The organism is Sulfuriflexus sp., from assembly GCF_032250955.1.
GTDB lineage: Bacteria > Pseudomonadota > Gammaproteobacteria > AKS1 > AKS1 > Sulfuriflexus.
The window spans coordinates 1-46,124 of sequence record NZ_JAVVES010000017.1; the positions used below are offsets into that span (position 1 = coordinate 1).

Genomic DNA, 46,124 nt, shown 5'->3' on the forward strand with positions numbered 1-46,124 from the left:
GCGTTACGGCTTCGGCAATCGCCAGGGCATCATTGTAGTCGTTCTTGTTGCCTCGCACATACGGCTTGACGTACCGGGGTGGGAGCAGCTTTACCTGATGTCCCAGCGCCCCCAACTCGCGTGCCCAATAATGTGCGCTCGCACACGCCTCCATCCCCACCAGACAGGGGGAAAGGTTGGCGAAATATTCCAATACCTGGGGGCGCTTCAACATCTTCCTCCTGACTATCTTTCCATGCGCGTCGCAGCACATCACATGAAACACATTCTTTGCCAAATCCAACCCAACCGTCGTAATATTGCTCATGGTCTTCTCCTTCCTTTTGCTGATGGTTGATATCACCTCCATCATGGCGCATTGCGACGCCGTTTATAAAGGGGGGAGGAGACCATTTCATCGACCTACGTACTGATGTGCCATCCCTTAACATGGGTTTTTCTACCACAAAGTTCGCGAAGGACGCGAAGGTCTTAAAGCTGGAGAACTTCAGAAGAATTGATGGTATCCAGTTCTTACTTTGCGTGACTTGGCGTACTTTGCGGTTAATAATTTTTTCATTCATCAATTGCCCTGACTCCGGAGGAGTAGGGTACTCACAATGAACCCGAAGGGTTCTGTGAGCCAGGACACCATCAATCCTATTTAAGCATCCAGATCCGGGATGAGCTGGCTCTCCAGTCGCTGAATAATGTCCTTAATGAGCAGCTTGCGTTTTTTCAGGCGTCGTAACTGGAGTTGATCCACAACTCCATGCTCCTGCAGGCGCGCGATGATATCGTCAAGGTCACGATGCTCGAGCCGCAGTTGTTCAATCCTGTCCAGCAGTTCAGCATTGCTGTCGCTCATGCGTCTGCCTGTGAGTAGTTAACGGAGGGCTCTATCATGCATACACATTGTCGCAACGGATATTCAGTCGCGCCGGTACAGCTCTTCCAGTGAAATGGAATGGCCGTTACCGGTAATGACATGGGCATGTATCTGGCGTAGTTCCCGTGGTTCGTGGACACCACAGGAATGCGCAATAACACCGATTTCATGCACCATGTTGCGCACATAGTTTTCTACCCGTACGGCCTTGTGTGTTGGATCCAGACCCTTTTGCAGTCGCGGGTTGTGCGTGGTTATGCCGGTCGGGCAGGTATTCTTGTTGCATTGCAGGGCCTGAATACAACCGAGGGCAAACATAAAGCCTCGCGCCGAGGTCACAAAATCAGCACCGACACAGAAGGCCCAGGCCGCTTCGGCCGGCGTTATGAGTTTGCCTGAGGCGATGATGCGGATGCGATCTTTCAGATGATGCCGTTTAAGTAACGCGACCAGCATCGGCAGGCTCTCCTTGAGGGGCAGGCCCATGTAATCCATCAGACTTGCCGGTGCCGCGCCACTGCCGCCATCGGCAGAATCAAGAGTGATGAAGTCCGGCGCTGACTCAAGGCCACGGGCATGAATGGCCTCGCACATCTCATCCAGCCAGCCATAGGCGCCGAGGACAAACTTGATGCCCACCGGCTTGTCCGTAACCTGGCGGATGTGGTGGATCATGTCGAGGAGCTGTTCGATATTATCGATCTCGACATGCCGGTTTGGACTGATTGAATCCTCGCCCAGGGGGATGCCGCGGATGCGGGAAATTTCTTCAGTGACCTTGACGGCCGGCAAGATGCCGCCCTTGCCGGGCTTGGCACCCTGTGACAGTTTGATTTCGAACATGCGCACGCGTTCATGGCTGGCAACCTGACGGAGCTTGTCGTCGTCAATGGTGCCTGCGGCATTGCGTACCCCGTACTTGGCGGTACCGATTTGAAAGACCAGGTCGCAGCCACCTTCGAGGTGCCAGTCGGACAAACCACCTTCGCCCGTATTCATCCAGCAACGGGACGCCCGCGCACCATTTGCCAGGGCCAGAACCGCGGGTTTTGAAATGGCACCGTAACTCATGCCAGAGATATTAAAGATCGAACTGGTTGTATAGGGCTTGCGGCAATAGGGGCCAATGCTCAATGCCTCCGGCTGCGCGGCGTCCTCACCGAGAACCGGAAAGGCACAGTTTACAAACAACAACGTCCCCGGGTCCTTGATCGGTCGCGAGGAACCGAAGGCCCGGGTGGTATCCAGGTCCTTCGAGGCCTGGTAGACCCAGCTGCGTTCAGCACGGTTGAATGGCATCTCCTCGCGATCCATGGCAAAGAAATATTGCCGGAAGAAGCTGCCAAGGGTTTCGAAGGCATAGCGAAAATGGGCGATAACCGGGTAGTTACGGCGAATCGCATGTTTGCGCTGCGTGATATCCACGATGTAAACGATGAAAATCACCAGCACAAGCAGGCCGGCCACGAGGATAAAGGCAAAGGCCAGGATCTCCAGTGCCGCTAACATGAAACCAGTATCCGGCATAAATTATTCCTCTGTTTTTCGTATTATGACGATGTTTTGGTGGTGCGCAATCGGCGGCATAGCCGCCGTCTTAGAGCTCGGCACTGTGAATCACCAGCAGTTTTTCGATTTGCATATCGCGGAAGGTATACGGGATGCCGCCAACACCGTGTCCTGATTCGCGCAGACCGGCAAAGGGCATCCAGTCGACGCGGAAGGCGGTGTGGTCATTGACCATGACGGCCGAGGCATCAAAGCGGCGATAGGCACGCATCGCGGTGTCGAGATTTTTTGTATAGATGGCGGCCTGGAAGGCGACCGGTAAGGCATTCGCGCGGTCCAGTGCATCGTCCATCTCATCATAGCTATAGACAAGGATCACCGGCCCGAATACCTCGTGACGGGAAATGGTGCTGTCATCCGCAGGATCCAGGAGCACGGTGGTGGCATAACAGGTGTCACCGACTTTATGCCCACCACTGAGTTTTTCCGCGCCGTGCCTGATGGCATCCTCTACCCATTCATGCACGCGCTCGACTTCGGCAGGGCGGATCAATGGTCCCACGTCGGTATCGGCAGACGTGGGATCACCGATATGCATGTTATTGCCGAGTTCGGCAAGGCCCTCGGCGACCCGGCGGGCGATGGAGCGGTGTACATAAACACGCTGGACGGACACACAAACCTGGCCGGCATGGTAAAAACCGGCCTTGGCGAGCATGGGCAGGGCTTCGCTCAGGTCGGCGTCCGGTTCGACAATCACGGGCGCTGAACCACCGTGTTCGAGCGCACAGCGTGTGCCGGGGGCGAGTTGACTGCGAAGCCACCAGCCTACCTTGCCGCTGCCGATGAAACTGAAAAAGCCGACCCGCTTGTCAGTGACCAGGCTGGTGGCCACCTCGCGCTCGCCGATCACTGCCGCCTGGCACCATTCAGCGGGCAGGCCTGCCTCGCGCAACAGGCCGACAAAGCGCAGGCAGGACAAGGGCGTATCCTCGGCCGGTTTGACCACGACCGGGCAACCGGCGGCGATGGCCGGCCCAACCTGGTGGACGATCAGGTTCAAGGGATGATTAAAGGCGCTGATCGCAACGACCACACCGACAGGTTCGCGGTGGGTCATGGCCATGTGGTTCAGCGAGGCCGGGTTGATGCCCATCGGGATCTCTTCACCGTGATTGTCACGGATGCAATCGATACAGTTGCGCACACCGTCAATCGCGCGACCGACCTCGATACGCGAATCGACAAGTGGTTTGCCGCCTTCGCGCGCTGCCTCTACGGCCAGCTCCTCGGCCTGCTCACGCATGAGTTCGGTAAGGCGTTCGAGGATGGCGATGCGCTGCGGCGCGGGCAACCACGCATCCCGGTCGCGGAACAGGGCATAGGCCGTGCTTAAGGCCTGCTCGACTGCCGCCGGGCCGGCGACCTCAACGGTGGCGATGTGACTTTGATCATATGGCGCCTTGACCTCCAGCATGCCATCGGCCGAGGCCCCGGGAATCATAAGCGGAAAGTTATCAGTCATGCGGGCGATTCCTTGTAGTGAGTTAGAATTATCTAAATAGGACAACAAATGTTACCGAGACGTTCCGTGAGTTTTATGTTCTCGGCATAGTCGATGGGTATCACGACCAGGCTGGGGCCGTCTTCAATAAAGGCCGATTCGAGCGTTGGCACAAGCCCACTGGTCTTGTCGACCACATGCCCCTGCCAGCCAAAGGCATCGGCCAGCTGGTTCCAGTCCGGGTTGTTAAAGCCCAGGTCGGTGTGCCGGCCGAACTCATTTTGCTGCTTCCAGGCGATCAGCCCGTATTCATTGTCTTCCCAGACCATGACAACGATATTGGCATTGTAACGGCGTGCCGTCTCCATCTCCTGGACGTTCATCATAAAACCGGCATCGCCACAGATAGCGAGGATACGTCGCTCCGGATAGACGATACTGGCGGCGATGGCGCCGGGCAGGGCAAAGCCCATGGAACAGAATCCGTTCGGGATGAGGCAGGTATTTGGTTCATGACACTGGTAATGCCGGGCAATCCACATCTTGTGGGCGCCGACGTCCGAGAGCAGGATATCGTTCGGCCCCATTACCTGGCGCACATCCCACAGTATTTTTTGTGGTTTCAGTTTGCCGCTGCTGTCGTCATCTTTATAAAACGCCAGTTCGGCGCCCATGTCGCGGCGCGTCGCGGCCTGTTGTTGCAGGTCAAAATCCAGGCCACCATGGGCATCGATACGTTCATTCAGCATCCACAAGGTATGGGCGAGATCGCCGACCACCTCGGTTTGCGGATGGTAGTGCGAATCGATTTCGCAGGGCAGGAAGTCGATGTGCACGATTTCCTTGTCGCTGTCCTTGTTCCAGAGCTGCGGGTGGTACTCGACCATGTCATAACCAATGGTAATGACCAGATCGGCCGCATCGAGGGCACAGGCGACCACGTCCCTGGCCTGCAGGCCAATCGTGTAGAGGCAATAGTCGGCATCCATATCGACACAGCCCTTGGCCATGAAGGTGCTGATGACACCGATGCCGGTCTTCTCGCAGAGGTCGCGCAACTGCTTGCTGGCCCGTTTGCGGATACAGCCGTTGCCGGCAATGATGATGGGGTGCCTGGCCTGCTGGATCTTGGCAAAGGCCTGGTCAACGATTTTATCGGCGGCGACCGGGCGACGAAAACGGCGCACCGTCATCGGTTTTTCTTCGGTATCGCGTTTGGCGATGTCCTCCGGTAACTCGATATGGCAGGCACCGGGTTTTTCGGTACGGGCCAGGCGCACGGCCTTGCGGACGATCTCGGGGATATTGTCCGGGTGCCAGATGGTCTGCGCCCATTTGGTGACAGGTTCAAACATGGCGACCACGTCCATGACCTGGTGTGATTCCTTGTGCAGGCGGGTCGAGGCCCCCTGGCCGGTCAGCACCAGCATCGGCGAACGGTCCATGTTAGAGTCGGCGACGCCGGTAATGAGGTTGGTGGCACCGGGGCCGAGGGTGCCGAGACAGCCGGCCGGGTTGCCAGTGAGTCGGCCGTAAACCTCGGCCATGAAGGCGGCGCCCTGTTCGTGACGGGTGAGAATGAATTTGATCTGCTCGGACTTCTCGAGTGAGATCATGAAGTCGGCATTTTCTTCACCGGGGACGCCAAAGATGTACTCGATGCCCTCGGTTTCCAGACATTTTACAAACAGATCAGAGGCTTTCATCTGCAGGTTACTCCTTTATTGTCATTTATTGTCATTGTTTTTGCCGATGCCTGTCCGTACTGCAATACCGGGAGAGCCTCGGCGGGGCATACCAGTGGAAACCCCTACCTGTTGTTACCATCTCATATCGTTGTCAGGCTCGCAAATGCCAATCTGTCAGCCAGATCAGGTATGATTCGGCGCTTGCAAGCGGCCACTCGGGTCGCTGGATAAATATATTGAAAGTAGGGGAAATACGGTTATGGCCGAAGACAGGTTATTGATGTCGATTGTTGAGGTCGGTGGTTACCAGAACCTGCTGCCGTTGTATACGCGACTTGGCTTTCAGGTCGAGACCGTGCACCAGATGCGCAAGGCCATGTCGATGCTGAAAAAGCGCCAGCCCGCGGCTATTGTTGCCGAGTTTAATTTCCAGTCAGATTTTCGTGACCGCACCAGTAGCCTGGAGTCCCTGCTGGCGACTGTCGAGCGCCTGCAGTTTGAGCCGGTTATCGTGGTCTTCTATGAGAAGGAATATGCCCCGCAATTCGAGCGTCTGCATGGTGGCAACCCGCAGATCAAGGCGATTCCCTTTCCGATCGATGAAGCCACCCTTGAAGCCGCCCTGGGGCAGTCAGCATTATGAGCGTTATTTCCCTGCATGGTATTTCCCTGGGCTTTGGTGGTCCGCCGATTCTGGAAAATGTCGAACTTGAGGTCGAGCGCGGTGAGCGTTTATGCCTGGTCGGGCGTAACGGCGCCGGCAAGTCGACCCTGTTCAAGGTGCTGGCGCACGAAATACAGCCGGACGAAGGCACTTATCATGTGGACCCGGCCATCCGCATCAGTCGTCTCGAACAGGATGTGCCGCAAGGCCTTACCGGCTCGGTTTACGATGTCGTCGCCGGCGGCCTCGGTGACCTTGGTGGATTATTAAAAGACTATCACCGGATTATCGAACATGTGGCCGAAGACCCGTCGTTGATGGATGAACTCTCACACATTCAACAGGCCCTGGAGGCACGGCACGGCTGGTCATTGCAACAACGTATCGAAACCGTACTCTCGCGCCTGCAACTGGATGCCGATGCGGAATTCGCCACGCTCTCCGGCGGCTGGAAGCGCCGTGCCCTGCTGGCCCAGGCCCTGGTTGCCGAACCCGATGTGTTATTGCTCGATGAACCGACCAACCACCTCGATATCGAGATGATCGCCTGGCTTGAGGAATTCCTGCTGAACTATAAAGGTACGCTCATCTTCATCACCCATGATCGTATGTTCCTGCGGCGTATGGCCACCCGCATCATTGAACTGGATCGGGGCCGCATGACCAGCTGGCCGGGAAACTATGACCTTTACCTGGAGCGTAAACAGGCCCTGCTCGACAGCGAGCTCAACCAGCAGGCCGAGTTTGACAAAAAACTGGCCAAGGAAGAGGCCTGGGTACGCCAGGGCATCAAGGCCCGGCGCACGCGCAACGAAGGCCGGGTCCGGGCCCTGAAAAGGATGCGCGAGGAATATGCCTCGCGGCGCAATGAGATGGGGCAGGCAAAGATTCGTGTGCATGATGCGGCGCTTTCCGGGCGCATCGTCATCGAGGCGGAACACCTGAGCTATGCCTGGCAGGATAAAGCCATCATTAATGATTTCTCGACCACGATTATGCGTGGCGACAAGATCGGCATCATCGGGCCGAACGGCTGCGGCAAGACAACCCTGCTCAACCTGATCCTGGGCAAGCTGGAACCATCGAAAGGCAAGTTACATATCGGCACCAAGCTGGATGTCGCCTATTTTGACCAACTGCGGGCACTCCTCGACCCGGAGAAATCCGTGCAGGATAACGTCGCGGATGGCGCCGACAAGGTCACCATTGGCGGCAATACCCGGCATGTCATCAGTTACCTGCAGGACTTCCTGTTCAGTCCCGAGCGGGCGCGTACCCCGGTCAAGGCGCTCTCGGGCGGCGAACGTAACCGCCTCTTGCTGGCACGGATATTTACAAAGCCCTCGAATGTACTGGTGCTCGACGAGCCGACCAACGATCTCGATGTTGATACACTCGAGCTGCTCGAATCCTTGTTGATTGATTACGCCGGCACTATCCTGCTCGTTAGCCATGACCGTGAATTCATCAATAACGTCGTGACCAGCACGCTGGTTTTCGAGGGCGAGGGCCGGGTAGCCGAGTACGTGGGCGGCTATGATGACTGGTTACGGCAGCGACAGGCGGCAAAGACGGTAGCTGACCAGCCCCGGCCGGCAAACGTTGCGAGCAAGCCTGCAGCGCCGATCAGCAAACCCGTCAAGCTCGGTTACAAGGAGCAGCGTGAACTGGCGCAATTGCCCGTGCAGATCGAAAAGCTGGAAAGCGAGCAGGCGGCCCTGCATGAGAAAATTGCGAGCCCGGATTTTTATCAGCAAGCGGCCGATCAAATAGCCCTGGTTAACGAGCGCCTCGGGCAGATCGACAACGAACTGAGCAGGGCTTATGCCCGTTGGGAAAAACTGGAAGAGGCATAGGCCGGCAGGAGAATCAGGATGGACGAGCGGGTGACGGAATTGGAAAGCAAGCTGGCCTTTCAGGAGGCCAGCCTGCAAAGCATGAGTGATGAAATGGCAACCCAGCAAAAGCTGATAGAGCGCCTGCTGCTGGATGTCGCGCAACTCAAGAAGGAAGTGCGCGCCGGGCAGACGTCACCGCTGATGAAGGCCTCAGAAGAACCCCCACCGCCACATTATTGATGATCGTGGATGATTTTCATCATCAAGCATTAAGCTTGTCTTGTTTAGCCAAAGCCGGGCGTTGAGATAAATTATCGCCTGTTCGAAAGCGGGACTATTGTTCATTTTGAGCGGGCTTGATAAAGGGCTCCAGTGTCCTGGCCAGTTCCCGGGGATCGAATTTCGGGACGTAGGCATCGACACCGACAGATCGGCCTATGCTGATATTGGCTTTGGCTGAAAGTGACGAATGCATCACCACCGGAATACCCGCAAAACGTTTATCGTCCTTGATCTTGCGGGTCAGGACATAGCCGTCCATGCCCGGCATTTCAATATCGGTCAGGACCAGTTGCAGCAGTTCAACGACCGCGACATTCATCGTCGCGGCCCGCTCAGCGAACTCTTCAAGTCGCGCCCAGGCCTCTTCACCGTTTTTGGCGCTCAGGTGTTTAATGCCCAGCGTGTCGAGTGTCTTCGCAATCTGGTTTCTGGCCACGGAGGAATCATCGGCAAACAGTACAGTGGCTTCACGGCCAAAGGCGACGACGCCTTCAAACCTGGCTGACTCATCCAGCTCGACCTCGGTTTCGGCGAGAACCTTCTCGACATCGATGACCATGACAATGCGTTTGTCCGGCAGTTCGGTGACGGCTGTAACGAGCCCGCCGAGACGATTGGCGAGCATCGCCGGCGGCACCTTGATTTCGTTCCACTCCATGCGCAGGATTTGCTCAACGGCATGCACGAGAAAGCCCTGGGTACTGCCGTTGAACTCGGTCACGATAAGCACAGCGGGTTTGGTTTCAACATGCAAATCGCAGAAATGTGCCAGGTCGACGACCGGGATCATCTGGCCGCGCAGGCTGACCATACCCTTCACCCCTGGAGGCATATCCGGGGCATGGGTGATGTCGGGCACGTGCATGACTTCACGGATCTTGAAAACATTAATACCAAAGACTTCTTCACGGCCGGTGCTCTCATCCTTGCCAAGACTGAAGAGCAGGATCTCGAGACGGTTGGCACCCGCCAGGCGCGTACGTTCGTCAACAGATTGAATAAAGGTATCCATGCGATCTCTCTGGCCTGTAATGTGGTTTCTATCAGACTAGTAATATCGACAGCAGCGAGAAAATATTTAGATTTTTATGCAATGAACCGGCGCCGGCTCGGGCCGGAGAATAAACCGGGTTGAAGGTGTTGTTTTTCAGGCAGGTGGGGGTTATTTCAGCGCCTGCAACAGGCGGTCTTCCAGCTCGATGCGTGTGGCGAGGGCTTCACCCAGCCGCGACAGGTCCTCAGAAAAGGACTCATCAAAGGCATCTTCTGTTTCATGTTCATACTTGTCGTTGAAATCGAGGGCAAACTGCGTGGTTTTGGCGATTTCAGGGTAGAGTTCCGCGGCGAGCTCACTGATCTCCTGGCGACGTTCGTTACCGTCGACCACCCGCTGGTACAGACCAAAATGTCCGGCGGCAAGATAATCGACCATGATCTGGCAGAAGTCTCGCAGACACTCTTCCGGGTCGGTCTGCTGCCCCGGGTTTTTGTAGGACTCGATACCGGCTACGCGGCAGAAGTTGACCAGTACCTCGGCGCGCTCGGTCTTGAGCTGGTCGATGAGGTTATTCGAACGAGTACGACGCTCGTCACGAGGTTGATTATGTTCATTCACTTCCATGGTCTTCCGAATACCCTGTTATTTATGCTTACCATGCCAAGCATACCCTGACGTGAGCGGTTTGTTAATCTCTATTTAAGAAGGTTAGAAAGCATTAATATTCGTCAGAGGAACGATAAGCGGGCTAAAAAAGCTCGATATCACCGTCACTGGAAGCCACGGTCGCGGCCTGCATGATCGCCTCGATACTTTTGCCACGTAAAAGATCCTCGAACATTTGCTTGTCACTGTCGAGGGTGTAATTGGCCCGGATCAATTCCTGCAGGGCCTTCCACTCGACAGGATTGTAGAGGCGCTGCGGGCTGTCGACCAGTTTTGACAAGGCCTCGAGACTGTTGGAGACATGTTGCATGCGCTGGCTAAGCCGGTCGTAGAACTGGAAGGCCATGATTGCCGAATCGACCTGTCCGCGGATGGCGGTACTGTGGGCGAGCAGATCACGGCGCGTGTCATCTTCAGCCATTTGCGTGATGGTATCCTGCATGAATTTGAGGTGACCGACCATATCGGTAAAGGAGCGGCTCAGGTGGTCGACTGATTCGTCACCGTCGCGCATGGCATGCGTCATCCGGGCCATGGCAAGATTGAGCATGCGCACGGTCTCGCGGACCTGGCTCCAGTCCGGATCGGCGCTGGTCGCGCTCGATGCGGCCGGATTATCGCTGTTTTGCATTCAAATCACCTGAAAAATAGTGGAATATGATCGATTTGTGGTCTCAGTGACTGCATATCGGTAAGAAAGCGAGAAACATTAGGATTATCGGGGCGTGTTTACGTTATAATGCGCGGTTTGATGCAGGCCTCCCGCAGGACGGAAAATATAGTGACTGAAGAAATTCGAAATATCGCCATCATCGCGCACGTTGACCATGGCAAGACCACGCTGGTTGACAAGTTGTTGCAGCAATCCGGGACACTGGAAAGCCGTGGCGATTTTGAAGAACGCGTAATGGACTCCAATGATCTGGAAAAGGAACGTGGCATCACGATCCTGGCCAAGAATACCGCTATCCGCTGGCAAGGCCAGCGGATCAATATCGTCGATACCCCGGGCCATGCCGACTTCGGTGGCGAAGTCGAGCGCGTGCTGTCGATGGTCGACTCGGTGTTGCTACTCGTCGATGCCCGTGAAGGGCCGATGCCGCAAACCCGCTTCGTGACCCAGAAGGCCCTGGCCCGTGGTCTGCGCCCTATCGTGGTGATTAACAAGATCGACCGTGAAGGTTCACGTCCGGACTGGGTTGTGGATCAGACCTTTGATCTCTTCGACCGTCTCGGCGCAACCGATGAGCAACTCGACTTTCCGGTTGTCTATGCCTCGGCACTGAATGGTTTTGCCGGGCTGGAGTCGGATGTCCATGAAGGCAATATGGACCCGTTGTTCGAGACGGTCATCAAGCACGTTGCACCGCCCAGGGTCGACGTAAATGGCCCCTTCCAGATGCAGGTCAGTCAGCTTGATTACAACAGTTATGTCGGCATCATAGGCATTGGTCGTATCACGCGAGGCAAGATCAAAACCAATACGCCGGTCACCGTTGTTGATCGCGAAGGCAAGACCCGGAATGGCCGTATTCTGCAGGTACTGGGCTTCCTTGGCCTGGAGCGTATCGAAGTGCCGGAGGCCTTTGCCGGCGACATTATTGCCTTTACCGGCATGGAGCGCCTCGATATTTCCGATACCCTGTGTGACCCGGCCGCCGTCGAGGCCCTGCCGGCACTGAGCGTCGATGAACCGACCGTGAACATGACCTTCCAGGTGAACAATTCACCGTTCGCGGGCAAGGACGGCAAGTTTGTTACCACACGCCAGATACGTGAGCGTCTCGACCGTGAACTGAAACACAATGTTGCCCTGCGCGTCGAAGATACCGAAGACCCTGACAAGTTCCGTGTCTCCGGTCGCGGTGAACTGCATTTATCCATTCTTATCGAGAACATGCGTCGCGAAGGTTTTGAGCTGGGCGTCTCCCGACCGGAAGTAATCATTAAGGAGATCGACGGCGTCCGTTGCGAGCCTTACGAGCAACTGACGGCCGATGTTGAGGATCAGCATCAGGGCACAGTCATGGAAAAACTCGGTGAACGTGGTGCCGAGCTCAAGAACATGCTGCCAGATGGCCAGGGCCGTGTGCGTCTCGACTTTATTATGCCGGCCCGCGGTCTGATTGGTTTCCGTACCGAGTTCCTGACCGCCACCCAGGGCACCGGGCTTATCTATAGCGTCTTTGATCATTACGGCCCAATCAAGGGCGGTGATTTCGGACAACGTAGCCGGGGCGTCCTGATCGCCAACGGCATGGGCAAGGCCCTGGGTTATTCTTTATTTAACCTGCAGGAACGTGGCCGCCTCGTGATCGGTCCGAATGAGGAAGTTTATGAAGGCATGATCATTGGTATCCATTCGCGTGCCAACGACCTGGTGGTAAACCCGCTCAAGGGCAAGCAGCTGACCAATGTGCGTGCCTCGGGAACGGATGAGAATATCGTTCTTACCCCGGCTATTCGCATGACCCTGGAACAGGCACTCGAGTTTATCGATGACGATGAACTGGTGGAAGTCACGCCGCATCACATTCGCATACGCAAGCGGTTCCTCAAGGAACATGAGCGCAAGCGCAGCGGACGTTCTGCGTAAGCGATAAGAAAAGGCCGGTCACAGACCGGCCTTTTTATGATTGATGATTTAGGAATGATGATTGATGATTTAAAAACCAGATCGGGTGCGTAAGTCGGATTACATCGTTTTATTCCTAATCCGATCTACTTATCCGGTTTTTAAATCATCAATACGCTTTCTAATTGGCGTGGATGACACGCTCATGCAGAGGCTGGTGGGGACGGACGTTGCCGCTGAAGAGATTGCTGAAAGTCGCGATCTGGGCGGCTGACACTTCAACCGGCGTCTGCAGCACCATCCAGTTCACCCCCTCACTACAAGGTGGCGTGGTCAATGAACCAGTATAGCTATAGTAACTATGGGTTGCCGGCAGCAGATCAGTGATATTGATCTGCATATCGGCCTGTTTGCGATCACCCGCGTGTCTGGGCAGGTGCGCCCAGATACTCTCGATAACCGGGCTGGCTTTGCCTTTGCGCATCAGCACAGCGATTACCCCGAGCTGTCCGTCAGCAGCCTGGTGTACGAGATGGGCAACCATGTCATAGGGCCTGCCGTCCACGGCATGTTCACTCGGGCTGTGGAAATGGAACTGCAGCAGCCTGTATCGTTTGCCGCCAACTTCAATGCTGCTACCAGCCGCATAATTAACCTGGATGGTATGACCGTTGTTGACGATGTCGAGGTCAGTCGCCTGGTAGTGGAAGCGTAGACCGGCCAATTGGGCCGGTTTGGCTGTGATGATATTGATTGGGGACTGACTTTTGCCTGTCTTGCAGGTGGCGTATTCCGCAGCCAGATCTCCCCAGTGTGCAGGGCCCTGTGGGCCGTCGTAACCCCACGCTGACTTGCTGGCATCGGCGGCAAAGGCGATGCCGCCCGCCAGCAACAGGCAGATGCCAGCGAGGACGGTTTTGACAATACGGTTGTGCATGCGCGTTTTCCTTGCGTGTTTTTATTTTTAGATGTTTTTAGTAGCCAGCCAACTTACGTCAGGCGCGCTGGTAAATCAATCGTCGGACGGGGCCTTGTCAGCCTGCTCGGCCTGCTGTTTGGCACAGGCCTCGACATCACTGATGAGACGATTTTGGGCATCCCATTGCTCGCTATCGAGCATATGCCCGCAGGTCGCACAGGTAAACTCGAAAATGCGGCAGTCGGCCACGCCTGGCCGAGATTCGATTTCGTGGGCCGTGAAGGGCTGTTCGGCACTGACCAGCCCGCTGTGCAGGAGCAGGGCGAGAGATATTGAACCATTCAATGGCAGGGACGTTTTCACGGGCGTTTCACTTTAATGAGCAGGTAACCGAGTTCACGGTAGTCATTGATTTGCACCGGACCCGCCGCCGCGACATCAACATAGTTCGGGAATTCGGTTTCGTCCACGTCATGCCAACCGGCATAGGTGCCACAAACGTGGACGGGGACGTTGCTGTCTTTAACCAGGGATTGAATACCCTGATGAACCCCGGCATATTTTTTTTGCTTGTCCCGGGTCAGGGCAAATTGTTCCTTGCCGTGCGTGACCACGGCGATGGGGAGTCCCGGGAAGCGTTGGCGGAGTTGCTCGATTTGCGTCTGCACGGCAGGGATAGCCTGGCGCAGGTAGTCAGCTTCGCCACTGACGATTTCGAACACAATCCCGTCAGGGGCTTCGTTGCGCTGCATGACTTCCTCGAAATCGACACTGGTGGCAAGGGCTGGATAACTGTAGAACAGCAGGATGAGCCCGGGCAGGAAGCCGAAGGCAAAACGTTTCACGGTGTGCATGCTTGTATATACCTGTGTAGGAAAGCCCCGAAAATTCGATGCCCTGTGAGTCTACAAGTTCCCGTTATTTTAACAGCCATCAGAAAACCTTATTACAAGTAATCAGAATATTTAATAAAGATTCATTAAACAAGTAAAAGTTAAGTTAATCATTTACCTAGTGGTTAAAGTTGGCGGTGGGCATCCCTGTTGTCACCTTACAGGGCTTGTGGTTAAGAGCGGCCTTGTCATAATCAGTGTTCGATTTTTTTCAGCTTTATAAATGAGGTAGCACCCATGCAACGAATGAGATGGTCTTTTATTGTGGCAGCATTTCTGTCCCTGATGACCCTGGCGGGTATCGTGCAGGCAGAGGATAAGTGGTTATATCCTTATGTCCTGGCGTCAGAAACGGAAGGTGATGTTAATACCGCCGCAGAACAGACAAAGGCGGCACTGCAAGCGAATGGCTTTGAGGTAGTAGGTAGCTACGCTCCCTACGCAGACACGGTAGTCATCGGCGCCACCAATGAGGCACTGAAGACAGCCGCGGCAAAAACCGAGTTTGGTGGTTATGGTGCGGTGGTGCGTGTTGCCGTGACCAAGGTCAATGGCAAGGTCCAGGTATCGTTCTTTAACCCGGACTGGATGGCCGCAGCCTATCGCATGAAGACTGACCTGGCGCCTGTGCGCGGGGATATGGAAAAGGCGCTGGGGATGAAGCAGTTCTTTGGTTCACAAGATCCAGGCTGGAAGGCAGGGCAGCTGGAAGATTACCATTTCATGGTCTTTATGCCTTACTTTGATGATCATCACGAACTTGCCGAGCATGATTCCTATACCGCCGCTATCAAGGCGGTTGAGGCCAACCTTGCCGCCGGCAAAGGTGAGACAACCAAGGTCTACCGTGTCGATATCCCGGGCAAGGAGCAGACGGTATATGGCGTGGCAATTGGCGGTGCCCCGGCCGGTGACGAGCATATTATGAAACTGATCGACAAGGCAGCCATCAAGCAAACGGCCCACCTGCCATATGAATTACTGGTGAGCGGTAACAAGGTCTATGCCCTGCATGCCAAATTCCGGATTGCGGTGAACTTCCCTGATCTGGACATGGGTACCTTCATGCACATTAATGATGCCCCGGCCGCTATTGAGACAGCACTTGGTCAGGTGGCCGCCGGAGAGTAAATATCCCCGGTCATTTTGTTCACCATGCTTGCTGAAAACGGGACCATCAGGTCCCGTTTTTTTTGTTTGTGGCGGCAGGACAAAATTGGCATAAACAGGGCTTCTTTGCCATCATAGTGTATCTACAGAAAAGAAATCATCGGAAAAGCTCATGGCACAAAGCAAGGTCACTGCACTGACATCACCACAGGCATATCAGAAGCTCAAGGAAGATCCTCGCGCCATCCTCGTGGATGTGCGTTCGAATATGGAATTTCTGTTTGTGGGGCATCCGAAAGGCGCCATCAGTATCCCCTGGATTGATGAACCAGACTGGAAGATTGACCCGCAGTTTGCCACCGAAGTTCGCAAGTTGTTGCTTGGGGGCCTTTCCTGTCATGAAGATAGCGAATGCGCGCCCGTGATCCTTATCTGCCGCAGCGGCAAGCGCTCGCTTGACGCCGGTGAATGCCTGGTTAAGGACGGTTTTACACAGGTTTATAATGTCCTCGATGGCTTTGAGGGCGAGCTCGATGAACAGCATCACCGGAGTAGCGTGGGCGGTTGGCGTTATCACGACCTGCCCTGGGAGCAATGCTAGCCAGCAGCTGATCACGGGCCGACTGCTCTCAATTAATGAATAAAAAATACCCGCTTTGAAATACCGGCAGCCCCTCCATGGTAAAAAATAATGTGAACCAGCACTAACTATTTGACAATACTCAGTAATGATTGGCGAGAGTTGTCTATACTCAGTATCACCATGGATATAGTGCTTACACGACAATATGCCGGCGATCAGCCCAAATACCTGGCATATATCTATTTCGCCCTGACGGGGGTGATTCTCACCATCTACGGCACTTACCTGTCCCCTTACCTGTGGGCACCCGACTATATCTCGCTCTTTAGCTATGCCATCCCCTTCAGCCTGGTGGCGGTATTGAAATACATACTGCAACCCATACTGGTGGAGCGGGCAGAGGTTCTGCTGCGACCGCGTCGGCAGTTCTGGTTTGACCTCGGGCTCTATTGCCTCGCCAGTATGATTATTTTTGCCCTGTACGTTGTCTTTTATATGCAGCCAGCCGGCCTGGTGCTCAAGATGGTTATTGGTACGCTGGTTATCGGTTACTTCGCGAGCATTGATAATGCCCTGTGCAAGGAGCGTTACTGGTTTACCCATCAGGAACATGCAACCAGAAAAGATTTTCGCTTTTCGTCACTAGCAAACAAACTCAGCCTGTTTCTAACCATTACCCTGTTTATCGGCATGACCATTACCGGTCTGGTCGCCTATATCGATTTGGGGCCGCTGGCGCTGAAGTCAGACCTGGATGCAAGTGCAGTGATGCAGGTCTTTATTGTCGATATTTTCTTTGTCTTTGGCATAATCCTCGTATTAACCATGCGATTGATCCACTCCTATGCGGTAAACATGCAGCATATCTTTACGACCCAGCTTGATGTACTGCGCAATGTCCAGTCGGGAGATTACACCGGGTACGTGCCGGTTGTGACGCGTGATGAATTCGGCCTGATTGCGCGGCAGATAAATACCATGATTGACAGTTTGCGGGATAAGGAACATCTGCGGCAGACGCTCGAGCGTATTGTCAGCCCCAGCATTATGGAAAAACTGCTAACCACTGATGACAAGACGCTCAAGTGCGGACAGCAATACGATGTCGCCATATTGTTTTGTGACTTGCGCGAGTTTACAAGGTTCACTGAGCAATCCTCGGCAGAAGATGTGATCTTCTTCCTGAACGCTTACTTTTCACAAATGGTAAACATCGTGAGTGCTAACCGGGGGATTATTAACAAGTTCATGGGTGATGCCGTTCTCGCGGTTTACGGGCTCGAGGAAAGTAAAACGAGCGTCGAGGATGCGGTGACTTCTGCCGGGACCATGCTGGAACATGCGAGAAATATCACAATGCCAGATGGTCAACACCTGGATATTGGCATAGGCATCCATTCCGGACGTGTCGTGGCAGGTACGATTGGTTCGGAGGAGCGCTATGAATATACCTTTATTGGTGATGCCGTGAATACAGCGAGCCGGCTGGATGGCCTGACCAAGCGGCTGGGTTACAGCATTATTATTTCCAGAGATGCTCACGCTGCCCTTAACGAGACAAGCAAACAGTTATTTACTGATCTCGGCCTGCAGGTGGTGAGGGGCAAGGAAGACCCTGTGCATGTTTATGGTGCCAGCATACATAAACGGCCGGTTTCCAATGAAGAAAACCTTGAGGCCGGCTAGACGCAGAGCGCCTAAAAAACCTGACCGACCACCCCGGCCTCGAGAGGCAGTTCACGGAGCAGGTAGGACTTGAGGTCGATACCATAGGCATCAGGTTCAAGTACCTTGTTGATTTCATATTTGCTGGAATATTCAATAGCGGTGTGCTGGGCGAGGTTAATGATCTTGGGTGGCATGTAGGCCTTCTTGTCGCTGTTACGCACCAGCATAAGCTTGGGTTGCAGACGCTGATCCAGTGAAACCGAGATCACTATGCCGACTTCACCATTGCCAAGTTCAACAACACTGCCAACAGGGTAGATGCCGAGACATTGAATAAAACTTTCAATCAGGCTGGCGTCGAACAGGTTGTCGCGCCAGTTATACATGTTTTTTAATGCCTCGGTGCTGCTTATGCAGTGCCGGTAGGTGTGGCTGGAGGTTACCGAATCATAGACATCAATCATGCCGACTATACGCGAGTAATAGTCGATGTCTTTTTCAAATAGTCCCTTCGGATAGCCCTGACCGTTGCTGCGCTCATGGTGGGCCAACGCAATACTGATGGTGGATGGCGGGATGGCCGTGCTGTTACGGAGTATGTCGGCACCGTGAGTGGTGTGCGTCTGCATGAGCAGCGCCTCTTCCTTACTAAGCAACCCTTCTTTGCGCATGATATTGGTTGAGACACGTATTTCCCCGACATCGTGCAATAACCCGCCCATGCCGAGTTCGGTTAGTTCATGAGCCGGCAGCCCCAGATAACGGCCAAAGGCCAGGCACAGCGTACAGACATTGATGCTGTGGGCGACGGAATACTCATCATGGTCGCGCAGGTTACTCAATAAGACGAGGGCGTCGGGATTTCGCAGGATGCTTGCGACCATGCCGGCAACCATCTTCTGGACCTGTTTGCCGTCGATGCCTTTGCCGGCGCGTATATCACGGAACATTTTTTCCATATAGGTAGTGGCTTCATTGCGTAGCTCGCGGGCGGGGCGAATCTCATCTTCAAATTTGCGGATATAGGGGCGTTGCGCGGAGTCTGCTGCCGCTGCATTTTCACTCAGCGGGCGGTGGGCTCCTTTGCCCGCGCTTGCCGCACGTTCAGGATCGATATAGACAAACTCGCAGAGCTCTTTTAACTCACTCAGCTCGGTATCAGAATTAATCAGGAAACCCTGAAACAGGAAAGGCGACTCAAGCCAGGGGCGATCCAGATCACAGACATACATGCCGGTTTTTAATTCACTAATGTCTATCTTCTGTCTCATGAGGCAAGGTTATTTAATCTGGCTGCTTACCCATACTATTTAGCACTGTCCGGGAATGAATGCCAGTAATAACAGGATGTTAATCCGGGAAATGAGCACTGTTACTCGTTTTCAATGCAAGTTGTTTCCTCCGGTTATTGCCGCGGGGGCGAGGTATTTTTTCATGCGGTCCGGGCATATTGTCAGCGTGTCAGGATATTCATGGCCGCATTGATCTTTTGCAGGGTCGAACTGTCACCACCGCGATCAGGGTGGTGTTGCATGGCGAGGCGACGGAAACGTTGCTTGATGTCGGTATCGCTGACCGGGTCAGCGAGCTCGAGTACGGCCAGTGCCTCGCGACGGCATTCATTATTATGGAAGCGCAGCCAGAACCGCCCGAGCATCTCCTGTACATCACTGGCGGAGAATTTTTCCAGTTGGGTGATATCGAGGTAAAACTCGCGTAGTGGCTCTGCCGCAGCGGTGAGGGATTGTACACTTTCCCGCCATTCAGACAGGCATATACGCAAGGCAGAGATTTCCAGGCAGGCTAGTTGTTGTTCATGCAGCAGGTCGCGAAGCCGGTACAGTGCATGGAAGAGCAAAAAATGCCGACAGAACAGGGCATGTTCACTTTGCCAGGCCCTGCGGTCAAAATCACTCTCGCCACGTTCAGCGAGAAGGTTGAACAGCTCGTATTCACTCAGCCCGAGAGGGTGGGTGCGGAGTATGTCCAGTAGCAGGGCGTGGAATTCATCCTGCAATCCGGCTGCCGCAGCGTATTGTGATGATAGCCCGGACATGGTGTGGCTCGTTACCGGTCGCCATGGCGACAAGGTTTGCCGTAGCCGGCCGGGATGTTAAGGCGGATGGTGCCGGGATATTGATTGTTCACGGTTTTAGCATCCCCCTGCCTGGCGCGCATGATTTGCCCGTAGCGTGGTTGGTTATTGAAACAATCATGCTACAGATGCCGGCGACGGGCTGCAAATTTCCGCCAGCAGGGGGGGAACCTTTTAACTACATTGATTACCGGCAGTGGCTTTTTTCCTGTCTGCTGTAATACAGTGGCATTCAGAACACATTATCAACAGGAGGCGGGATGCGTCTGGGCATTGATCTCGGGGGCACAAAAATAGAAATTATCGCCCTGGGTGATGAGGGTCAGACGTGCCTGCGCCGGCGGGTCGCGACGCCCGGGGGCGACTATGCAGCCACGCTCGAGAGCATGGTGCAACTGGTGCGCGAGGCCGAACAGACCCTCGGCGTGCAGGGCAGTGTCGGCGTCGGGATACCCGGGGCGTTATCGGCCCACAGCGGACGGGTCAAAAACGCCAATTCCACCTGCCTGAATGGCCGGCCACTGCGGGCTGATCTTGAAGCCGCCTTGCAACGCGAGGTGCGGCTTGCCAATGATGCAAATTGTTTCGCCCTCTCCGAAGCCACCGACGGGGCGGCGGCCGGGGCGAAAACCGTGTTCGGCGTGATCCTGGGAACAGGCACCGGCGGTGGTCTGGTCGTGAATGGTGAGTCGCTGCAAGGCGCGAATGCCATTGCCGGTGAGTGGGGTCACAATCCCCTGCCGTGGCCCGAGCCCGATGAGCTACCCGGCCCGGCCTGTTACTGTGGCCGACAGGGCTGTATCGAAACCTTTCTTTCCGGGCCGGGTTGCCTGCAGCGGCACAGGGAACAGAGCGGCCAGACTATAGAGAGTGTCGAGAGCCTCGTCGATGCCGCGGCGAAGGGAGATCAGGCGTGTGCAATGAGCATGATCAGGTATAAGCATCGCCTGGCAAGATCCCTGGCCCATGTGATCAATATCTTCGACCCCGAGGTGATTGTGCTGGGGGGCGGGCTGTCGAATATAGAGAGTCTTTACGATGAGGTGCCGGCGATATGGCCGGAGTGGGTCTTCTCTGATGAGGTGGTCACCGCGTTACGGCCCGCCAGGTTCGGTGATTCAAGCGGTGTACGCGGGGCTGCCTGGCTCTGGCCCGCCTGAGCCTAATCCTCTGGCCAGTCCAGTAAATAATCCTCGAGGTTCTCCTCATCGACCCGGATCTCGGAGATCACCCTGTCCCGGACAGACATGCCGGCGTCATGCACGGATTCAGGATCACCGCTGAGCAGCGGGTGCCAGTCGGGCAGGCCGCGACCCTCTGCAAGCCGTCGGTAGGCGCAGCTCGTCGGCAGGGCACTGGCACCGGCCAGTTGTGTCGGTTCGAGGACTATACAGTCGGGCACATACCGCAGTCGTTGCGGATAGTGTGTGCAACGACAAGCATGGGTATCGAGCAGGCGGCAACTGACACTGGTAAAGAAGACCGCGCCGGAGTCTTCGTCTTCGAGCTTGTGCAGGCAGCAGCGCCCGCAGCCGTCACACAACGACTCCCATTCAGCCTCGGTCATCTCGGCCAGGGTTTTGTTTTCCCAGAAGCGATCCATAGCGGGGCGGATAGTAACGTATTTGCGGTAAGGGGTCTTGCCCGGAATGCGTTATGATAAGCCCATGGATAAATTACCGGATTACCTGGAGGAAGGCCTCGATATCATTTCTATCGGCAGCAATCCCTCGCCCTATTCGATCAAGGTGCAGTATTACTACGGCAACCCGCAAAATCGGTTCTGGAAGGCACTGAACGGTGCCGGCCTGGTCGATGAATTGCTTGAACCCGGCCGACCGGCCCTGCAACGCCTGTTAAAGGTCTATCGCATCGGCTTTACCGATGTCGTCAAGCCGCCAACGCCGGGCGTGGCGCAATTACGCGCCGCCGATTACAGGAAGTGGGCGCCGATCCTGAAGAACAAGCTACTACGCTATCAGCCGCGTATTTGCTGGTTCCACGGCAAGGTGGCTTACCGCAATTACCTGCGGTACACCGGTGAAACCGCGCTGGAGATTGACTGGGGCCTGCAGCCGCATATGATAGGTAAATCGAGGGTGTTTGTGACGCCCAACCCGAGCCCGGCCAATGCCGGTTTTTCGCTCAATGATTTGATTGCCTGGTACAAAAAACTAAAACAATTACGCGACCGGCTGAAAAAAGCGCCGGCGGGGAAGAAGACATGACCAAGCCCGCAGTAAACGCAGTTACTCGTCTGATCAAGGCAACCGGTTATTCTCTTGCCGGTTTGCGCGCCGCCTACCGGCATGAACAGGCCTTTCGCCAGGAGAGCTGGTTATTGGTCATCCTCGCGCCGCTGGCCTTTTACCTGTCTGCCGAGAATATGGAACGTGCTTTGCTGATCGGTTCCTGGCTGCTGGTCATGATCATTGAATTATTGAACTCGGCCATCGAGGCCACCGTGGATCGCATGGGTGACGAGTGGCATGAACTGGCCGGACAGGCCAAGGATATCGCCTCGGCCGCGGTGATGCTGGCCTTGTTGTTAGCGGCGCTGATATGGTATTTGCTCGTGGTAACGAAGTTCTTTCCCTTCACCTGAAGACCCATAGTGCTCCTGACCGGCTCGTGAGCGCTGCCCGGTTTGCCGCGTGCACCTGTTATGTACGAGGCAATTTCAAAATCTTGTCATATTCCTGACACCTGTTTGTCATCGGCGGCGTGGATCATGGTGCCCACAAAATAATTACGAGATTTCTTGCCATGACAGCTATCACCACGAAGGGGCCGTGCATGGATGCGGAGCAGCAGGATGCTGACTGGATAAACCTGGTTTTTCTGGACATCCTGGAAACAGAATCCCTGAACCCGTTATACCAGCCTATTGTGGATCTGAATCGCCATACTATCTATGGTTATGAATCTCTGATCAGAGGGCCTTCCGACAGCGTCTTGCACAGCCCGGTGACGTTATTTGATATGGCGATACGGGAAGGCAAACTGAACGAGCTGGATATTCTCTGCCGGAAGATCGGTATCAAGGGCTTTCAGTCCAAACATTTGCCAGGCAAGTTATTCCTTAACGCCATCCCACAAAGCCTGCTGGGTCCGCATCATCGTTCCGGTCTGACACTGGAAATCCTTAACCGTATCGGCATCAGACCGGAGAATGTGGTTATTGAGTTGACCGAGCAATATCCCTTGTACGATTTTGATGTCATGCGTAAGGCAATAGATCATTACAGGTCAATGGGGTTTGAAATTGCCATTGATGATTTAGGTGCCGGTTATTCAGGGCTGCGCACCTGGTCCGAGCTGCGCCCTGATTATGTCAAGGTGGACAGGCACTTTATCCAGAACATCAATGAAGACAGGATTAAGCAATCCTTTCTGCGTTCAATTGTGGATATTGCCCAGGGACTTGACTGCAGGGTTATAGCAGAAGGAATAGAAACACAGGATGAATGTCGAACGATTTCGGCTATGGGGATCCCTTTCGGCCAGGGTTATTATTTCGCGCGCCCTGCCGCATCGCCGCCATATGCGATTTCAGGGGATTTGTTCCAGTGTGCATCGTCGCGTGACTGCAAAAAACAGCTTAATCGCACAGCAGAAAGCGTGGCGGATCTACTGGTAGAAACGATATGCATACAACCTGATATGAAATTAAATACAGCTCATCAGCTATTTCATGAAGATAAGTCGCTGACAGCGATCCCGGTAGTAGATGCTAATCGCGTCCCGCTAGGACTGCTTCGGCGAAACCAGTTATTAACGATGTTTTCTATACAATACGGGCGTTCTTTATATGAAAGCACATTGGTTGTTGATGTTGTCGAGAAATCAGTAATCATAGTCGATAAGGAATGGAGTATAGAACAGGTCAGTAAGCTCATTACCGATAGCATGAAGTCGCAGCTTGAGGCTGACTTCATTATCGTCGAGGGCGGTGAGTATAAAGGTCTTGGCAAGGTTCTGGATCTGTTGCGCAAAATAACAGAACTGCAAATCCGTAACGCACGCTACGCCAATCCCTTGACGCTGTTGCCGGGGAACGTCCCCATTTATGAGAAACTCGATGAATTGACGACAAGCCGAAGGAATTTTGCAGTAGCTTATTGTGATATTGATAATTTTAAACCCTATAACGATGCGTATGGTTACGGCAAGGGTGATCAGGTAATTAAATTGATTGCCGATATTCTTTCTCAGTATGCTGAGGTGGCGGTGGATTTCATCGGGCATGTTGGTGGTGATGATTTTATAGCCATATTTCTGAGTGATGACTGGCTTGAGCGCTGTAATAGTGTTTTGCGGGGCTTTGAGAGTGAGGTGCTAAGGTTTTATAACCATGCTGACAATGAGCAGGGTGGTATATTTTCCGAATCACGCGAAGGGGATGAAAAATTTTATCCGATTATGAGTCTGTCGATAGGCGTTATTACCATAGATCAGAAGCAACCCCTTTCCCATGCCGAAATTGCTGAACTTGCCAGTCATGCCAAGCATCATGCCAAGAGTATAAGTGGCAATAGTCTGTTTATTGAGCGTCGTGTCCGGAAAGGATTCCCTGCACCATTCAGGGCACCGGGACAGATAGGGTTTTCATGAGTATCAAAAACAAGCTTATTACAATCTTCGTTTCATCGATTATTGTCTTTCTCATGGCGATGGTTATTGTCGTGCGCCATTATGAAGTGGCCTTTGCTGAGGCAGATGAAGTGAATAACAGCAGCGCCAGGGTTATGTCACTGGCCCTGCGTGCACAGGTAGAGTTCAAGACCCAGGTGCAGGAATGGAAGAATATCCTGTTGCGTGGTTATGATGATGCGTTGTATGAAAAACACCTGGCGAGTTTTAATAAACAGGAGCAACGAACCCGTGAGCTGATTGACGAACTGCTTCTTGAGCTCATGGGTGATAATGAGTTGCACGAAAAGATTCTGGCTTTCTCGGCGGCGCATGAGGAGATGGGGCAGCGCTATCGAACTGCTTTGCCGGTATATAAACTGGCAGAGCATAAACCGCATATCACCACGGATAAATACGTGCGCGGCATGGACCGCGAGCCGGTACGGATTCTTGGCGAGATTGTTGCTACCGTCTGGGCAGAGCGTGATGCCGCACTGGCGCAAATACACAGTGATATGGCAGCGAAACGTCTTGACATGATGGTGTTGCTTGGCGTGGTGATCCTGGTACTTGCAGTGATATTTTTATGGTTGATCGGTCGCGTTGTATTCAATCCATTAAACCGGGTTGTGACGCGGATCGCCGCTGTCACGGAGGACGTGCGTAATCACCAGGGGGACCTCGCTTACCGGCTGCCCATAAAATCAAAGGATGAACTGGCGGCCCTGTCAAATAGTTTTAATGTTTTTATGTCTGCACTGCAGGTGTTAGTTGATAGGATAAAATCGTCAACAACAGAACTGAACACTTCCTCTTCCGGCCTGATGCGTGCGGCTGAAGAAACCCATAAAGATATGCAGGAACAGCAGCAGGGAATTGAAAATGTATCCTTGTCCCTGTCACAGATGTCTGAGGCGGTCCGGGAGGTGGCCGGCAATGCCCAGCAGGCCTCGGACGCCACTGGCGATGCAGCAGCCCAGGCCAGTGCCGGGCGCATCGTGGTGCAGCAAGTGGTCGATACAATGGAACATCTGTCGAAAGAAGTTGAACAGGCCGGCGAAGTGATCCGGCTTGTCAATGGCCAGGCACAGGGTGTTAACAAGATACTGGAAACCATCAACGGCATTGCCGAACAAACTAACTTGCTGGCACTGAATGCTGCCATCGAAGCGGCCCGGGCAGGTGAACAGGGCCGGGGCTTTGCCGTGGTGGCCGACGAGGTCCGGGTGCTGGCAGGCCACACCGAGACCTCGACGCGCGAAATACAGGACATCATCCAGACGCTTCAGCGCGGGGCAAGCAAGGCTGTCGAGGTCATGGTCAACGGGCGTGAGGCATCTGTTGCCTGCATGACCCATGCGCACGAGGCGAATCGTGTTCTCAATGGTATCGACGAAGCATTAACTATGATCAACCAGACCAACCAGTGTATTGCCAGTGCGGTTGAGCAACAGACTGCGGTAAGCGAGGAAATTGTCGGCAGTATCGAGAATATCTCGGATCTGTCCGTCCAGACCGCATCGGATTCGCGGCAGGTGATGTTCCTGTCACAACAGGCGGCGGTACAGAGTGATGCCCTGCAGAGAGTCGTGAACGCCTTCAAATAACGACTGCGAGGGGAGCTATAGTAATGCCTGGCCATAACGGGCAATGAGATAAAAGAGCTGTTGCCGCTGGTAAGCAGTGCTTGCCAGCAAGTGCAGCGGCTAGCGACGCAGAAACTGACCGCCTTTCAATAGCGTATTGCCGACCTGACGGCGATGGCAGAGACACTACTTATTGACACCTGTCGTGACGGGCAGCAACCGGCTGTCTGCCCCATTATTAACTTGCTGACAAAAGCATAAGACTTGCCGTGTTCCGTTAGGAAGCGGGTAATGCTATAGATTGAGCTGCTGTTCAATAAAGGCCTCAATCTCAGCCTGTGGCTTGAAGCCGCTGAAACGGCCGCGTTCCTCACCGGCCTGGAACAGGATGACGGTGGGAAAGCCACGCAGGCCATAGCGACCGGCGAGGTGCATATTGTCATCCACCTCGACCTTGGCCAGCTGTAGGGTGGAATCGGTTTCGGTAATGATCTTTTCCAGTACCGGCGTCAGGGCGCGACAGGGTGGACACCAGTCGGCCCAGAAATCCACCATGATGGCCTGCTGCAGTGAGGCGGCGATGACCAGCTCATCGAAATTGCCCTCGGTGACGTCAAAGATGTTCGAATTATCAGACATGGAAGCGATTTCATCTGTTACAAAGTGGCGCATTCTCGCCTGCCTCACCCTCCCTGACAAGCCGGAATGCATAACCCGGGCGAATAATCCGCTTTTGTTGGAGAATTATGCCGGATAACAAGCAGCTACAACCGCTAGCGGGCCGCGACGAAGTCGCTTGCAGAGGGCGAGGGAGATTTTTTTTGCCAGCGCCGGCCAGGCCGCCTAGAATTGAGTTTGCTAACGCCCGCAACCAACGGACTCGCCAAACACCCCCGTGGTGACGAGGACAATGACGATGCTAGATCTGCAACAGCCCCGACCCGGCTACTGGTACATCAATCGCACCGGCAAGCTGATGAAAGTCAAAATGCTCATGTATGGCCGTGATGACATCGAATGGGTGCTGATTCAGTACGTTGAAGGCACAACCCATACCATCAGCCTCGGTGACTGGCAGTGTCTCGACCTTGTGGTGCCCCGATACGAGCAAGGCCATGTCATACTTGATAGCGACAATGCATTTTAGGGCCTTTTTCGCCGACCCTGCGTTTTATCATGTCGGTTACTGAGCTGGATGAGCGGATTCGCCGCTTGCGGGCGGAAACCACCGGCCTCCCCGGCGCGGTGCTCAAAGAGGTCGAACCGCGGATCTATGCCCGCAAGCTCGCAGAACTCAGTGCCGCCATGCGCGAGCATTATCAAACCTTTTACGGTGATCGGTTGTAGATGCCCTGAACGCAGATTGTGACACTATCTTCCCCACTGTCACATAATTGTCATATCCCGGACATAGAATCGCTCCCAGGTAATCATTAGTCACCTTGTAGACAGGTGGGCACAAATATGGCTAAACCGCACATATTGCTTATTGAAGATGAAGCGCCGATTCGCGAAATGCTGCGACTTGCCCTGGGCAAGTTCGGCTACTCGGTGACAGAGGCTGCTGATGCGCGCGAGGCTCGGACGGCGATCAACACACAGCTGCCGGACCTGATGCTGGTGGACTGGATGTTACCGGGCGAGAGCGGCGTTGAACTTGTGCGCCAGCTCAAGCGCGAGGAACTGACCAAGGATATCCCTGCCATCATGGTCACCGCGCGTATCGAGGAAGATGATCGTGTCAAGGGGCTGGAAGTGGGCGCCGATGACTATGTCTGCAAACCCTTCTCGCCAAAAGAACTGAATGCGCGCATCAAGGCAGTATTACGCCGCGTCCGGCCACAGCTGGCGGATGAGCCGGTCGAAATCGAAGGTCTGCGTATCGAACCGGACAGTCACCGGGTCTTTGCCAATGGTGAGTCGCTGGAGATCGGCCCGACCGAGTTTCGCATCCTGCATTTTTTCATGACCCACCCCGAACGTGTTTACAGTCGCACCCAGATCCTTGACCTGGTCTGGGGAAGTAATGTCTATATTGAAGAGCGTACCGTGGATGTGCATATTCGTCGCCTGCGCAAGGTGCTGACACCGAGTGGTCATGAACATCTGGTGCAAACCGTGCGCGGTGCCGGTTACCGCTTCTCGGCGCGGAGCTGATAGTGAAGCGCGGCTGGAGCGATGAACTTTGGCGAATCACATTTATGGTGGCGGCGGTATTGCTGCTCACGGCAATATTCGGGGAGTTCTTTACCTGGGCCGCCCTGGCCGGCATCGGCTACCTGACATGGCACCTGCATAACCTGCTGAAACTGGTTGACTGGATCAATCTGCGTCTCGGCGGTGAACCGCCTGAGAGCAGCGGCATCTGGGAAGAGGTGTTTCTGCAATTATTCCGTTTTCGTCAGCGTAACAGGCGGCGCCACAAACGGCTGGTTTCACGCCTGAGTCGTTTTCAGGAGGCCGCGCAGGCCCTGCCGGATGCCATTATTGTCATGAATAACCAGGGCACCATTGAATGGTGCAATAACGCCGCGACCCGTATGCTGGGCGTGCATACCACCAACGACCTTGGCCAGCGAATCCTGAACCTGGTCAGGACACCGGCACTGGTCAGCTATATCAGGCAGGCCGAGTTTGCCCAGCCGCTAAATATCCCTTCGCCGGTGAATGAAGGGATGAGCCTGTCGATTCGTATTGTTCCTTATGGCGCAGTACAACGCCTGCTTATTGCCCGCGACATCACCCGCATGCAGCGCCTCGAAGAGATGCGCCGTGACTTTGTTGCCAATGTCTCACATGAAATGCGTACGCCGCTGACAGTGATCTGTGGCTATCTGGAATTGTTCGCCGAGGCGGATAACCGTGACAGTGATGAGTTCGATGACGTGATTGTACGTATGGGCGAACAGGCCTCACGTCTGCAAAGTATTATTGGTGATTTGTTATTATTATCGCGTCTCGAGGCCGATACATACCGCACCACGAATGAGCCGGTCAATATCCCGCAGCTGTTAAGGGTGCTGGTTGAGGAGGCGCGCAGTCTGAGTGGTTATAAAAACCATGAAATCAGCCTGGAGTGCGACGACCGGTTGCTCATCAAGGGAAACGAACAGGAACTGCGCAGTGCCTTTTCCAACCTGGTCTTCAACGCCGTGAATTACACCCCGGCAGATGGCCAGATTGGCCTGTCCTGGTACCAGGATGAGGTGGGTGCTCATTTCGCGGTGCGCGATACCGGTATTGGCATTCCGGCCCAGCATATCGAGCGTCTCACTGAGCGTTTTTACCGTGTTGATGTCGGCCGTTCACGGCACAGTGGCGGTACCGGTCTGGGCCTTGCCATTGTCAAGCATGTACTGCAACGCCATCGGGCGCATTTGCATATAGAGAGTCAGGCAGGTCAGGGAAGCCTGTTCCGTTGCGATTTCCCGCTGGAGTTGCTTATGACAGATACGGAAAAACTTTCATAAAACTGTCATATATCTATCACTGGCTTGTCATACAGATTTATCAGACTAGCCAGCAGTAAAACAGTAAAGCAATCACTAAAATATTCTTGTTCAAGGAGTAAGCGAAATGAAGAAAACCTTAATTGCCCTGGTTAGCCTGTGCAGTGTGCCATTTATGGCCGCTGGTACGGCGCAGGCTGAATCCAGGCTTGATGCGTCATTGCCTACCTATGAGCGCACCAGCGGAGTATCTGGCAATCTGTTGAGTGTTGGTTCTGACACCCTTGCCAACCTCATGACCCTGTGGGCTGAAGAGTTCAAGCGTGTTTATCCTAATGTCAATATACAGATCCAGGCGGCAGGTTCTTCGACTGCGCCTCCGGCCTTGACCGAAGGCACCTCTAATCTGGGACCGATGAGCCGCAAGATGAAGAGCAAGGAACTGGAGGCCTTTGAGAAAAAGCACGGTTACAAGCCGACTCCGATTCGTGTTGCGATTGATGCACTGGCTGTCTACGTTCACAAGGATAACCCGATTAAAGGCATGACTATCCCGCAGGTGGACGCTGTATTCTCATCTACCCGCAAGTGCGGCTATGACAAAGACGCCAACCGCTGGGGTGACCTGGGTCTGACAGGTGCATGGGTTGGCCGCGACATCCAGATCTTTGGCCGCAATTCGGTCTCTGGTACTTATGGTTACTTCAAAAAGAAGGCTCTCTGCAAGGGTGACTACAAGTCCAATGTCAACGAACAGCCTGGTTCTGCCTCAGTCGTGCAGTCAGTCACTGCTTCCATTAATGGTATCGGCTACTCAGGCATCGGTTACAAGACATCAGGTGTGAAGGCAGTGCCGCTGACGAAGAAACCCGGCAAGCCGTTCATCGCCGCGACCGCTGATAACGCTGCTGATGGTACTTACCCCTTGTCACGTTACCTGTACGTGTACGTGAACAAGCACCCGAACAAGCCACTGGCGCCACTCGAGCGTGAATTCGTGAAGATGGTTCTCTCCAGGGCCGGTCAGCAGGTTGTTATCAAGGACGGCTACATTCCACTCTCAAGCAAAATTGTGGAAAAGGAACTGGCTAACCTGAAGTAAGCCATTTCAGTTGAAACAAAAAAGCCCCGCTCCGGCGGGGCTTTTTTTGGATAAGAACTACGCGATTGAAACGGCATGTTTGTAAAACTAACGGACTTTTTCTCTATTGCGTAGTCAAGCCCTGTCGTTGTCAATGACGACATTGGTCTTCTAACTTGCGTCAACTACCAGAGGCCTGAGCCACGATGTGATCATCAATCATCAATCATCAATCATCAATCATCAATCATCAATCATCAATCATCATTCATCAATCATCAATCATCATTCATCATTCATCATTCATCATTCATCATTCATCATTCATCAATCCATTCTCCCTGTCACGTAATCGTCGCTTGTCTGCAATAAAAGCTTAACCGCACTTTAACAGTCATGTCATAACGAAAGCAGAAAATACCTCGCACAACAAAGTAATCACGTACTTGAATATTCAAACTAATTACCTGACCAGGAGTTGAAACACCATGAAGAAGAAAATCATCAGCGCGGTTGTCTGTGCCGCGGTAGTGCTGCCAGGGGTGGCGAATGCTTACGAAATTATCGGCAAGAAACTGGAAATCTATGGTAAGGCGCATGTCTCGGTTGATGCCAGTGACAACGATCGCGCCAGGCCGAATGATCAAAGTGACACCAGCATTTCCAGTAACTCGACTCGCCTCGGTTTCAAGGGCAAGCATGAGATTAATGACAATCTTGCGCTGCTTTACAAAATCGAACAGGAAATCAAATTTGACGAGGGTTCCGGTACGTTCGCCACACGTAACGCCTATGTAGGCATGAAGGGCGCTTTTGGTACTGTCCTCGCCGGCCAGCATGACACGCCGTTCAAGGATGTGGGTGGCAAGTGGGGCATGTTTGGTGACACCATCGCCGACCGTCGTGCCATTCTTGGTGCCAGTGCAACAAATGGTAACAAGGTAAACCAGCGTGGCAAGAACTCACTGCTTTACATCAGTAACTTTGGCGGCCCGGTTGAGTTGCGCGCCATGTATTCCACTGATGCCAAAGACAGTGCATCTGGTGGCATCGACAACAACGACAATGACATGTTCAGCACCAGTGTTGTCTACAAGACCAAAAAACTACGGATTGGCGCCGGCTACGAGGATTGGGAAAATCTGGATGGCAAATATGGCCAGGTTGATGGCTGGCGCGTTGCCGGCACCTATGACTTTGGCAAGTTCAAGACCGGCCTGATCTACGAAACTCTGGACAGCAAAGTCTCGCCGCAGTTTGATCGCAACGTCTGGGGCGTGAACGGTGCCTTCAAGGTTGCCAAGGGTGTCAGTCTCAAGGCACAGTACCTCGTTGCTGATGATTATGAAGGAGTCAAGAACTCAGGTGCCAACATGGCCAGCATCGGTATCTTCAACAAGTTGGACAAACAAACCACCATCTATGCCGCCTACACTCGCACCGACAATGACGCCAATGCCAGGTTCCAGGGCGTTGACGGTGGCCATGGTGATGAGGTCAAGACAGACCTTGGCAAGACCCCCAACGCCTTGTCTGCAGGTCTGGTCTTCAAGTTCTAAAAGGACGGAACGACGACAGGGATGTCATTGCGCCTGATTTATTCTCAATCGACAGTAAAATAACGGGAAAGAGTCAGCAGCAGGAAGCTCGCAAGCAGTAATCTGGCCCCGCCACTGGCGGGGATTTTTTACGGGACGCAGATGGTGCAAGGGGTGAGGCCCGGATACCTCTGTATTTGTGGTCTGTCGCCGAGTATAGGGGGGTCAATCTATACAGGCTTGTCTGCTTTGATGGCATATTCGCCTGTTTTCGAACTGCGGGCTGGCGCCAGCACCGTGAAATTTTTGTGACAGGCCCCGTATTAATGGTGTTTTTGTCATATTCCTGTCACATAAGCGGGATACCCTTGCCGCATGTCAATCTCAACGACTTCAACCAGTACCCACCAGCGCCTGCGGGACATCAAGGACCGTATGCTCCGCTACGTTGTTGGTATCGGTGGCATCGGCGTGATCATTGCTATCTTGTTGATTTTCTTTTACCTGTTTTACGTCGTCGCCCCCATGTTTACCGCCGCCGAGGGCACGGCGGCGGGGCGTTATGCCTTGCCGGGCAAGGCTCAGACCTTGCACCTGGCCATGGAAGAGCAGGCCGAGGTCGGGGTCCGTTTTACCACCGCCGCCGAGGCTGTTTTTTTTGCTACCACGAGCGGCGAGGTGCTCAAGCACGTCAACCTGCCTGTGGCGGCAGAAGAAGTGAGTAGTTTTCATGCCGTCACTCCGCCTGCCGTGCCCGTGGTCGGCTATGGCCTGAATGACGGGCGGTTGCTGGTGGTTCGTCATGATTATCGCATCAGCTTCCCGGATGACCAGCGTCTGATCAGTCCGGTGATCGAGTATCCGCTTGGTCAACAGCCATTGCTGATTGATGACGCTGGCCAGGCACTCGAATCAATGGCCTTCCAGCTCGGTGACGAAAAACACAGTGTTGCCGCCCTGACCACCGATGATCGCCTGATATTGACGCGGTTTTTCAAGGAAGGCTCGGCCCTGGACGATGATGAGGATGCTGAACTGACCCGGGAAAGTGTTGAACTGCCACCAGCCGGTTTCGATATCGACTACCTGCTGATGGGTAGTGACCAACGCCTCCTCTATGCCGTTAGCCAGCGTGGTCAGTTAGTACAATATGACATCAGTGGCAGTGACACGCCGACCATCCAGCAACGTCATGAGTTGTTGAAAGACGAGCGTGAACTTGTCGGTATTACCTTCCTGACGGGCAGTATCTCCCTGATGGTTACCGACTCCGCAGGCACCGTCGCACAGTGGTTCCCGGTACGTGACGAACACAATAATTACATCCTCACCCATATTCGCGATTTCGAGAATGTGGGCCTGATGCCGGCAGCGCTTGCTGTTGAGCATAATCGCAAGGGCTTTGCCGTGGCCGATAGCCAGGGTGGCCTGAAAATATTTCATACCACGGCCGGACAGAGGGTTCTCAACGAGCAAGTGACCGATGCGCCCCTGCAGCGGGTGGTGTTTGCGCCAAGGGCCAACGCCCTGTTGCTGGAAGACAAGAGCGGGCAGATGCACTTCTGGCAGGTGAAAAACGAATACCCTGAAATATCATGGAGTTCTTTGTGGGGCAAGGTCTGGTACGAGAGTTACCCGGAACCTGAATATATCTGGCAGTCGTCGTCGGCCTCAAATGATTTTGAGCCGAAGTTCAGCCTGGTGCCTCTTTCCTTTGGGACGATAAAAGCGGCCTTTTACGCTATGCTGATCGCGGTGCCGCTTTCCATCATGGGGGCAATCTTTACGGCCTACTTCATGGCTCCGCGTATGCGCAGGGTGGTCAAACCGAGTATCGAGATCATGGAGGCGCTGCCGACCGTAATCCTCGGTTTCCTTGCCGGTCTGTGGCTGGCACCGGCCGTCGAGACGCATATGCCAGGGATCTTCAGTCTGCTGGTCATAATGCCGCTGACGATACTGCTCATTGGCTGGCTGTGGACGCGACTGCCGGATGCCATTCGCCATTGCGTGCCCGATGGCTGGGAGGCACTGTTACTCCTGCCGGTAATTTTGCTGGTCAGCTGGCAGGCGGTTGCGATTAGCCCGTTACTGGAAAGCTGGTTGTTCCAGGGGAATATGCGCGGCTATCTGACCAATGAACTGGGTATCAGCTTCGATCAGCGAAACGCCATAGTGGTCGGACTGGCGATGGGGTTTGCCGTGATCCCGACTATTTTCTCCATCGCCGAAGACGCGCTCTTCAGCGTGCCCAAACAACTCTCGCACGGCTCGCTGGCACTCGGAGCCACCCCCTGGCAAACCATGTGGCGCGTGATTTTGCTCACCGCCAGTCCGGGGATCTTCTCGGCGATCATGATCGGCTTCGGCCGTGCCGTTGGGGAGACCATGATCGTGCTCATGGCCACGGGCAATACGCCGGTCATGGACTTCAGCATCTTCGAGGGCATGCGTACCCTGTCAGCGAATATCGCCGTGGAGATGCCGGAATCAGAACTCGGCAGCACGCACTATCGCGTCCTGTTCCTCGCCGCGCTGGTACTGTTCATGTTCACCTTTTTCTTTAACACAATCGCAGAGCTGGTGCGTCAGCGCCTGCGCCGCAAGTACAGCAGCCTGTAGGAAAGACACATGGTACAGCCTTCAATCAAAAGCTGGTTCAAATCAGGCTCACCCTGGGTCTGGTTGAGTGCCGCCGCGGTAAGTATCAGTCTCATCATGGTATTCGGTCTTTTGATCCTGATTGCGATGCGCGGCCTGGGTTATTTCTGGCCCGCCGACGTGCTGGAGATTGAATACCGCGAGGCAGATAACCGGGTGGTGCAGATCATCGGGGAAATACAGGGTCGTGAGAAGGTAACAGCGGAACGCATTCGTAGCGGCGGCGGAACCATTCCTGAAGGCGTCAAGTCAATCGACCGTTTGCTGATCAAGATCGGTAACCGTGATATTACCGGCCTGGATTTTCGCTGGGTTGACCGCCCCAACATAATCAGTGAACAGCGTCCCCAGGACTTGCTCGCCGTTGAGCGCCATGAATGGGGTAATCTTTATGGTTACCTGATAGCCGTCAAGCAGCAGGGTAAGCTTGTGGCGGAGCAGGAAAACGCCTGGCCAGCCTTGCATGAAAGACTGGTGCGGACCAGGCAACTGTTTGCTGAGGTACGCGATATTCAAAAGGGTGTCATCGGTGCCATTAATTACCAGATCGAAGAGCTGAGAATGGAGAAACGCAGGCTTGAGCTCGACGGTGTCAAGGATCCGGCAGCCTATAAAGATATCGCAGCGCGTCGTGAGACCCTGAATAAAGAATTCCTTGTACTGCAAAAACGCCTCGATTCACTGTATCAGCAAATGCAACGGGACAGCATGGTGGTCAAGGTCGCTAATGGTCGCGAGGTGGATGTGCCCTTGTCCAAGATAGTGCGTGCCTACCGACCGAATGCCATGGGGGTATTCGACAAGAGTCTTCACTATCTGGAAAAAGCCTGGGAATTTGTCAGTGACGAGCCGCGCGAGGCAAACACCGAAGGCGGTGTCTTCCCGGCCATCTTTGGCACGGTGCTCATGGTTATTATCATGTCGATCCTGGTTACCCCGTTTGGGGTCATCGCCGCGGTTTACCTGCGCGAATATGCCAAACAGGGACCGGTGACACGCATTATTCGCATTGCCGTCAACAATCTTGCCGGGGTACCGTCGATTGTTTATGGTGTCTTTGGCCTGGGCTTCTTCGTCTATTTCCTTGGCGGCAATATTGACCAGTTGTTTTACCCCGAGGCCCTGCCGGCACCGACTTTCGGGACACCGGGCATCCTGTGGGCTTCGCTGACCCTGGCACTATTGACACTGCCGGTGGTGATCGTCGCCACTGAAGAGGGACTGGCACGGATTCCGCGCTCGATACGCGAGGGCAGCCTGGCACTGGGCGCGACCAAGGCCGAGACCCTGTGGCGCATCGTCTTGCCGATGGCCAGCCCGGCGCTTATGACCGGGATGATCCTCGCCATCGCGCGTGCCGCTGGCGAAGTGGCGCCATTAATGCTGGTTGGTGTGGTCAAGCTGGCGCCGTCGCTGCCGCTGGATATGAATGCGCCGTTTTTGCACCTTGACCGGAAATTCATGACTCTCGGATTTCACATTTACGATGTCGGTTTCCAGAGTCCGAATGTCGAGGCCGCACGACCACTGGTTTACGCGACCGCGCTGTTGCTGGTTGCGGTGATCGTGATCCTCAACCTGGCCGCGATCCGGATTCGTAATAACCTGCGCGAAAAGTACAAGGCGCTGGATTAAATGCTGGATAACACGTTAACAGGATTAAAGCATGCAGGATAAAACCACCATGACCCACGGCATCAATATAGATGCCCTGGGCCGTACAGAGACAGAGAAATGTCTGGCTGATGAACGCATCAGTATCGAAGCCAGGGATTTGAACCTGTTCTACGGGGAAACGCAGGCCTTGAAGGACATCAATATGCCTATCCCGAAAAACCGGGTCACAGCCTTTATTGGCCCGAGTGGTTGTGGCAAGTCGACCCTGTTGCGTTGCTTTAACCGTATGAACGACCTGGTAGATGGTGTGCGTATCGATGGTGAGGTCTTGCTTGAGGGCAAGGATATTTACGCCAGATCTGTGAACGTGGCTGAACTGCGCCGCCATGTCGGCATGGTATTTCAGAAGCCGAATCCGTTTCCGAAGACCATCTATGAAAATGTCGCTTATGGTCTGCGCTTGCAGGGCATCAAGAATCGCCGTGTCCTGGATGAAGCGGTAGAGAATGCTCTCAAGGGTGCCGCGCTTTGGGATGAAGCCAAGGACCGCCTGCATGACAATGCGCTGGGCCTGTCCGGAGGCCAGCAACAGCGCCTCGTGATTGCGCGTACTATTGCGATAGAGCCCGATGTATTGTTGCTTGATGAGCCGGCCTCGGCACTCGACCCGATCTCGACCCTGAAGATTGAAGAACTGATTTACGAGCTTAAAAGCCGCTACACAATCGTGATTGTTACGCATAACATGCAACAGGCGGCGCGTGTCTCGGATTATACGGCCTTCATGTATCTTGGTGAGCTGATCGAGGTTAATGATACCAAAACCCTGTTTACCAATCCGGCGAAGAAGCAGACGGAAGATTATATTACCGGCCGTTACGGTTAAAACGGAAAGAACAACCAAAGAGGCAGAGTATGGACAAGAGCGATCTCGGCAAGCACATTTCCCAACAGTTCGACACCGAACTCGAGGATGTTCGTAACCGCGTCCTGACGATGGGTGGCCTGGTGGAGCAACAACTCGGTGATGCGCTGCAGGCACTGGTGGATGGTGACACCGAACTCGGCGAGAAGGTCGTTTCCCTCGACTACATGGTGAATGAAATGGAAGTCAGCATTGATGAAGAGTGCACCCAGATCATTGCCCGTCGTCAGCCGGCAGCCAGTGACCTGCGCCTGATTATGGCGGTGATCAAAACCATTACTGATCTCGAGCGTATCGGCGATGAAGCTGAGCGATTTGCGCGTATGATGTTGCACCACAGTAATGATGAAAAATCCAGCAGTCTCACCGGCAGTATCGAAAACATGGGAGAGCAGGTGAAGAAGATGCTGCACGGTGCTCTTGATGCCTTTGCGCGCATGGACCCGGATGCAGCGACGAAGGTCTGGCACAAGGACAGCAAGATCGATACCCAGTACGAGAGCATCATCCGCCAGCTGATTACCTACATGATGGAAGACCCGCGTTCGATCCCGTGGTCACTGGATGTGATGTGGTCGGCCCGCGCCCTGGAGCGTATTGGTGATCGTTCAAGCAATATCTGCGAGTACGTGATCTACCTGGTCAAGGGCAAGGATGTGCGCCATATCAGTCCGGAGCAGTTCTGAAACGGATGGGATAGTTGCCAACATTGCTGCTTAGCGGGAGGTGAACTCGAGCAGGCGCTGGATGGGGAGCACGGCACGTTTGCGAATTTCCGCGTCGATGTGAATCTCGTTTGTTCCCGTTTCCAGTACCTCGGCGAGGTTGCGCAGATTGTTCATTGCCATCCACGGGCAATGCGCGCAGCTCTTGCAGGTGGCACCGATACCGGCATTCGGTGCCTCGATCAAGGTCTTGTGCGGGGCGGCCTGTTGCATCTTGTAAAAGATGCCGTTGTCAGTGGCGACAATAAACGTTGGGTTTGGCATCTCTGTAGCGGCCTTGATAAGGCCGGTGGTCGAGCCAACATAGTCAGCCAGGGCAATGACTGCCGTGGGTGATTCCGGGTGCACGAGCACCGCGGCCTCGGGATGTTGTGCCTTGAGTTGCTTTAATTCCTCGGCACGGAATTCCTCGTGCACGATGCAGCTGCCTTGCCAGATTTTCATCTCCGCACCGGTGAGGCTTTCGATATAATTACCGAGGTGCTTGTCAGGCCCCCAGATGATCTTCTCACCCTGCTTGAGCAAATGCTCGATCACCGCCACGGCACTCCCCGAGGTCACCATCCAGTCGGCCCGGGCCTTTACCGCGGCACTCGTGTTCGCATAGACGACCACGGTGTGGTCCGGGTATTGATCACAGAAGGCACTGAACTGCTCTGCCGGGCAATTCAGATCGAGCGAGCAGGTGGCACGCAGGTCAGGCATGAGGATGCGCTTTTCCGGGTTGAGGATCTTGGCGGTCTCGCCCATGAAACGCACGCCGGCGACAACCAGGGTGCTGGCCGGGTGCTCATTACCAAAGCGAGCCATGTCCAGTGAGTCAGATACATAGCCGCCGGTCTCCTCGGCAAGCTGCTGTAGCTCGGCATCCACATAGTAATGTGCGACCAGTACCGCATCCTGTTTTACCAGTTGCGCACGAATACGGGACGTGAGCGCCTCGCGCTCGGCAGCGTCGATCGGCGGGATCGCATAGGCGATATCGGCAGCCTCGGCGGCGGCCTTGCGTACACTATCGTGATCGACTGCGGGCATGTGAATTGTGAGAGACATAGGCTTCTCGGCTAGCGTAGGGTAGAGAGATTAAACCAGTTTGCAGGTCTGAGGATTATATACCATCAGGGGTATTCCCCGACCAGCCAGGTTTAGAGGTTCACGCGGTGTAATTTGTCGGCGAGTTGGCCCGCCGCACCGGTATCAGCTTCGCGCCAGGCCCTGTAGGCATCGCTGCCGGCTACCACAAAACCGTGGCCTTCCTCTTCCTGCATGCTGCTCATGCACTTGTTGAGCAGGGCACTGACATCCTGTGGCTCGAGCTGGGAGAGGGTGTTCAGTATATGGAGTAGCGCGGCGAGTTGCTGGGTCTCGTTCATGCCACGTTCCAGTGCCTCGACCTCGAGGGCACCATAGGCAAAGCAGTAAATGAGCGTATGCAGGCGCGGGGTCATGAAGGCGCGCAGTTCCACTGTCTGGTGGGCAGTGCGCAGGAATGGCAGCACCGCGTCGGCGCTGGCTTCGATAACGTTATTGTTATCTGTTTTACTGAAAAGCCTTTTCAGCAAGCTCGTCATCATTCAGGCGGATTTGGGTAAGCCAAGCTGCAGACCGCTGCCGGTCCAGGACATCATGCCGCCGCGCAGGTTGATGACATTGTCGCGGCCGTTTTGCATCAGCCAGGCACAGCACTGGCCGGAGCGGGCTCCGCTTCGACAAACGAGCACGACCTGTTTGTCGGCACTGATTTCCTGCAGGCGTAAAGGCAGGGTGGCCATCGGGATATGACGGGCGTTCGGAATTGCGCCCTGGGCGACTTCCCGGGCCTCGCGGACATCGATAATCTCAAGTTGCTCGGTATCTGCCTCCATCAAACTGATGAGTTCGCCGACATCTATCTCGTTGATATACATCCCTTTCCTCCAGAATTTTGCATACAGGCTTGTTATCATATATAAGTAGTCGCTAATATTCAATATCCGGGTGTTGTCCTCTGGATTAGCAAAAGGCATTCGGGTAATTGTTTAGGGGCACATTTTGTCACACAATGGTAACGAGGTGGCATACAGTCTTCTGCTAAACTGCACCTATTAACCACATAAAAAATCAGGGAGCGGAAATGGCCAGATTATTTTCTGATGAATGGATGAAATCATTCGCCAAGCAATGGAACGCCGACAGTGAAATGATTAAGAACCTGTCCGAGGCGGGTTTCAGTTCCACTATCGGTTTTGGCTGTAGTGGCGATACACAACCGGTCGGTGTTGTTGAGGTCCGCGATGGCGAGGTGATCTATGCCGGTGAATTCAATGGCCAGGCACTCGACTGGGACATGCGTGCCGATGTGGAAGCCTGGAAGGAGTGGCTGACGGAGGGTTTCGGTTTCGACAAACTGGGTGTTTCCATTGCCACCGGCAGATTGAGCTTCGTTGAAGGCGACTATCGGCAGATGATTCGTCATCCGAATATGGCCAAGCCGTTTCTGCGGCACTTTGAACTGATGGGCAACTTGAAAACGGAATTTGCCCGCTAATCCCGTTACCGGATCTTATTGAATGCCCCTGAATTTTAGCCAGCGCCCCGGTTGCCGCGAGCGTGACTTGCAGCGCCGCCTTGATAACCCCTTATACCCGGAGAGCATGCAGCACGTTGATGCCGGTATGCTGGAGGCCGCCCGGCACGAGGATGCGGAAGAGGCCACGGCATTTGCCGAGGCCTTTCGTGGCTTGTTCGAGAAGGCCGCGAGCCTCGATGCCAACGTGCAAAGCGATGTCATCCTCGAACTGAAACAAACCGCGGATCAACTCTATGAGCAGGCGGCAGGACTGGCCGGGGATAACCACCAGGCACAGGCATCCTTGCGCAGGCTTATTGATGTTCTCATGCGCGCCGTGCGTACCGGCGCGGGGAATGACCCGCAGGCCCTGTCTGAAATTGAACAGGAAACCGAGGCGCGCCAGTTGCACATGACCATGCTCGAGACCCCACTGATTGTCGACTTGTTGCGCCCGGATTCGCCGGTCAACGCGGACAGCCTGGTGCCGGCATTGCTCAGTAGCGAGGCCGACGAACTTGGCCGGGCGTTGCAACTGTTTGATAGCGAACAGATCCTGCTCCTGCATGCCAATGCCCAGGCCGTGCTCGAAGCCTGTCGCGAACATGGCTATGAACTTCCCGAGGCCTGGCGACGCCTGCAACAGATTGCCGATGCAGTCGTTGTCATGTAACGGCAATATTGCTGCCCAGCTGCTATACTCGCGCTCCCCTAAGGCATACTGAACAACGCATCTGTGTTTACTGAACCGAATTTAATCTGGTGGTATATCGGCCTGGCGCTGGTTGTCGGGCTGAGCCTGGTGATATTGGTGACGCGCTATTTTCGCCGCAGCCGGCATAGCCGGCAGGTTAATAAGCTGATCCATGATTTATCCCGCGCCCAATACCGTAACGTGCTTGTCCCGGACGTTGTTGATGGCGAGATCTGGATAGATTGTTTATTGCTGACAGACGGCGGCCTGGTGGTGCTTGATATCCGTGATTACACCGGTAACCTGTTTGGCGGTGAGTCGATCAATGAATGGACCCAGTTGATTGGCGTGAAGGCCCATAAATTCAGTAACCCGCTACTGGAGTTACCCGCCCGCATTCATGCCGTGCAGGCCCTGATCGGCGGGATCCCGGTTACCGGCCAGGTGGTGTTTACCCGTCGTGGCCAGTTTCCGAAGGGGGTCCCCGAGGGTGTCTGTATGATCGATGAAGTCCATGAACGGCTTGGCGGTTTTCTACGTCCGGCCTTACCCGATGAGAAGCTCGACGAGGCCTGGGCGAAACTCAAGGCGGTACTATAATAGCCGACAGGCGACGGCGTCCCTGACTTGTCTCGCCCTGTCAGGCTGTACCGGCGGGTTTTGAAACGGTACGGTTACGTAATCATGATTACCGGGGTATCTTTGAGTTATGCCACAAACTGCCAGCTTATCTCCTGCCGCCCTTCAACGTCTCTCCAGCCTGTTGTCATGTTCGACGGCACCGTTTCGTGAACAGCATGTTATCCGTGAAGTCGAGTTGCAATTGACGGCGGCGAAGATCCCCTGGTTTGTAGATGAACACGGTAATCGTGTGGTCGGTGTCGGTTCGGCACGGGCATATCATGCTTTGCTCAGGCAACGCCGTGACGAACCGCTGCGGTTCTTTATCGCGCACATGGATCACCCCGGTTTTCACGGCGTGCAGTGGCTATCAGAACGCCGTCTGGCCGTACGCTGGTATGGGGGGTCGCCAGTGCGCCACCTGGCTGGTAGCCGGGTCTGGCTGGCCACGGCAGAGGCCGATCTGGGTCAGGGCCGTCTTGGCAAGGTCGTGCTCAACGCCGGTGGTTACGGCATCGCCACGGCCGAGGTGACGTTGGATAAAGACACTGCTGTCCAGCCACGGCCGGCCGCTGAAAAACTCTATGGGGGCCTGGCGTTTCGGGCACCATTATGGAAGCAGGGCCAGCGCCTCTACTCGCGGGCAGCCGATGACCTGGTTGGCGTTTTTGCGATCCTCGAAACCGCGCGTAGCCTGCAGGCCCGGCGTCGTCGTGGTGAGGAGGTGCCGTTTATCGGGCTGTTGACCCGCGGTGAGGAAGTCGGTTTTGTCGGTGCGGTGAAGCACTTCGTGTCCGGTCACCTGGACAAGGCCAGGCGGCCACTTATGGTCGTGAGCCTCGAGGCCTCTCGTACCCTGCCGGGAGCGGTTATCGGCAAGGGGCCTGTGGTGCGGCTTGGCGACCGACGGACTGTGTTCGATGCCGGCGGCTTGCAGGTATTATCGCAACTGGCCGAGCGCCTGTTGCCGGGGGCGCATCAGCGCCGGATTATGGATGGTGGCGCCTGTGAGGCCACGGCCGCAACGGCCTGGGGCTTGCCGGCAATTGGCATTTCCATCCCCCTCGGTAACTACCACAATGAAGGCTATGAGGGCGGACCGGATTGTGCCAGGCCTCGCGGGCCGGCACCCGAGTTTGTGCACCTTGCTGATATCGCAGGAGAACTAAAATTGTGCAAGGGCCTGATGAGAAAGAAACTGCCCTGGGCCGATTCCTGGCAGACAACCCGGCAGCGGCTGGAGAAAAACGCCCGCAGCTACAAAAGATTGATGAACACGGATGGATGACCGCCAAGGTTTTGCAGGATTGACGTGATTCACTTATCAATCCGCAATCTCTTGCTACACTTTGCCCCATGTCATTATTCATCTCCCTGCTGGAACAGCTTGCCGATGGTCGTTTTCACTCTGGTGAGGCGTTGGGGCAGCAACTCGGCGTCAGTCGCAGTGCCATCTGGAAAACCCTGCAGCAATGCGAGGCACTGGGTCTGGAGATCCATGCCGTGCAGGGCAAGGGTTATCGCCTGGCGACAGCGCTGGAGCTGTTAAGGGCAGACAAGATCCTTGCCGCGCTGCCGGCAGCGATGAATGGTATCCCGCTGCAGCTGGATGTGCGGCGGGAACTGGCCTCAACCAACGCCTGCCTGATGGAACAGGCCGACTGGCACGCCAAGGTCTGCCTTGCCGAGTACCAGCAAGCCGGGCGGGGGCGACGCGGTCGGCAATGGGTGTCGCCATTTGGGGCGAACCTCTATTTGTCCCTCGGCTGGCGATTCCTGCTGGATGCGGCGGCGCTGTCCGGCTTGAGTCTGACGGCGGGCGTTGCCATCATGCGAGCCCTGGAAACCCTGAAAATACGTGGCGTTGGTCTGAAATGGCCCAATGACATCGTCCATGACGGGCGAAAACTCGGCGGCATCCTGATCGAGATGCGCAGCGAGGCCGGTGGCCCCAGCCAGGTAGTGATCGGTGTCGGTCTGAACGTCAATATGCCGGCTTCCGCTGTCGCGGCAGTTGACCAGCCCTGTTCAGACTTGCAGCAATGCACCCAGGAGAAAATCTCGAGAAATACGCTCGCGGCAGCGGTACTCGCTGAACTGGTCCAGGCCTGCCAGGTCTGTGAGCAGGGGGCGATTACGGCTTATCTTGAAGACTGGCAGCGTTATGATATTCATGCGGGCAAGAAAGTGAGCCTGCTATTACCGGACGAGCGTCGCATCAGTGGTCTTTCTCGGGGTATAGACTCGCAGGGTGCCTTGTTAGTGGAACGGGACGGCAAGGTGCAGCGCTTCAGCTGTGGAGAAGTCAGTTTACGTGGCCAATAGTGACCGGGGAAAACAAGGGTATGGTTCTGTTACTCGACATCGGCAATAGTTTTATCAAGTGGTGCTGGCTTGATGACGGGCGGCTTTGTGACGCCGGTGAAGTGCTGCATGCCGACACCGAGCTGGCCAGCGTACTGGATGAGACATGGCAGGAGCTTTCACCGCCGGCAGCAGTGTGGGTGAGCAATGTCGCCGGCGATGAACTGGCCGTGGCTCTCGAGCAATGGCTACAGCGGGCCTGGGGGGTACTGCCGCAGTACGCCTCAAGTCGTGCGGCCCGGGGCGAGGTCCGGAACGCCTACAATGAGCCTGCACGCCTGGGCGTGGATCGCTGGCTGGCCCTGCTGGCGGCTTACGAAATAAGCAAGCAGGCGGTGTGTATTATCGACTGCGGCACGGCGATAACAGTCGATGTCATGGCCAGCTCCGGCCAGCACCTTGGGGGCCTGATTGTGCCGGGTCTGGGCATGATGCGTGACAGCCTGTATGCCGGCACCCATGGCATGCAGGACGCCGTACCAGCATCGCCGGTGGGTGGCCTGTTGGCCTGTGATACTGCCGGCGCGGTAGAGGGCGGTACGCTCTACTCAGCCATCGCCTTTATTGAGCGTGTCTGCACGGATATGGAAAAGGCACTGGATGAACCGATGACCTGTTTACTGACCGGCGGTGATGCCACTGATATCCTGCCGTTGCTGACAATCGAGATCCAACATGAACCCTTGTTGGTATTGCAGGGGCTGGCCCTGCTTGCGGAGGCCTCATGAAATACCTGGTTGCTGGCCTGTTGTTGTTGAATGTCATGATGTTTGTCTGGCTGAAAAACCAGCCGCAAACCGGTGATGTACTCCAGCCCGGGCCGGTCAGTGGCAAACAGCTGCAATTGCTCACTGAAGTGCCGGTAGTTGCAGCGGCCGAAACTGTCCCTGCCCCTGAGGTACCTATAGTTACAGGGCCCACGGTCACGTTTACCGGGATGGCCTGCTATACCCTGGGGGCCTTTGCCAGTGAGACCGGCGCCCGGGAGGCCGATGAAACCCTCGGCAGCCTGGGGCTGGTCACGCGGCAGCGCGAAGGCCTGCGTCGCGAATTGACCGGCCACTGGGTATATATCCCGCCGTTGCCAAGTTGGGCCGAGGCGAAAAAGGTCACGGCAATACTCAAGGCGCGTGGCATCAAGGACTTCCAGATCGTGCCAACCGGCCCGAAAAAAAATGCGATTTCGCTGGGGTTTTTTCGTAGCCGTGACTCAGCCGAGCAACATTTTTCCCGTATCAGCGCCCTGGGTTTGAATCCGGCCAAAGAGGAAAGTTATCGTGAAAACAGCGGGTTGTGGCTGGATTTCAGCAGCCCGCACCGACCGCCCTTGCCCGGGTCTATTGTTGATGCCCTGCAGCAGCAGTATGGTGACATCGCCCTGCATGAACGGGATTGTTCTTAAAAATACGGTGGTATCCGGGCGAGGTTTTCATTAGAATGCCGGCCTTGCCAAGCCAGTACGGTAAGGCCGGAGTAGCTCAGTTGGTAGAGCAGCGCACTTGTAATGCGAAGGTCGAGGGTTCGACTCCTTTCTCCGGCACCAATTCCGGGCGTGCCGCTGCACCGCAGCGGCACCGTTCCGACGCTGTGTCAGTCCTGATGCGGCTTTCAGCATAAACGCGATTGACAGCGTCCCGATTCTCAAGCAGAATAGGCGGCTTATTTTTGGAGGGGTTCCCGAGTGGCCAAAGGGATCAGATTGTAAATCTGACGGCTCCGCCTTCGGTGGTTCGAATCCACCCCCCTCCACCATATATAAGGTTAGCGCAACGGAGTGCGATTACCAGTGAGACGTGGTGGGTTTGCAGGACGTAGAACAGC

47 protein-coding genes and 2 tRNA genes are annotated in these 46,124 nt (G+C 54.8%); 31 read left to right on the forward strand and 18 right to left on the reverse strand.

The window, feature by feature from the left end:
• From RQ738_RS04620 to RQ738_RS04640, 5 genes are all read right to left on the reverse strand, one after another.
• Positions 1–307, reverse strand: a 307-nt coding sequence (locus RQ738_RS04620; RefSeq protein ID WP_314162421.1) for a transposase, incomplete at its 3' end; no start/stop codon positions are given.
• 336 nt (positions 308–643) lie between these two features.
• A complete protein-coding gene (locus tag RQ738_RS04625) occupies positions 644–847 on the reverse strand; it encodes a YdcH family protein (RefSeq protein ID WP_314162422.1) in 204 nt (67 codons plus the stop codon).
• 63 nt (positions 848–910) lie between these two features.
• Positions 911–2,395, reverse strand: a complete 1,485-nt coding sequence (locus tag RQ738_RS04630; RefSeq protein WP_314162423.1) for an FMN-binding glutamate synthase family protein — start codon at positions 2,393–2,395, stop codon at positions 911–913.
• Positions 2,396–2,465: 70 nt separating this feature from the next.
• Entirely contained in the window at positions 2,466–3,902 is a 1,437-nt protein-coding gene (locus RQ738_RS04635; RefSeq protein WP_314162425.1) for an aldehyde dehydrogenase family protein, read from the reverse strand.
• A 32-nt stretch (positions 3,903–3,934) separates the two neighbouring features.
• A complete protein-coding gene (locus RQ738_RS04640; protein WP_314162426.1) occupies positions 3,935–5,587 on the reverse strand; it encodes an acetolactate synthase large subunit in 1,653 nt (550 codons plus the stop codon).
• Between the two features lie 241 nt (positions 5,588–5,828).
• On the opposite strand from RQ738_RS04640, the gene RQ738_RS04645 reads away from it, so the two are divergent.
• From RQ738_RS04645 to RQ738_RS04655, 3 genes are read left to right on the forward strand one after another with little or no spacing between them, the layout of a single operon-like run.
• Positions 5,829–6,212, forward strand: a complete 384-nt coding sequence (locus tag RQ738_RS04645; protein ID WP_314162427.1) for a hypothetical protein — start codon at positions 5,829–5,831, stop codon at positions 6,210–6,212.
• Complete coding sequence (locus tag RQ738_RS04650) at positions 6,209–8,089, forward strand: ATP-binding cassette domain-containing protein (RefSeq protein WP_314162428.1); 1,881 nt, start codon at positions 6,209–6,211, stop codon at positions 8,087–8,089. Before RQ738_RS04645 ends, RQ738_RS04650 begins: the two co-directional genes overlap by 4 nt.
• An 18-nt stretch (positions 8,090–8,107) precedes the next feature.
• Entirely contained in the window at positions 8,108–8,311 is a 204-nt protein-coding gene (locus RQ738_RS04655; protein ID WP_314162429.1) for a SlyX family protein, read from the forward strand.
• Positions 8,312–8,405: 94 nt separating this feature from the next.
• Here RQ738_RS04655 and RQ738_RS04660 read toward each other — a convergent pair whose 3' ends face one another.
• The 3 genes from RQ738_RS04660 to RQ738_RS04670 all read right to left on the reverse strand — a co-directional run bounded on the left by RQ738_RS04660 (position 8,406) and on the right by RQ738_RS04670 (position 10,647).
• Positions 8,406–9,365, reverse strand: coding sequence for a chemotaxis protein (locus RQ738_RS04660; protein WP_314162430.1), 960 nt, complete (start codon positions 9,363–9,365; stop codon positions 8,406–8,408).
• A gap of 150 nt (positions 9,366–9,515) precedes the next feature.
• Positions 9,516–9,974, reverse strand: coding sequence for a sigma D regulator (locus RQ738_RS04665; RefSeq protein ID WP_314162431.1), 459 nt, complete (start codon positions 9,972–9,974; stop codon positions 9,516–9,518).
• Between the two features lie 124 nt (positions 9,975–10,098).
• Positions 10,099–10,647, reverse strand: coding sequence for a hypothetical protein (locus RQ738_RS04670; RefSeq protein ID WP_314162432.1), 549 nt, complete (start codon positions 10,645–10,647; stop codon positions 10,099–10,101).
• Between the two features lie 150 nt (positions 10,648–10,797).
• Between RQ738_RS04670 and typA the strand changes: the two genes are divergently transcribed.
• Positions 10,798–12,612, forward strand: coding sequence for a translational GTPase TypA (gene typA / locus RQ738_RS04675; RefSeq protein ID WP_314162433.1), 1,815 nt, complete (start codon positions 10,798–10,800; stop codon positions 12,610–12,612).
• 160 nt (positions 12,613–12,772) lie between these two features.
• Here the strand turns inward: typA and RQ738_RS04680 are convergent, their stop codons facing one another.
• From RQ738_RS04680 to RQ738_RS04690, 3 genes are all read right to left on the reverse strand, one after another.
• A complete protein-coding gene (locus RQ738_RS04680; protein ID WP_314162435.1) occupies positions 12,773–13,528 on the reverse strand; it encodes a carbonic anhydrase family protein in 756 nt (251 codons plus the stop codon).
• A 75-nt stretch (positions 13,529–13,603) separates the two neighbouring features.
• Positions 13,604–13,873, reverse strand: a complete 270-nt coding sequence (locus RQ738_RS04685) for a hypothetical protein (RefSeq protein WP_314162437.1) — start codon at positions 13,871–13,873, stop codon at positions 13,604–13,606.
• Complete coding sequence (locus RQ738_RS04690) at positions 13,870–14,364, reverse strand: hypothetical protein (protein ID WP_314162439.1); 495 nt, start codon at positions 14,362–14,364, stop codon at positions 13,870–13,872. The genes RQ738_RS04685 and RQ738_RS04690 overlap by 4 nt, the downstream gene beginning before the upstream one ends.
• Before the next feature lie 276 nt (positions 14,365–14,640).
• Between RQ738_RS04690 and RQ738_RS04695 the strand changes: the two genes are divergently transcribed.
• The 3 genes from RQ738_RS04695 to RQ738_RS04705 all read left to right on the forward strand — a co-directional run bounded on the left by RQ738_RS04695 (position 14,641) and on the right by RQ738_RS04705 (position 17,782).
• Entirely contained in the window at positions 14,641–15,534 is an 894-nt protein-coding gene (locus tag RQ738_RS04695) for a hypothetical protein (RefSeq protein WP_314162440.1), read from the forward strand.
• Positions 15,535–15,685: 151 nt separating this feature from the next.
• On the forward strand, positions 15,686–16,114 hold the full coding sequence (locus RQ738_RS04700; RefSeq protein WP_314162441.1) for a rhodanese-like domain-containing protein: 429 nt from the start codon (positions 15,686–15,688) through the stop codon (positions 16,112–16,114).
• A gap of 171 nt (positions 16,115–16,285) precedes the next feature.
• Complete coding sequence (locus RQ738_RS04705; protein ID WP_314162442.1) at positions 16,286–17,782, forward strand: adenylate/guanylate cyclase domain-containing protein; 1,497 nt, start codon at positions 16,286–16,288, stop codon at positions 17,780–17,782.
• A gap of 11 nt (positions 17,783–17,793) precedes the next feature.
• Here RQ738_RS04705 and RQ738_RS04710 read toward each other — a convergent pair whose 3' ends face one another.
• Both RQ738_RS04710 and RQ738_RS04715 read right to left on the reverse strand, forming a co-directional pair.
• On the reverse strand, positions 17,794–19,035 hold the full coding sequence (locus tag RQ738_RS04710; RefSeq protein WP_314162444.1) for an HD-GYP domain-containing protein: 1,242 nt from the start codon (positions 19,033–19,035) through the stop codon (positions 17,794–17,796).
• Between the two features lie 182 nt (positions 19,036–19,217).
• On the reverse strand, positions 19,218–19,820 hold the full coding sequence (locus tag RQ738_RS04715) for a DNA-J related domain-containing protein (RefSeq protein WP_314162446.1): 603 nt from the start codon (positions 19,818–19,820) through the stop codon (positions 19,218–19,220).
• A gap of 299 nt (positions 19,821–20,119) precedes the next feature.
• Here RQ738_RS04715 and RQ738_RS04720 point away from each other — a divergent pair, with 299 nt between their 5' ends.
• Positions 20,120–21,019 (forward strand): ROK family protein, encoded by a 900-nt coding sequence (locus RQ738_RS04720; RefSeq protein ID WP_314162447.1) that lies wholly within the window; start codon positions 20,120–20,122, stop codon positions 21,017–21,019.
• 2 nt (positions 21,020–21,021) lie between these two features.
• Here the strand turns inward: RQ738_RS04720 and RQ738_RS04725 are convergent, their stop codons facing one another.
• Positions 21,022–21,462, reverse strand: a complete 441-nt coding sequence (locus tag RQ738_RS04725) for a YcgN family cysteine cluster protein (protein WP_314162448.1) — start codon at positions 21,460–21,462, stop codon at positions 21,022–21,024.
• 64 nt (positions 21,463–21,526) lie between these two features.
• Between RQ738_RS04725 and RQ738_RS04730 the strand changes: the two genes are divergently transcribed.
• The 4 genes from RQ738_RS04730 (at position 21,527) to RQ738_RS04745 (ending at position 26,101) form a co-directional block, all read left to right on the forward strand.
• The gene (locus tag RQ738_RS04730; RefSeq protein WP_314162449.1) at positions 21,527–22,087 is read left to right on the forward strand and encodes a mismatch-specific DNA-glycosylase; all 561 of its coding nucleotides are present in this window, start codon (positions 21,527–21,529) and stop codon (positions 22,085–22,087) included.
• Positions 22,084–22,464, forward strand: coding sequence for a diacylglycerol kinase (locus tag RQ738_RS04735; RefSeq protein ID WP_314162452.1), 381 nt, complete (start codon positions 22,084–22,086; stop codon positions 22,462–22,464). Before RQ738_RS04730 ends, RQ738_RS04735 begins: the two co-directional genes overlap by 4 nt.
• Before the next feature lie 191 nt (positions 22,465–22,655).
• Positions 22,656–24,473, forward strand: a complete 1,818-nt coding sequence (locus RQ738_RS04740; protein WP_314162454.1) for a GGDEF domain-containing protein — start codon at positions 22,656–22,658, stop codon at positions 24,471–24,473.
• Positions 24,470–26,101, forward strand: a complete 1,632-nt coding sequence (locus RQ738_RS04745) for a methyl-accepting chemotaxis protein (protein WP_314162455.1) — start codon at positions 24,470–24,472, stop codon at positions 26,099–26,101. Before RQ738_RS04740 ends, RQ738_RS04745 begins: the two co-directional genes overlap by 4 nt.
• Before the next feature lie 273 nt (positions 26,102–26,374).
• Here the strand turns inward: RQ738_RS04745 and trxA are convergent, their stop codons facing one another.
• The gene (gene trxA / locus RQ738_RS04750; protein ID WP_314162456.1) at positions 26,375–26,719 is read right to left on the reverse strand and encodes a thioredoxin; all 345 of its coding nucleotides are present in this window, start codon (positions 26,717–26,719) and stop codon (positions 26,375–26,377) included.
• A 277-nt stretch (positions 26,720–26,996) separates the two neighbouring features.
• Here trxA and RQ738_RS04755 point away from each other — a divergent pair, with 277 nt between their 5' ends.
• The 10 genes from RQ738_RS04755 (at position 26,997) to phoU (ending at position 38,037) form a co-directional block, all read left to right on the forward strand.
• A complete protein-coding gene (locus RQ738_RS04755; protein WP_314162458.1) occupies positions 26,997–27,227 on the forward strand; it encodes a hypothetical protein in 231 nt (76 codons plus the stop codon).
• A 29-nt stretch (positions 27,228–27,256) separates the two neighbouring features.
• Positions 27,257–27,427 (forward strand): hypothetical protein, encoded by a 171-nt coding sequence (locus tag RQ738_RS04760; protein ID WP_314162459.1) that lies wholly within the window; start codon positions 27,257–27,259, stop codon positions 27,425–27,427.
• A 117-nt stretch (positions 27,428–27,544) separates the two neighbouring features.
• Positions 27,545–28,237, forward strand: coding sequence for a phosphate regulon transcriptional regulator PhoB (phoB, locus tag RQ738_RS04765; protein WP_314162460.1), 693 nt, complete (start codon positions 27,545–27,547; stop codon positions 28,235–28,237).
• A gap of 2 nt (positions 28,238–28,239) precedes the next feature.
• The gene (phoR, locus tag RQ738_RS04770) at positions 28,240–29,550 is read left to right on the forward strand and encodes a phosphate regulon sensor histidine kinase PhoR (RefSeq protein ID WP_314162461.1); all 1,311 of its coding nucleotides are present in this window, start codon (positions 28,240–28,242) and stop codon (positions 29,548–29,550) included.
• Positions 29,551–29,656: 106 nt separating this feature from the next.
• On the forward strand, positions 29,657–30,631 hold the full coding sequence (locus RQ738_RS04775) for a phosphate ABC transporter substrate-binding protein PstS family protein (RefSeq protein WP_314162462.1): 975 nt from the start codon (positions 29,657–29,659) through the stop codon (positions 30,629–30,631).
• 467 nt (positions 30,632–31,098) lie between these two features.
• A complete protein-coding gene (locus tag RQ738_RS04780; RefSeq protein WP_314162463.1) occupies positions 31,099–32,169 on the forward strand; it encodes a porin in 1,071 nt (356 codons plus the stop codon).
• 354 nt (positions 32,170–32,523) lie between these two features.
• Complete coding sequence (locus RQ738_RS04785) at positions 32,524–34,770, forward strand: ABC transporter permease subunit (protein ID WP_314162464.1); 2,247 nt, start codon at positions 32,524–32,526, stop codon at positions 34,768–34,770.
• A gap of 24 nt (positions 34,771–34,794) precedes the next feature.
• On the forward strand, positions 34,795–36,444 hold the full coding sequence (gene pstA / locus RQ738_RS04790; protein ID WP_314162487.1) for a phosphate ABC transporter permease PstA: 1,650 nt from the start codon (positions 34,795–34,797) through the stop codon (positions 36,442–36,444).
• 31 nt (positions 36,445–36,475) lie between these two features.
• Complete coding sequence (gene pstB / locus RQ738_RS04795; protein WP_314162469.1) at positions 36,476–37,312, forward strand: phosphate ABC transporter ATP-binding protein PstB; 837 nt, start codon at positions 36,476–36,478, stop codon at positions 37,310–37,312.
• Positions 37,313–37,341: 29 nt separating this feature from the next.
• Positions 37,342–38,037 carry a phosphate signaling complex protein PhoU gene (phoU, locus tag RQ738_RS04800; RefSeq protein WP_314162471.1) on the forward strand — a complete coding sequence of 232 codons (696 nt, stop codon included), beginning with the start codon at positions 37,342–37,344 and terminating at the stop codon, positions 38,035–38,037.
• 30 nt (positions 38,038–38,067) lie between these two features.
• Here the strand turns inward: phoU and nadA are convergent, their stop codons facing one another.
• The 3 genes from nadA to RQ738_RS04815 all read right to left on the reverse strand — a co-directional run bounded on the left by nadA (position 38,068) and on the right by RQ738_RS04815 (position 39,983).
• A complete protein-coding gene (nadA, locus tag RQ738_RS04805; RefSeq protein WP_314162474.1) occupies positions 38,068–39,129 on the reverse strand; it encodes a quinolinate synthase NadA in 1,062 nt (353 codons plus the stop codon).
• 92 nt (positions 39,130–39,221) lie between these two features.
• A complete protein-coding gene (locus RQ738_RS04810; protein ID WP_314162476.1) occupies positions 39,222–39,638 on the reverse strand; it encodes a hypothetical protein in 417 nt (138 codons plus the stop codon).
• Positions 39,639–39,650: 12 nt separating this feature from the next.
• Complete coding sequence (locus RQ738_RS04815; protein ID WP_314162479.1) at positions 39,651–39,983, reverse strand: rhodanese-like domain-containing protein; 333 nt, start codon at positions 39,981–39,983, stop codon at positions 39,651–39,653.
• 206 nt (positions 39,984–40,189) lie between these two features.
• On the opposite strand from RQ738_RS04815, the gene RQ738_RS04820 reads away from it, so the two are divergent.
• The 9 genes from RQ738_RS04820 to RQ738_RS04860 all read left to right on the forward strand — a co-directional run bounded on the left by RQ738_RS04820 (position 40,190) and on the right by RQ738_RS04860 (position 46,055).
• Positions 40,190–40,603, forward strand: a complete 414-nt coding sequence (locus RQ738_RS04820; RefSeq protein WP_314162480.1) for an SCP-2 sterol transfer family protein — start codon at positions 40,190–40,192, stop codon at positions 40,601–40,603.
• A gap of 22 nt (positions 40,604–40,625) precedes the next feature.
• The gene (locus RQ738_RS04825) at positions 40,626–41,297 is read left to right on the forward strand and encodes a hypothetical protein (protein ID WP_314162481.1); all 672 of its coding nucleotides are present in this window, start codon (positions 40,626–40,628) and stop codon (positions 41,295–41,297) included.
• Positions 41,298–41,360: 63 nt separating this feature from the next.
• Positions 41,361–41,918, forward strand: a complete 558-nt coding sequence (locus RQ738_RS04830; protein WP_314162482.1) for a nuclease-related domain-containing protein — start codon at positions 41,361–41,363, stop codon at positions 41,916–41,918.
• A gap of 109 nt (positions 41,919–42,027) precedes the next feature.
• On the forward strand, positions 42,028–43,227 hold the full coding sequence (locus RQ738_RS04835) for a hypothetical protein (RefSeq protein WP_314162483.1): 1,200 nt from the start codon (positions 42,028–42,030) through the stop codon (positions 43,225–43,227).
• Between the two features lie 68 nt (positions 43,228–43,295).
• A complete protein-coding gene (birA, locus tag RQ738_RS04840) occupies positions 43,296–44,264 on the forward strand; it encodes a bifunctional biotin--[acetyl-CoA-carboxylase] ligase/biotin operon repressor BirA (protein WP_314162484.1) in 969 nt (322 codons plus the stop codon).
• Between the two features lie 20 nt (positions 44,265–44,284).
• Positions 44,285–45,031, forward strand: a complete 747-nt coding sequence (locus tag RQ738_RS04845) for a type III pantothenate kinase (RefSeq protein WP_314162485.1) — start codon at positions 44,285–44,287, stop codon at positions 45,029–45,031.
• Positions 45,028–45,705: an SPOR domain-containing protein gene (locus tag RQ738_RS04850; protein WP_314162486.1), complete on the forward strand. Its 678-nt coding sequence runs from the start codon at positions 45,028–45,030 to the stop codon at positions 45,703–45,705. Before RQ738_RS04845 ends, RQ738_RS04850 begins: the two co-directional genes overlap by 4 nt.
• Positions 45,706–45,770: 65 nt before the next feature.
• Positions 45,771–45,846: transfer RNA gene (locus RQ738_RS04855), tRNA-Thr, on the forward strand.
• A gap of 124 nt (positions 45,847–45,970) precedes the next feature.
• A tRNA-Tyr gene (locus tag RQ738_RS04860) sits at positions 45,971–46,055 on the forward strand.
• The last annotated feature ends 69 nt before the right edge of the window (positions 46,056–46,124 follow it).

Bases quoted from the DNA above. Each gene is read 5' to 3' on its own strand.
- RQ738_RS04630 (WP_314162423.1), bottom strand. From the start codon at position 2,395: ATGCCGGATACTGGTTTCATGTTAGCGGCACTGGAGATCCTGGCCTTT.
- RQ738_RS04775 (WP_314162462.1), top strand. From the start codon at position 29,657: ATGAAGAAAACCTTAATTGCCCTGGTTAGCCTGTGCAGTGTGCCATTT.
- nadA (WP_314162474.1), bottom strand. From the start codon at position 39,129: ATGTCTCTCACAATTCACATGCCCGCAGTCGATCACGATAGTGTACGC.
- birA (WP_314162484.1), top strand. From the start codon at position 43,296: ATGTCATTATTCATCTCCCTGCTGGAACAGCTTGCCGATGGTCGTTTT.
- RQ738_RS04730 (WP_314162449.1), top strand. From the start codon at position 21,527: ATGGATAAATTACCGGATTACCTGGAGGAAGGCCTCGATATCATTTCT.
- RQ738_RS04725 (WP_314162448.1), bottom strand. From the start codon at position 21,462: ATGGATCGCTTCTGGGAAAACAAAACCCTGGCCGAGATGACCGAGGCT.
- RQ738_RS04850 (WP_314162486.1), top strand. From the start codon at position 45,028: ATGAAATACCTGGTTGCTGGCCTGTTGTTGTTGAATGTCATGATGTTT.
- RQ738_RS04845 (WP_314162485.1), top strand. From the start codon at position 44,285: ATGGTTCTGTTACTCGACATCGGCAATAGTTTTATCAAGTGGTGCTGG.
- phoB (WP_314162460.1), top strand. From the start codon at position 27,545: ATGGCTAAACCGCACATATTGCTTATTGAAGATGAAGCGCCGATTCGC.
- RQ738_RS04690 (WP_314162439.1), bottom strand. From the start codon at position 14,364: ATGCACACCGTGAAACGTTTTGCCTTCGGCTTCCTGCCCGGGCTCATC.
- RQ738_RS04785 (WP_314162464.1), top strand. From the start codon at position 32,524: ATGTCAATCTCAACGACTTCAACCAGTACCCACCAGCGCCTGCGGGAC.
- RQ738_RS04835 (WP_314162483.1), top strand. From the start codon at position 42,028: ATGCCACAAACTGCCAGCTTATCTCCTGCCGCCCTTCAACGTCTCTCC.
- RQ738_RS04755 (WP_314162458.1), top strand. From the start codon at position 26,997: ATGCTAGATCTGCAACAGCCCCGACCCGGCTACTGGTACATCAATCGC.
- RQ738_RS04655 (WP_314162429.1), top strand. From the start codon at position 8,108: ATGGACGAGCGGGTGACGGAATTGGAAAGCAAGCTGGCCTTTCAGGAG.
- RQ738_RS04815 (WP_314162479.1), bottom strand. From the start codon at position 39,983: ATGTATATCAACGAGATAGATGTCGGCGAACTCATCAGTTTGATGGAG.
- pstB (WP_314162469.1), top strand. From the start codon at position 36,476: ATGCAGGATAAAACCACCATGACCCACGGCATCAATATAGATGCCCTG.
- RQ738_RS04660 (WP_314162430.1), bottom strand. From the start codon at position 9,365: ATGGATACCTTTATTCAATCTGTTGACGAACGTACGCGCCTGGCGGGT.
- RQ738_RS04640 (WP_314162426.1), bottom strand. From the start codon at position 5,587: ATGAAAGCCTCTGATCTGTTTGTAAAATGTCTGGAAACCGAGGGCATC.
- RQ738_RS04680 (WP_314162435.1), bottom strand. From the start codon at position 13,528: ATGCACAACCGTATTGTCAAAACCGTCCTCGCTGGCATCTGCCTGTTG.
- RQ738_RS04780 (WP_314162463.1), top strand. From the start codon at position 31,099: ATGAAGAAGAAAATCATCAGCGCGGTTGTCTGTGCCGCGGTAGTGCTG.
- phoU (WP_314162471.1), top strand. From the start codon at position 37,342: ATGGACAAGAGCGATCTCGGCAAGCACATTTCCCAACAGTTCGACACC.
- RQ738_RS04720 (WP_314162447.1), top strand. From the start codon at position 20,120: ATGCGTCTGGGCATTGATCTCGGGGGCACAAAAATAGAAATTATCGCC.
- RQ738_RS04825 (WP_314162481.1), top strand. From the start codon at position 40,626: ATGCCCCTGAATTTTAGCCAGCGCCCCGGTTGCCGCGAGCGTGACTTG.
- RQ738_RS04665 (WP_314162431.1), bottom strand. From the start codon at position 9,974: ATGGAAGTGAATGAACATAATCAACCTCGTGACGAGCGTCGTACTCGT.
- RQ738_RS04695 (WP_314162440.1), top strand. From the start codon at position 14,641: ATGCAACGAATGAGATGGTCTTTTATTGTGGCAGCATTTCTGTCCCTG.
- RQ738_RS04635 (WP_314162425.1), bottom strand. From the start codon at position 3,902: ATGACTGATAACTTTCCGCTTATGATTCCCGGGGCCTCGGCCGATGGC.
- RQ738_RS04820 (WP_314162480.1), top strand. From the start codon at position 40,190: ATGGCCAGATTATTTTCTGATGAATGGATGAAATCATTCGCCAAGCAA.
- RQ738_RS04740 (WP_314162454.1), top strand. From the start codon at position 22,656: ATGGATGCGGAGCAGCAGGATGCTGACTGGATAAACCTGGTTTTTCTG.
- RQ738_RS04735 (WP_314162452.1), top strand. From the start codon at position 22,084: ATGACCAAGCCCGCAGTAAACGCAGTTACTCGTCTGATCAAGGCAACC.
- RQ738_RS04745 (WP_314162455.1), top strand. From the start codon at position 24,470: ATGAGTATCAAAAACAAGCTTATTACAATCTTCGTTTCATCGATTATT.
- RQ738_RS04715 (WP_314162446.1), bottom strand. From the start codon at position 19,820: ATGTCCGGGCTATCATCACAATACGCTGCGGCAGCCGGATTGCAGGAT.
- RQ738_RS04710 (WP_314162444.1), bottom strand. From the start codon at position 19,035: ATGAGACAGAAGATAGACATTAGTGAATTAAAAACCGGCATGTATGTC.
- RQ738_RS04760 (WP_314162459.1), top strand. From the start codon at position 27,257: ATGTCGGTTACTGAGCTGGATGAGCGGATTCGCCGCTTGCGGGCGGAA.
- RQ738_RS04625 (WP_314162422.1), bottom strand. From the start codon at position 847: ATGAGCGACAGCAATGCTGAACTGCTGGACAGGATTGAACAACTGCGG.
- RQ738_RS04670 (WP_314162432.1), bottom strand. From the start codon at position 10,647: ATGCAAAACAGCGATAATCCGGCCGCATCGAGCGCGACCAGCGCCGAT.
- trxA (WP_314162456.1), bottom strand. From the start codon at position 26,719: ATGTCTGATAATTCGAACATCTTTGACGTCACCGAGGGCAATTTCGAT.
- RQ738_RS04650 (WP_314162428.1), top strand. From the start codon at position 6,209: ATGAGCGTTATTTCCCTGCATGGTATTTCCCTGGGCTTTGGTGGTCCG.
- RQ738_RS04700 (WP_314162441.1), top strand. From the start codon at position 15,686: ATGGCACAAAGCAAGGTCACTGCACTGACATCACCACAGGCATATCAG.
- RQ738_RS04645 (WP_314162427.1), top strand. From the start codon at position 5,829: ATGGCCGAAGACAGGTTATTGATGTCGATTGTTGAGGTCGGTGGTTAC.